The following is a 57,671-nucleotide window of genomic DNA, read 5'->3' as shown; positions in this document are numbered from 1 at the left end:
ATAAAAATAGACAAGCATTTTATCGATAATATAATTATAAGAATTAGGGTACTCTACTAATTGGAGGTAGGAATTGTGAAAGGAATTATATTAGCTGGTGGAACAGGCTCGAGATTGTTTCCACTTACCAAGGTAACCAATAAACATTTACTGCCTGTCGGGAAATATCCGATGATCTATCACGCCATTGAAAAGTTGTTAAAGTCAGATATCAATGACATCCTGATCGTAACTGGTCGCGAACATATGGGAGATGTAGTAAGCTTATTGGGGAGTGGCACCGATTTCGGAGCCGAATTTACCTACAAAGTACAGGACCAGGCCGGGGGAATTGCACAAGCCCTAGGCTTGGCCGAAAATTTTGTTGGCCGCGATCAAATGACCGTCATTCTGGGTGACAATGTATTTGAAGATGATATATCTGTCTACGTGAACAATTTTCGCCAACAAAAAACGGGTGCGAAAATATTGCTGAAAGAGGTACACGATCCCCAGCGATATGGGGTAGCAGAATTGGGGGGAGACAAAATTGTTTCCATCGAGGAAAAGCCACGTGTCCCCAAAAGCAATTTTTCTGTGACAGGAATCTACATGTACGATAGTTCCGTGTTTGAAATCATTCGCCTGCTGAAGCCTTCGGCTCGCGGGGAACTGGAAATAACGGATGTCAACAACGCATATATTGCAAAGAATGAATTGTCGTTCGACGTATTACAAGGCTGGTGGACGGATGCCGGCACACACAGTTCCATCGATAAGGCCAACGAATATGCCAAGGATATTGTGTTCGGCGAACAGTTTGGAAAATTGAAGCTTTAAGAGGTGAATAAATTTGAAGTTGGTTCATGCGGCTTTAAGCGATGTTTATTTGATCGAGCCCTCAGTATTTGGAGACAGCCGAGGCTTCTTTATGGAAAGCTATAATCGGAAAAAGTACGAAGAACTCGGCTTGCACGATGATTTTATACAAGACAATCATTCGTTATCAACGGAGTCTGGGGTTCTCAGAGGGTTGCATTACCAGTTGAGCCCTAAAGCACAAACCAAATTGGTACGCGTGGTGGCTGGTGTCATCTTCGATGTGGTTGTAGATATTCGTAAAGGCTCGCCAACATTCGGGAAGTGGGCAAGTTTTATTTTGTCTAGCAGCAATAAACGTCAATTATTAGTTCCAAGAGGGTTTGCACATGGGTTTTGCACGCTATCGCCCAATACGGAAGTAGTATATAAAGTGAATGAATACTACGCTCCAGAACTCGATAGAGGGATTATATGGAACGACCCAACTGTCGCAATCGACTGGCCGGTATCCTCGCCCATTTTGTCAGAGAAAGACGGTAAGCATCCAGAGTTGGCTCGAGCGGACAATAATTTCGTATATGTGGGGGCATAAGGATGAGAGTGCTTGTAACCGGTGGAGCAGGGTTTATCGGCAGTAATTTTGTAATGTACATGTTGAAAAAGTATCCTTCGTATCAAATTTATAACGTGGATGCATTGACATATGCAGGAAATCTTTCGAATTTGAAAAGCATAGAGGATCAATCCAATTACAAATTTGTGAAAGCAGATATCGCGGATAGAGATGCAATGAAGCGAGTTTTCGATTCCGGTATCGATTTCGTGGTCAATTTTGCGGCTGAATCGCACGTGGACAGAAGTATTACGGACCCCGATATTTTCGTAAAAACGAATGTGCTTGGCACACAAGTATTACTCGACTTATCCCGGCAGTTCGGTGTCGATAAATTCGTCCAAGTATCGACGGATGAAGTATATGGTTCCTTGGGAGACACGGGATTGTTTACGGAGCAAACTCCTATTGCACCCAACAGCCCGTATTCTTCTAGCAAGGCGGGGGCCGATATGTTGGTTCGAGCGTATCACGAGACCTTCGGACTGCCCGTCAATATTACCCGGTGCTCCAACAATTATGGTCCTTTTCAGTATCCAGAAAAACTGATACCTTTGATGATCGCAAATGCATTGGATGATAAGTCATTGCCTATTTATGGTGATGGTTTGAATATCCGAGATTGGTTATACGTTGAAGATCATTGTAGCGGCATTGATCTTGTTTTGCACAAGGGTGCGGATGGCCAAGTGTATAACATTGGCGGTAGCAACGAGAAGACTAATATCGAAATTGTGAACACCATCTTGGAGCAACTGGGGAAATCAGACTCCTTAATATCTTACGTAACCGATCGTCTCGGTCATGACCGAAGGTATGGAATTGACGCTACCAAAATAAAAACCGAGCTCGGTTGGCAGCCGGTTCATCATTTTGCATCCGGTATACAAATGACCATTCAATGGTATCTTGATAATGAAGCATGGTGGAGGAAGATTATCGACAAGCAATAAACGTAGTTACATCTCTTGTGGGACTAAGTTAATAATTTTAAATGATAAACCGCTCGGAAATTAAAAATATACTTGCATAAGGTGATTGACAGAATGTAGTCAAATAGATGAAGTATATTTCGTCCATTTTTTATCTGTGTATTGCATTCCATTGGAATAGATAGAGCTTCTATTTATATTTGATAGTAATTTAGTAGCATATAATAATCATTTTATAGAGGGGAGTGGCTCCCCCCATGGACCTATCCATCCTAATCCTAAGCTTCAATACGCGAGACTTAACGTTGCAAGCGCTGCGGTCGGTCGATCGATCTGTTACCTCGTACACGTACGAAGTCATTGTCGTCGACAACGACTCGAAGGACGACTCGGTCGCTTGCATCCGCAGCGAGTTTCCGCAGGTGCATCTGATATGCAACCGCGACAATATAGGCTTCGCCAAAGCGAACAATCAAGCGATGAAGGTGGCACGGGGGCGGTACTTTCTGCTGCTCAACTCGGACACGGAAGTGGCGCCGGATTCGCTGGACATTATGCTGCGCTTCATGGACGAGCGTCCGCGGGTCGGCGCCAGCGGCTGCAAGGTGGTGCTGCCCGACGGTTCGCTGGATAAAGCGTGCCGCCGCGGGTTTCCGACGCCGTCGGCATCGTTCTACTACGCCTTCGGCATTGCGAAGCTTTTTCCTGACAAGCCGCATTTTAATCAATACCAGCTCGGTTATTTAAGCCCGGACGAGGAATATGCTGTCGATTGTTTGGTCGGCGCGTTCATGCTCGTTCGCCGCGAAACGGTCGAGCAGGTGGGGATGCTGGATGAAGCTTTTTTTATGTATGGCGAAGATGTGGATTGGTGCTACCGGATCAAGTCGGCCGGATGGGAAGTGTACTATTACCCGCGAACGACGATTATTCATCATAAACGGGCGAGCAGCCGCAGCAAGCCGATCAAAATTACGTACGAGTTTCATCGCGCGATGGTATTGTTCCACCGGAAACATTACCAAAGCAAATACAATTTTGTGGTGAACGGGCTTGTTTATGCGGGGATCGGCGTTAAGCTTGGATTGGCGGTTGCCAGAAACGAAATCAAGCGATTGAGGTGACAGGGGAATGATTCGCAAAAATCAAAGCGTGCTGCCGCAAGTGTATGGGCTGACGGATTTTATTGCGATTCAGGCGGCATTCGTTCTCGCTTGGTGGGCCAAGTTTATGTCCGGCTGGTTCGCGAACGAGTCGCACTTGTCGTTCAATTCCTACATGGTATGGATGCTGTTGTATGGCATGATTGCCGTTGGCTTCGGCTATGTAACAAATTTTTATTCGCCGAAACGGAAAAAGCGGTTTTCGTTCGAACTGTACAAAATCGTCCAGATCCACGCGGTCAGTTTGCTGGCGCTGCTTAGCATTTTGTTCCTGTACAAGCAGGTGGACATATCGCGGCATTTCCTGGCATTGTTCGTCGGTTTAAATGTCGTCCTGCACGGCGCATACCGCTTCTATATCAAGCTGCTGCTGCGGCGGCTGCGCAAGAAAGGGTACAACAAGCAATACGTGCTGATCCTCGGAGCGGGGAGCTTGGGCAGGCGGTTCTACAAAAATTTGCAGCAATATCCGGAGCTTGGTTACGAGGTGGTCGGGTTTCTCGACGATTACCAAACCGGACAAGAAGAAGCACATCGGGGCTATAAGCCGATTCTGGGCAAGGTAGACGAATTGGAAACGATTGTGGGGAAAGTGCTGATCGACGAGGTGATCATTGCGCTCCCGCTGACGGCCCACAGCAAGTATGGCGCCATCATTTCAGTATGCGAAAAAGCGGGCTTGCGTACGATGATTATTCCGGACTTTTACGATTATTTGCCGGCGCGGCCGCACTTCGATAATTTCGCCGGCTTGCCGTTGATTAATGTTCGCGACATCCCGCTTGACGACATGGGCAACCGTTTTTTGAAGCGAGCCTTCGATATTGCGTTTTCGCTTGCGGCGATTATCATCACGCTCCCGCCGATGATCGCCATCGCGATCGGGGTGAAATTGACTTCGCGCGGGCCGATTATTTTCAAGCAAGAACGGGTCGGGCTCAACCGGCGTACGTTCTCGATGTACAAGTTCCGCTCGATGCGTGTCGATTCGAAGCTAACGGCGGATACCGGCTGGACGGTGGCCAATGACCCGCGGCGTACGGCGTTCGGCAGTTTTCTGCGACGGACGAGCCTGGATGAGTTGCCGCAGTTTTTCAATATTTTATTCGGGCATATGAGTGTCGTCGGTCCGCGGCCGGAGCGTCCGCATTTTGTCGAGCAGTTCAAGGAGGAAATTCCGAAGTATATGGTCAAGCACCATATTCGGCCGGGATTGACGGGATGGGCGCAAAGCAACGGCCTGAGAGGCGACACGTCGATTGAGGAGCGCATTTCGCACGATATTTTCTACATTGAGAACTGGACGTTCCTGTTCGATGTGAAAATCATTTGGAAAACGATTGTCAACGGCTTTATCAATAAGAATGCATACTAAAAGGCAGCCACGACAGGGTTGCCTTTTAGTATGCGACACAGCCCTAAGATCCGATGCGTTGCGCCACGCGTTCGTACCACTGCCGCCAGGCGGGCGACAGGCCGTCCAGGTGAGGGGCGGGGGCTTGTTGGCCCGGCGGCGATGGCGGGGCAACAGGCGCCGCGGCAGCGGGTGCCGCCGATTGTTCGCGCTCCGGCTTGTGATGCCGCAGCGCTTTTTGTTGCTTTTTGTCGCGTTTGCGTTTGGACATGACGTAGGGTGCCTCCTTCTAGCCTAGCGTTCTGCCCGCGTGTGACGCAGCATGAACAAGTCTTGCAGCTCGCTCGTTGATAGCTCGGTGATCCAGTTTTCGCCGCTGCCGACGATTTGGCTGCTAAGCTCCTGTTTGCGCTCGATCATGTCGTCGATCCGTTCCTCAATCGTGCCCAAGGCAATAAACTTGTGCACCTGAACGTCGCGGGTTTGACCGATCCGGTAGGCGCGGTCGGTAGCCTGGTTCTCGACGGCCGGATTCCACCAGCGGTCGAAGTGGAACACATGATTGGCCGCCGTCAAGTTGAGCCCCGTGCCGCCTGCCCGCAAGGACAAGATAAACAATCCCGCGCCCTCGGCATCTGCTGTCGCCCCATGCTGAAAGCGGTCGATCATCCGGTCGCGCGCCGATTTGGCCACGCCGCCGTGCAGGAAGAGCACCGGCTCGTTCAATTGCTGCGCCAGCAGCTCTTGCAGGATGTGGCCCATGTCAACGAATTGGGTAAACACCAATCCTTTTTCCCCTTCGGCACGCATTTCCTGCACCATCTCCACCAACCGGGCCAGTTTGTTCGAACGTTCCGCGTTCAGCCGCCCCGCCTGCTCTTTGGTGAACAGGGAGGGATGGTTGCAAATCTGTTTCAGTTTGGTCAAGGTGGCCAAAATCAAGCCGCGCCGCTCCATCGCCTGCAACGTTTCGATCGTTTGCAGCATGTTCTGCACGGTGCTCTCGTACAGCGCGGTTTGTTCGGTCGTGAGGGAAACGTAAGTTTTGGCTTCGTTCTTCTCCGGCAACGACAGCCGGATATTCGGGTCTTTCTTCAGTCTGCGCAGCAGGAACGGACGCACCAGACGCTGGACTTGCACGATTTGTGCGGCATCGTTCGTCCGTTCGATGACGTTGACATAACGCCGCGTGAAGTCGCCCAGGCTGCGGAGATAACCGGGATTGATAAAATCGTAAATCGACCACAGCTCGGTCAACCGATTCTCCAGCGGCGTGCCGGTCATGGCGATCCGGTGATCCGCTTCCAGCCGCCGGATGGCGGAAGATTGTTTGGTTTCGGCGTTTTTGATGTTTTGCGCCTCGTCCAGGCAAATGCAGCTCCAGCGCACGGAAGCGAGCTCCTCCTCATCTAGATGGGACAAGGCGTAGGAGGTGATGACCAGATCCGCTCCCGCAATCGCGGCGGCGAGCGAAGCACTTTTTGGCCTTCCCGTTCCGTAATGCACCTGAACCTGCAACGTGGGGGCGAATCGCTCCAATTCCTTCTGCCAGTTGCCGATTACGGAAGTCGGCGCGATCAGCAGCGCAGGTGCCGTCGGCTGCTCCGAGAGTTTCGTATGCAAGAGGTAGGAGATAAACTGAATGGTTTTGCCCAATCCCATATCGTCGGCCAAACAGGCGCCGAGCCGGAAGCGGCGAAGAAACGCCAGCCACGAGAACCCTTCCGCCTGGTACGGCCGCAGCGCCCCGAGCAGACCAAGCGGCGCGGGGAGCGAGGGCAATGTTTGCGTATCGTGCAGCTGACGGATGAAGCCCAGCCAATAGTCGTTCAGTTCGACCGTCAGGTCGATGCTGCGGTCGGTTGATTCGGCGCTTGTGCCCTCGACGGCAGCGGTCGATTCGACCGCATCAACGGGCTGGTCTTCCGCCCCGAGCAAGTGCAGTTCCAGCACGTCCCGCAGCGACATCCCCTCTTGACGAAAGCGCGCAAACAGCTTGAGGAGCTGCCTGAGCTGTTCGGGAGCGAGATGCACCCAGCGGCCGCGGTAACGGAAGAACGATTTCTGGCGCTCGACAGCCCGCCTGAACTCCGCCTCGTTCAGCTCCAAATCGCCCAAAGCGATACGCCAATCGAAGTCGACGATCTGCTGCAAACCGAGCATGCTGCCCGGTTGTGACGAGCCTGATTCGGGGCGCAATTGGGCCCGAACCTTCGGTTTCATCAGCCGCAGCTGCTCCCACCAGGAAGGCAGCGCAACGGGACAACCGGCCCGGATTATGGCCAAGCTCTGCCGTTCCATAAAGGTCCATGCCTCGTCATCGGTCAGCTGGTTGCGCAGCGTGCCCGCATCGGCTTCATCGGCGAACAGCTCAGGCGCCGCGCGACGGATTCGCGCGACAACCCGCGTTGTTTGGTCGGCCAAATAAGGCTCCCATTCGGCTGGCAAGAGCCCGGAGGAGAGCTTCTTTTGCCCCAACTCGATTGCTGCCGGTTGCCCCGTTCCGTCGCGGCTGTGCAACGCCAATTGCAGGCGCCAATGCTCGTCGTCCGTCGGTTCGACCAATTGCAGCGTCGTGTGGAACGGACACTCGTCCGTGCTCCAGCCGATGGCAATCAGCCATTCCGTTTCTTCTTCGTAAACCGGGTGAACCGCACCCGGAGAAGCCGCGGCGCTGTTCGCCGCTGACGGCAGGCCCGAGCGAACCGCCGGATGGGCGGCGGCAACCTCATCCCAGGCGCTGGCGAGCGTTTCTTCGCTGCCCATCCAACTGGCCAACACCGCGTCCAGCCACATCTCCGGCTGCGGCAGCCGATGCTGCTCGGCCGAAGGTACGATTTCCGCCAGCACGTCCAGTCGATCCTGGGGAAGCAGCAGTTCCCAACCGAATCGACCTTGCCGATGTTTGGCAAAGGAGGGCTTGTACCAGCCGCCCGCAAGCGATTCGAGCAACAGCTGCGCCATGCGCTGCAGCACGGCTGCTGCCGGATCCCAGCGCAAGCCGGCAATCAACATGACGGGAGGGTCGGCCATATACGCCAGTCCCATCGATGCAGGGAGCAAATAGCCTTGTTTGCCGTTGTACGATCCGCTTTCAATCAACGATCCGTAGAAGGACGGCTCATGCCAGACGAATAACTGCTGTTTCAGCTGAAATAAAGGGATGCCGGCGCCGTCGTCGTATGCTCCGTGAAGAAACAGTTGCCCGTCCGAAAGGTAGCGACAGGATACTACAATTGTCCGATCCGCGTTCATGCGTGCAGATTTCCTTTCCGCAGTTCCTCTTGAAACGCCCGCAAGCGGGAATAATGCTGCGACAGATGGGTCATATACTGCTTCCATCGCGAGGAGGCATGCAGGTTGTCATAGAGCGGACGCAGCCTCGTGAGCAGGTGGACCGCCGCTTGATATCCGTCGCGGTTCTTCGCTTCGATCAGCAGTTCGATCGCTTGATGGTAATAGGGCAGCAGAGCAGCCGGTTCATCGGCGGCAATCTTGCGCATCGCCCCCGCATCGGCATGCAGCGGCAGGATGTTGTGAGCGATATGCAATTCGACCCATTCGCGGTAACGGCCTTGTTCCATGGCGTGTGCGGTATACATGGCCTGGCTGGCTGGGAACAAACGAATCAACACGGTGTTCCATTCGTCCGTTGCCTGGACGGCGGTGCTGACGTCCCGCCACATGCTCAAATAATACGCCATCTTCTCCCGATCGGTATTTGCCATCGCAGGCAGCAGCCAGCGGAGCCAGTGCAAAGCGCGCGGCCACATGGCGGATGCGCGAAATGCCCTCAAATAAGGAAAAAACGATTCCGGTTCGACCTGGCTTGTCAGTTTCTCAAGCGTGGCAATGGCCTGGTCGTCGCGGTCTTCGACAACATCGAGATGGGCGAGCGCCTTGGTCAGTTCCTCGCGCTGGATCGTATGCTGCTCGGCCTTGGCAATCGCGTTGCCCAGCCGGTGCCGTTCGGCATCGAGAAGCGGTTTGACGGAGAACAGGTTCCACCACAGCATCCGATAAATGTGCGGCCAATCAATAGCCGTCCTGGCCTGCGGGAAGGCATGAACGGCGATGTAGTCGATTGTTTCCCGCAACAAGCCGGCGTGGCGCGAGTAAACCTCTCCCCGATCGATGTCGAAAGCGAGCTTCAACAAATCCGCGGTCAAGTCGCGGATCAATTGGCGGTATGTAGAGTGTTCGGATTCGTATAGATAGCGCGTCATCGACCGTACATACGCTTCATTGATCAAGCTTATCAAATGCAAATGCGCATGGATGGCATACAGGTTGCGGGTAATCGGATCCCACTTGGAAACGGGATCCAGCAGCTGCGCTTTCGTCCGGGTCCCCCACGATGACAGCATAGATTTGGGAGATCCAAGCGGTTTGTCAGTCGTCCGTTGAAAATAACGGTGCCAGCTGCCCACTGTCCCGGCCGGTGATGGCAATGCATCATCGCTCTGCCGTTGCAGCGGGGACTTTGGCTGCGGTGCAGTGCGAACGGCGGGAGCCATGGCGTTGGCCGGTTCGGTTTGCTGCTTGCGCTGCGCGTCCGGCGCAGCTGCGGGCGGGCGGCGCTTCGCCGGCTTCGAGGTGCCGTTTCGGTCCGCTTCGGCGACGGCGGCAGCTGCGTTGAAGGTTGACATGCTCAGCGCAAAACGTCTGAACACCGCATATAATACAGCCGCGATATGCTCGCAGTGGTCAACGCTTGGGCAGGAGCATGTGCTGCTCGCCAACCGGCTCATATGGACGAACGCTGCATAAGATTTCAATCCGTCTTTCACCTGCGCGCTGGCAATCCAGTCATCATCCACAGCGAGCATGGTGACCCCGCCTGCCTGGCGGTAAAGGTTCATCCCGCCCACGATGAGATGAGGATCGAACCAATCGAGCATATCCTTGTTAATACGCTCAATGAGCGGAGCGTCGCGCTGGCTGACGAACAGTTTGGCCATGGCTGGTTCTCCCTAATGATTTCGTGACGGTTATTTGCGCATGTACAGCCGCTCGAACAGCGGATCCCGGCGCATGCGATCGCGCAAATCGGGGCACGTGCTTTCCGCCGATTCGATCGTCCAAGCAGCGACGCGGGTGCCGCATACGACCGCTTCGGCCAGCGGCAAGCCGCGCACCAGGCCGGTGACGGCGCCCGAGAAGAAGGCGTCGCCGGCGCCGGTGGAGTCGACCAACCGAACCGGAAATACCGGCTGGTATCCGGCTGTCCCGGCTGCGTCGTCGCAATAGACGGAGCCATGCGCGCCCATAGTGACGACGATCGACTGGACGCCGCTTTCGTTCAAATAAGCACGCAGCAGCGGAATGATGGCGTCCGCGGCTTCGGCAGCCGGCATGGAAGCCAGCATCGCCGACAAATCGGCGTTCAGCAGCCGTTCGGCTTCATGGTGGTTGCAGATGAAGCAAGCCATGCCGCGCAGCAGCTCGGGATGGCGCGAGATGACATCGAAGTTGCCGGGGATGCCGTACACCGGCTTCTTGTACAGGGCGGCCAGCTCGACAACGCGGCGCGATACTTGTTCGTTCAAGTCAAGCTCCAGCACTACATGGGAAGCTTGGCTTATCGTTTGTTCTCCCTCAAGCCGGATCAGTTCTTCATAGTGGGCAAGGTCCGGCATTTGCGAAATGGAGCCGGCCAGGTTGCCGTTCTCGTCGAGAATGGCGAGCCACATGCCCATGCCTTCTCCGTCATATTTGGCGATATGGTCGCAGTTGATCCCGTTCCGGGTCAGCCGGTCAAGCACTTCTTGACCGATGCCCGACCGGTCGGCAGTCGTCAGGAAAGTTACGGGTACGTCGAGGTTGGCCATATTCTCGGCTACGTTGCGCGCGACGCCCCCGTGGACGAACTCGATCCGGCCCAAATTGCGCGACAAGGCGTGATAGGGTCCGCCGGCAAACCCTTTGCAATCGATAAAAATCGTTCCGATGACAACAACGGAAGCGTTCATGGCGCGAAAACTCCTTTATGCGGCTTTTTGAACTCTCTCTTTAAGACCGGCCAAGGTCCTGCAGATGATAGTTCTATTATAATGAATGACGATGTATCCGCAAACAAGCAGAAGCGTATAAATAGCAAGAAGAGAACCGAAACTGGTAGCGAGCGGGAGGTGCTGCCATGTTCCAACATGACGATTCGAATCCGGAAGATCCCGGGGCCGTAGGCAGAGGCGTGCTGTTCGGCGTTGCGCTTGGGGTGCTGTTTTGGAGCGGGCTGTTTACGGTATATTGGTTCTGGATCAAATAAGATCGGCCGCCGCTGCACGCAGCCGCAAACGACAAAAAGGACGTTGCCAGGCGGCGACGTCCTTTGTTGCATCGTGCCGCGCCTTACCTGCGCAGCACCCGCAAGCCGTAGTTTCGCCCGTATAGCGGCGAAAAAACTCCCCACAAGGCGATGATCGCTTCTTCGACTTTCGCCATCTCCGCAGAACCGCCTACGTCAACCGGGTCAAGGCCGATATCGGCCGCCAGCCCGGATACGATCGCTTTGGCCTCCGCATCGTCGCCGCTCACGAACAAACTGGCGTTGATGGCGTCATACTCCGGCTCGGCGATCACTTCCCACGGCAGCGTATGAAACGCGCGGACGACGCGGGCGTCGCCGGCCAGCCGCCGGACTTCGCCATCGGCCGACTTGCCGTCGTACCGGTTGGTGCAGTTGATGACGATTTTGCCTGTCAGGTCTCCGGCATCGGCAAAAATCCGTTCCAATTCGGAGGGAGGGACGGCCAGCAACAGGACTTCGCCGAACGCTGCCGCCTCCCGAACGGTTCCGGCCGCGGCGTTCGCGCCCGCCTCCCGAAGCAAGCTTCGCATGCGTTCGCCATGCGGGTCGCGCGAGCCGAACATGACGCGATGCCCGCTTGCCGCCCATAATTTGCTGAGCGTGCCGCCGATATGTCCCGATCCGATCGAAGCAATGTTCATCGTACAATCTCCTTTTCCACCCATTGGTTTCGCTCTTGAAGTTTGTGCCGGTAATAGGCAAGTTTCGTTTTCGTTTCCTCAATAATGGCGTCCAGTTCCCGCCGCTGTCGTTCCATCCCGGCCAAATGGTCCGCCAGCAGCCGTTCCCGGTTCGCCGTTATTTCCGTTTCCTCGGCGCTCCAGGAGGAGGGAGGAGTGTGCAGGCATCGGCCGTCCTGCAGGAAAGCTTTCAATTCGTCGAGGGACAGGCCGGTTTTTTTCAAGCAATGAATCGAAACGAGCCGTTTTACGTTGTCCTCGCTGTAAGCGCGTATGCCGCCCGTACGGCGCTCCGGCGATTCGAGCAAGCCGATCTTTTCGTAATACCGCAGCGTATCGGGGCTAAACCCGGTCAACTCGGCCACTTGCCGGATGGTGTACATGCGGGAGACCTCCTCTCGATTTGATCATACTCGCTGGAGTCGACTCCAAGTCAACTGGCGGAGCGAAAAAAATAGGCGGCCGAGGTACAACCCCCGGCTCGTCATGCTCGTCATCCTTGTCTGCATAATCGGCCAAGTTCCCACATAGACATGTATCAGTTTCAATTTATTGACGGAGAGGATGATGGAGATGCGACGGATCGCATGGGTGGCGGTCATCGTGCTGTTATCGGCTGCCGTTCTGGCGGGCTGCGGCAAAAAAGACGCCGGATCGGTAGTGAAACAGCTTGATAGTGTCATGGGCAAGATGGAAAGTTACGAAGGGGCGGGCAAGATGACGCTGCAAACCGGGCAGCAGCCGCAGGAATACGACGTGGAAGTATGGTACCAGAAGCCGAGCTACTACCGCATTTCGCTCACCAACGAGAAGAAGGATGTCACGCAAATCGTGCTGCGCAACGACGACGGCGTTTTCGTCCTGACGCCTCATTTGAACAAAAGCTTCCGTTTCCAAAGCGACTGGCCGGACAACCAGGGACAAGTCTATTTGTACCAATCGCTCATTCAAAGCATTGTAACCGACGCCGAGCGGCAATTTACGACGGACGGCGGGGCTTACGTATTCGACGTTCAGGCGAATTACCAGAACGCATCGCTTGCCAGACAGAAAATTTGGCTGGACAAAAAGACGTATGCGCCGCAGCATGTCGAAGTGTCGGATTCGAATGAAAATGTGATGGTTGTCGTTGATTTCACTCATTTCGAATTCGATAAGAAATTCGAAAAAGATTCCTTCGACATGCAGCGCAACATGACAAGCTCCTCGCTGACGCTTCCGGCCATGGCAGGCACTGACACCAAGTCGGGCAGCAACGCGGCCAGCGGAGCGGCAACGAGCAGCAGCGCGCCGGCGGCGGCGGCCAGCGCGAGCCCGAAGCCGAGCGACGCCAAGTCGGGCAGCAGCGCGGCCAGCGGCGCGGCAACGAGCAGCAGCGCGCCGGCAGCGGCAGCCAGCGCGAGTCCGAAGCCGAGCGACGCCAAGTCGGGCAGCACTGCGGCCAGCGGCGCGGCAACGAGCGGAACCGGCGCGGCCAAACCGGCAACGGCGCAGACGCTCGGCACGATCGTGGAGCCTACGTACGTGCCGAAAGGCGTGAAGCAGCAGGACATGAGCGACATGAAGCTCGGCACGAACCCGGCGGTCATGCTGCGCTATTCGGGAACGTACAATTATACGCTCGTCGAATCGCGTCCCGACGACAAGCCGGTGACGAATATGTTCGGCGACGAAACGGTCGATCTCGGCTATACGCTCGGCAGCCTGAGCGGAGAAGAGTTGCAGACGCTCATGTGGACGTACGACGGCATGGAATACCGGCTTGCGTCGGCCGACCTGCCGCTCGAGGAAATGATCCGCATCGCGCAATCGATTCCGGTTCAAGGCGCGATTGGCAAATAAACCCGGCCGGCATGCGGCATTCCCCCAATTGACACCATGGGGAGAAGCGTTTACCATAGGAATAGCGATTTGGGCGTAACGTACGACCGGCAATGGCAAGCATACGCAGAGGGGAGCGGGAGAGCCGCAATGACGGGCTCTTCCGTTGCCCCTCTTCATCATGATAGAGGTTTTCTCACTGTCGTAGAGGGTGTGGAGCAAGTGGATTCTTTTTACCGTCCGACCTGGGTGGAAATATCGCTCGACGCGCTGGGGCACAACTTGCGCGAGTTTCGCCGCGTGCTGCCGGAAGGCATCGCGCTGATGGCCGTCGTCAAGGCCGACGCCTACGGCCATGGCGCAATCAACATCGCCCGGGAGGCGCTGCGCCACGGCGTTCGTTACCTGGCCGTCGCCTTCCTCGACGAAGCGCTCGAACTGCGAAGAGCCGGCATCGACGCGCCGATCCTGGTGCTTGGCTACACGCCGGTGGAAGGCGTGGCGCTTGCGCTCGAGTACGGCATCACGCTGAACGTGTTCACAAGCGAAGTGCTGCTGGCGCTTGCAGCCGCGGCAAAGGCGGATCGCCCGGCGCGCATTCATATTAAAGTCGATACCGGCATGGGCCGCATCGGCATCCACGTCGAGGAAGACGCAATCGCCTTCATCGAGCAGGCGCTGAAGCTGCCGGGTGTCGTCGTCGAAGGGCTGTTCACCCATTACGCCAGCGCCGACGAAGCCGACAAAACGTATACCAACGAACAATATGCGAAGTTCGAGCGGATTGTGAACCATTTTGACCGAGGCGGGGTGCGGTTCGAGCTTCTGCATGCCGGCAACAGCGCCACGGCGATCGATCAGCCGGAGCTGACGTGCAATATGGTGCGGCTCGGGATCAGCATGTACGGCCTGTATCCGTCCAGGGAAGTCAGGCGGGAGAAGCTGGCGCTGCAGCCGGTCATGAGCCTCAAGACGAGGATGGTGCTCGTCAAGGAGATGCCGCCGGGAGCGGGGATCAGCTACGGCACGATTTATCGCACGAAGCGGGCGGGCGAACGGATCGCCACGCTGCCGATCGGCTACGCGGACGGGTACTCGCGCATGCTGACCGGCAAGGCGGAAGCGCTGGTCGGCGGCAGCCGGGTGCCGGTTGTCGGTACGATCTGCATGGACCAATGCATGATCGGCATCGACGGCGTGCCGGATGCGCGGGCGGGCGACGAGGTTGTGCTGTTCGGCCGGCAGGACGAAGCGGTCATTACGGCGGAGGAAATCGCCGACAAACTGGGCACGATCAATTATGAAGTTACGTGCATGATTTCGCATCGGGTGCCGCGGGTGTACGTGAAGGACGGCGAGGTGTGCAACACGGTCAATTTGCTGCAGCATCATGCCGATTGAATGACCGCATCACGGGAAAAATTACCGCGTGAAATAATGGGCGATTGGAGAGGATTTTCGCCGCTTCCATCGAATACCTATGACTAGCGGTCTTCTGCGGTCTTCTGCGGTCTTGTCGGTCGTAACGCAAGCTCCGGCTGCATCCGGTATAACATACATGCTATACAGCTCGCATATATTGATCTTGTATAAAATGGATTCATCGAAGTTATAATGGTAGTATTGTCATCGTTATGTTGCGGGGGTGCGGAAACCAGTGTCGAGCGCGAACACGAAGCGGATCATGATCAGCTTGCCCGATCATTTGCTCGAGGAAGTCGACGGGATCGTCGAGAAGGAAAACTCAAACCGCAGCGAATTTATTCGGCAGGCCATGCGGCAGTATTTGCTGGAACGGAAAAAGCGCTTTCTGCGTGAAGCCATGCAACGCGGCTATATGGAAATGGCGATCATCAACCTCTGCATGGCGTCGGAAGCATTCCAGGCGGAGGAAGACGCAGGCAGCACGCTGACCCGCTTAGTTAGCGGGGTGTAGCCGGTGATTGTCAAACGGGGCGATGTGTTTTTTGCTGACCTGTCACCTGTCGTCGGTTCCGAGCAAGGGGGCGTCAGGCCCGTGCTTGTCATTCAGAACGATATCGGCAACCGCTTCAGCCCAACGGTGATTATTGCCGCCATTACGGCGCAAATCCAGAAAGCGAAGCTGCCGACTCACGTGGAAATCGATGCCGAAACGCACCACTTCGATCGCGATTCGGTTATTTTGCTCGAACAGATCCGTACGATCGACAAACAGCGGCTCACCGACAAAATTACGCATCTGGACGACGAGACGATGATCAAGGTGAACGATGCGCTGCAGATCAGCGTTGGGTTGATCGATTTTTAATCGGGAAAAACGAACGAGGGAGCGCTCCCTCGTTTTTTGTTTGGATTTGCGTTATTCTTAGAGAATGCGTAGCGTTAGAGAAACAGCACCGAATGGGGGATGTCGATGAAAAAGCCAACGATGGCCGCGGACGGACGCAGCGGAGGAGCAGGCGGAGGGACCGCAAGCGCGGCCGACGAGCAACTGGTGACGGTGGACATGCTGCAGCGCGGAGAGGCGGATGAGGCGCACACGCGCGAGCGCATTTTGCGCCAAATTTCCGGCGAGCTGAGCATTGCGCCCGGCAAAGTGAAAACGACAATCGGGCTGCTGGACGAAGGCAACACGATTCCGTTCATCGCCCGTTACCGCAAGGAAATGACCGGGGAGCTCGACGAAAACGAGCTGCGCTCGATCGAGGAGCGGCTGCAGTATTTGCGCGGTCTGGAGGAGCGCAAGCTGGAGGTGCTGCGGCTGATCGCCGAACAAGGCAAGCTGACGGCGGCGCTGCGCGCGTCGGTGGAGCGGGCGGCGAAGCTGCAGGAAGTGGAAGACCTGTACCGCCCATACCGGCAAAAGCGCAAAACGCGCGCCAGCGTCGCCAAGGAACGCGGGCTGGAGCCGCTGGCGAATTGGGTGCTGACGCTGCCAAGGCAAGGCGACATGCTGGCGGAAGCGGCCAAATACGTCGATGCCGAGAAAGGCGTGGCAACGGCGGAGGAAGCGATGCAGGGGGCGATGGATATCATCGCCGAGATCATCGCCGACGATGCGAACATTCGCGCCTGGGTGCGGCGGTATACGTTCGACAACGGCATCGTCAAGACGGAAGCGAAGGACAAGGCGGCGGAGTCGGTGTACGAGATGTACTACGACTACCAGGAGCCGGTCAAACGGCTGCCGCCGCATCGCACGCTGGCGATCAACCGCGGGGAGCGCGAGGAAGTGCTGAAGGTCGGCCTCGACGTGACGCCGGACAAGATCCGCGAGTATATCGCCCGCGGGCTCATCAAGCGCGATACCATCGTCAAGCCCGTGCTGTATGCGGTAATCGAGGATGCGTACAAGCGGCTGATCGCGCCTTCGATCGAGCGTGAAGTGCGCGGCGAGCTGACGGAGAAGGCCGAGGAGCATGCGATTGCGATATTCGCCGGCAACTTGCGCAGCCTGCTGCTGCAGCAGCCGGTCAAAGGCAAAGTCGTGCTCGGCGTCGACCCCGCTTACCGGACCGGCTGCAAGCTTGCCGTTGTCGACGACACCGGCAAGATGCTGGAAATCGCCGTTACGTATCCGACGCCGCCGAACAACAAAATCGCCGAAGCGAAAGCGATCTTCCGCCGGCTGATCGACAAGTACAAAATCGAGCTGATTGTCATCGGCAACGGCACCGGCTCGCGCGAGACGGAGCAATTCGTCGCCGAGCTGCTGAAGGAGATGGGCGGCGCCGCCAGCCATATCGCCTACAGCATTGTCAGCGAGGCCGGGGCGAGCGTGTACTCGGCGTCCAAGCTGGCGCAGGGCGAATTCCCCGAGCTGGATGTGGCGGAGCGCAGCGCGATTTCGATTGCGCGGCGGCTGCAGGATCCGCTGGCGGAGCTGGTCAAGATCGACCCGAAGGCAATCGGCGTCGGCCAATACCAGCACGATGTAACGCAGAAGCGGCTGGAGGAAAGTCTCGGCGCCGTCGTCGAGTCGGCGGTCAACCATGTCGGCGTCGACCTGAATACGGCGTCGCCGTCGCTCTTGTCTTACGTGGCGGGAGTCAGCGCGACAATCGCCAAAAACATCGTGCAGTTCCGCGAAGAGAACGGCAAGTTCGTGCATCGTGCGCAGCTGCAGAAGGTGCCCCGGCTCGGCGCCAAAACGTACGAGCAGTGCGTCGGTTTCCTGCGCATCCCGGGAGGCGCCAATCCGCTCGACAATACGCCGATTCACCCGGAATCCTATGAAGTGGTCGACAAGCTGTTCCGCGAGCTGAGGCTCGAGCTGGCGCAGCTCGGCGCCGCCGAGCTTAAGCAGCGGCTGCAGCAGCTTGACGCCGGGCAGCTGGCGGTGCAGCTCGGCGTCGGCGTGCCGACGCTGCGCGATATCCTCGACAGCTTGCAGCGCCCGGGGCGCGATCCGCGCGAGGAGCTGCCGCCGCCGATCTTTCGCACAGATGTGCTGAAGATCGAAGATCTAGCGCCGGGCATGGAGCTGCATGGCACCGTGCGCAATGTGATCGACTTCGGCGCCTTCGTCGACATCGGCATCAAAAACGACGGCCTCGTGCACATCTCGCAGTTGAGCGACCGTTACGTCAAGCACCCGATGGACGTCGTGTCCGTCGGCGATACGGTTACGGTGTGGGTGATCGGCGTCGATTTGAAGAAAGGCCGCGTCAGTTTGACGATGCGGGCGCCGCGTACCGGCGAATAGCAAGTTATTGTGCGTCAACATACAAGAAGAGCAGGCATGGACGAGGCGGCAGTGCGCCCGTTCCATCCTGCTCTTCGGCGTTAGACGGCAGTTTTGGACTTCATTCGACTTCGTGCGTTCGATTGGCCGGGACGCCGGAGCGTTCCAGCTTGGCGCCGAGCCGCGTGTGATGAGAAAACCTCTATCGAGGCTTCTCGAAGATGAGCGACCGCTTTCCCACCCCACAAAGTGACGTGTTGCTTCGAAGTATAGTCCGAGTACTTTGCGGGGACCCCGGCAGAGGTTGGTTTTATCGCCAAATAGAATTTGACTTTTCCGCTTCGCCCGGAAGTTTATAAATTCTATTGTGGTAAAAAAACCAGCAATCGTTCAACAACCGGATCTGTTTGCGGTTCTTGCCCAGAAATGCCCGCCTTAATTGGTTGCACAGCCACTGCGGCATGCTGCAACAGCCCCTTCCTGCTGTGAATCCGTGACTATTATTACCATATGAGGGCAGGAGGTTAAAGGTGCAGGTCCGCTTCATAACCGCGCAAATTGGGGTGGAAAGCGGGCATAATGGGCACTGTAACGGCATTACGCCAGTTCTTCCTCGTACCACTGTTCGAGCTGCGCCTGCAGGGCGCGAATTTCGGTCAGCAGCGAGATCAGCGGATACGCCGATTCGCGAATTTCCGCGAAGGTGCGCTCCAGCCGGTTGATGTAGTCGAGCCCGCCGGTCAGCGGAATGGAGCGTTCGACCAGATCGAGATTGTCGCATTCTGCGATCAGGCGCGGCAACGCGGGAACGTTGTCGGCGGACAATTTCTCGACTTCTTTATGCAGGCGGCGGTTGAGCGCCGTGAGCTGGTACATGTGAGTGGCGGGCATCTCCACGAATTCCAGCCCGTCGCCCAACTGCAGCAGGCCGTATCTCATCGTTGGCATGAGGGCAACTTTTCCCCTTTCCGAATCGTCATCTTACTTGAGGTGGTTCAAAAAGCCGGCTTTTTGAACCCGCGCTTACTTGACAGTGTAATCAAGATGGGGTACAAATTCAAGTGTATCCGGCGCCGCATGCGGCTTGCCGGTTCCAGTCGATTCTTGGGAGAGATGCTGGAGGATGGACGATCGGCAGCTTCAGCTATGGGTCGAGCAGGTATCGCTGCGCGACTTCGGCATTCCGTTCCGGCACCGCGCCATATTCAATTCGCGTCTTCGTTCAACCGGCGGACGCTATTTTCCAAAATCGCACCATATCGAGATCAGCTCGGCGCAGCTCGAAGTGCACGGCGCGGAGGAAGTCGAACGCATCATCAAACACGAATTGTGCCACTACCATCTGCACTTGGCCAAAAGCGGCTATATGCATCGCGACCCCGAATTCAAGGCGCTGCTGAAGAAGGTGGGCGGCACGCGTTATTGCGCGGCAATCCCGGCAAGCAAGAAGGCGGAGCCTTACCGGTATCGCCTTGTCTGCGGCAGTTGCAAGATGGAATACAAACGCAAGCGAAAGGTGGACCCGCGCCGCTACGTGTGCGGGAAATGCCGCGGCAAGCTGACGCTCCACCAACTGCAGCCCGGTTGACGGCGGTCGCGGCGAATCTCGTCCTGCGGGACCGTAGGATGAAGAAAGCTGGTGATCCTGATGAATATGATGAAATGGAAACGTCCTCTCTATATGGCTCCGCTTCTGGCCGGGCTGCTCGTGTCCGGCTGCGCGGCCGGCGGCGGCAACCGCGCGTCGACCGCAAGCCCTTCCGCCCAGGCGCCCAGCATGACGCCTTCCCCATCCGCGACGGCTTCCCCGAGCTTGGCGCCGTCCGCTTCGGCTTCCGCCAGTGCGAGCGTCAAGCCTTCGGCCACGCCGTCTCCGTCGCCGATCGCCCCCGATGCCGCACGGCAGGCAAACAAACTTGTGGCGGCGATGTCGCTCGAGCAGCGCGTCGGCCAACTGCTGTTCGTCGGCATCGACGGCACGACGGCCGGCGCGCAAGCGAAGCAACTGATCGCGGATTACCACGTCGGCGGCGTTATTTTGTTCGGGCCGAACATTACGAACGCGGCGCAGGCTGTCAAATTGACCAATGCGCTGAAAGCCGCCAACGCGGCAAGCGCCAAAGTCCCGCTCTGGCTCGGCGTCGACGAGGAAGGCGGGCGCGTCTCGCGCATGCCGGGCGATTATGTGAATTTGCCGACGGCCAAGGCGGTGGGCGACGTGGACAACACGACGTACGCGCGCAAAATCGGCCAACTGCTCGGCAAAGAAGTGCAGTCGCTTGGGCTGAATGTCGATTTTGCCCCGGTGCTTGACGTCAACAGCAATCCGCAAAACCCGGTCATTGGCGACCGTTCCTTCGGCCCCGCCGCGGCGCTTGTGTCGCGCATCGGCATCGAGGAGTTGAAAGGGATGCAGGAGACAAAGGTGCTGCCGGTTGTGAAGCATTTTCCCGGCCACGGCGATACGTCCGTCGACTCGCATGTCGGCTTGCCGGTTGTCGATCACGATTTGACGCGTTTGCGCAATCTGGAGCTGGTCCCGTTCAAAGAGGCGATCGGCCAGCAGGCGGAGGCTGTCATGGTCGCCCATTTGTTGATGCGCAAGATCGATCCCGACTACCCGGCCTCGTTGTCGCAGAAAGTAATTGCCGGCTTGCTCCGCGGCGAGCTTGGCTTTCAGGGAGTCGTCATCACCGACGACTTGACGATGGGCGCCATCGCGGAAAGCTACGGCACCGGGGCGGCGGCGGTGCGCGCGATCAAGGCCGGCGCCGACGTGGCGCTCGTCGGCCACGAATTCGCCAAGGCGAAGGAGGCGTACGACGCGCTGCTCGCGGCGGCGAAGTCCGGCGAGCTTTCGGCGCAGGCGATTGAGGCGAGCGCGGAGCGCATCGTGCGGCTCAAGCTGAAGTATGGCTTGACCGACCGCGAAGCGGCGGCGCCGGATGTGGCCAAACTGAACAGCGAAATGCAAAGCGTGCTTAACGCCTACGCGAAAAAATAACGCCGTCGGTTTCGCATTGCGTTCGGCAAAGACGAGTGCTAAAGTAAAAAAGGCCGTGTTTTCGCGGCAAAACGAAAGGAGCCTCGTCCATGTCGTCCAAGCGCAAAGGGTGGCTGTCGCCGATCAATGCGGTGGTGCTGACCCAGTTCATCAGTTCTTTTGCGGATAATATCAACTTCTTCCTGATCGTCGGTTTGGTCAAGCGGCAAGGGGTCGACAACCCCGATACGGTCGTCGCTTATATCCAAATGGCGTTTTTGTTCGCTTATATCATCCTTGCGCCGGTCGTGGGCGCGTTCGCCGACAAAACGGCGAAGTCGCGCGTGCTGACGATGGGCAATTTGCTTAAAGGCGGCGGGATTTTGCTGCTGCTGTTCGGCGTACAGCCGGCCATCTGCTATCTGCTGCTCGGCATCGGGGCGGTCGTCTATTCGCCGGCCAAATACGGCATCTTGTCGGAGCTTACCGCTTCCGAAGGCGAACTGCTGCGCGCCAACGCCAAAATCGAAGGCGGCACGATTCTCGCCATTCTGCTCGGCACGGTGACCGGCGGCCTGCTGGCCAAAAACTCCGACCTGCCCGGCATCATCGCCTGTCTGCTGCTGTACGGCGTTTCGCTTGCGCTGACCTGGTTCGTGCCGATGAAAGCGGGCGACCGTTCGATCCGCTACGGGGCGGCGTCGAAGCAGTTTTTCCGCGACTGCGGCGTGCTGCTGCGCAACCGCAGGGCGCGGTTTTCGCTGATCGGCACGAGCGCGTTCTGGCTCACGGCCACCGTGCTGCGCATCGCGCTGATCGCCTGGCTGCCGATCAATCTCGGCATCACCGATACGGATCAGCAGTCGATGATTATCGGCGTGACGGCGATCGGCGTTGTTGTCAGCGCGTTCCTGACGCCGCGGCTTGTGCCGGAAGGCAAGCTGCATCGCTCGTTCTTTTACGGCCTGCTGATGGTGACCGCCGTTATGGTCGCGGCGTTTACATACTCGCTTGGGATCACGGTGACGCTGTTGTTCTTCACCGGTATCTTCGGCGGCATTTTCCTCATTCCGCTCAATACGATGCTGCAGGAAGAGGGCGCGTCGCTGATCGGCCCGGGCAAAACGATCGCCGTGCAGAACTTGTCCGAAAATACGCTGACCGTCGTGGGGCTTGGCATCTACTTGACCCTGAGCGAAATGGGCGTTTCCGTCAACCTGTCCGTCGTCGGAATCGGCACGGTGCTGCTGCTGTTCATCCTGTTCCTCGGCACGCAGGTGGGGAGCATTCGCCAGAAGTCGCCGGAAGCGCTGCGGCACCGCTGACGCGGGTTGCGGCGCTCCGGACCGGGCCGGATGAAGGCGTTTTAATGCCTTGACTTCGGACATGAATCGTGATAATTTAGTAACATCGCTTTCCCTGATAGCTCAGTCGGTAGAGCACTCGACTGTTAATCGAGTTGTCGCAGGTTCGAGTCCTGCTCGGGGAGCCATATCTTTTGGAGAGATACCCAAGTGGCTCAAGGGGACCCTCTGCTAAGGGGTTAGACTGCGTAAGTGGTGCGAGGGTTCGAATCCCTCTCTCTCCGCCATAAGATGTGAAGGAAACCGCCTGGGTAGGCGGTTTTTTTGCGTGCGGCGGGCGATAGTGCAAACGTAAAGTAGCCGAGGCGCTCGGCAGCGCCGTGCTTGTGCTCGCTCAGGCACGGTGGTGTCAAATAAGCCATGTTTCATGGCCTATTTGGTCAAAACGAGGGGAGATCCGCAAAATAGCCAGTGATTTCACTGGTTATTTTGCGAGAAAGGCCTGGTTTGACAGTTGAATGTGGAAATAGCCAGCGATTTCGCTGGCTATTTGGGCTGCGGGGTGGAAAATCGGGCGAAAAGGCCATTTTTTATTGCCTATTCGGATGACGCGGTGAGCCCGGGAGCCAGGGCCGTGAGTTGCGGTTGAGCAGCTTTGCCTCCTCGCCGGCGGCAGGTCACCACCATTTCTTGCGTTTGTAGTAAGCCCACATCGCGGCGGCGACGATCAGCATAACGAGCCAGACGAAGGCGTAACCGTACGGCCATTTCAGCTCGGGGATCGAGTCGAAGTTCATGCCGTACAGGCCAACGACGAACGTCAGCGGCAGGAAAATCGAGCTCATGACGGTGAGCGTCTTCATGATTTCGTTCATCCGGTCCGACTTCATCGACATTTGCAGCTCAAGCAGCCCGGTCAGAGACTCGCGGAACGAATCGAGCGAATCGATCACGCGGGAGATGTGGTCGTAAATATCGATGAAATACACGTCGGTCTCCTGCCGGGTGTAGGGCAGGCTCTGGTGGCTGATGGCGCCGACGATCGTTTTCTCCTCGGCGATGATGCGCCGGAGCTGGTGCATGTGCCGCTTCAGCGAAAATATTTCCGGCGCGACGCGCAGCGCGGGGTTTTTGTAAATGGTGCGTTCCAGGCGCTCCACTTGGTTTTCGATGCTGTCGACGATGTCCGTATATTTATCCACGCCGCGGTCGAGAATATGGTACAGCACATCGCCGGCATGGGTCATGCGCCCTTCGATTTCGAGCAGTTCCCGCAACACTTCGTCGAGAAAAGGCACCTCTTCCTTCGAAACAGTGATGACGTAGTTGGCGCCGATGACGATCCCGATTTCCTGAAGGGCCAGCGTTTTCGGCTTGATGTGGAAAAACGTCAGAAATACGTTGTTCTTGTATCGGTCGAGCTTCGGGCGTTGGTTCAGCTTGACGCAGTCTTCCACGAGCAGCGGATGGCAGCCGAACGTATCGCCGAGCAGCTTCCGCAGTTCCGCTTCCGGCCGACTGACAAGCCGGATCCAGGCGACTTCCTGTTGATCCGGTATCCCGTCAGGACGGCCTTCGCTGACGGTGCCTGCTATTTTATCATACACGAGCATGGTTGGTTCCTCCGCAGTCATTTGCACCAGCATATCATAGGAAGCGGCGATTCGGAATGGCGGACGAAACGGGCGAGACAGGCGTACGATTTTTTCGCCAAAAAATTTTCGAAAATGCTTGTCATCCGCGCGTGAGTGCGTTATAATAACACTTGTCGTCTTAAAAGGAACCCGTAACGAACCGATTCCGGCCCGTTGGTCAAGGGGTTAAGACACCTCCCTTTCACGGAGGTAACAGGGGTTCGAATCCCCTACGGGTCACCAATGTTCCTGCGATCGACTGACGCGGAAACGGCATTCCCTAGATAGAACGACACATCTAGAGCCATTAGCTCAGTCGGTAGAGCACCTGACTTTTAATCAGGGTGTCGTAGGTTCGAGTCCTACATGGCTCACCATTGCTTCTTTCCTCAGGAAGCGATTGGATATAGCAAGGCAACAACGACATGCGGTCGTGGTGGAACGGCAGACACACCATCTTGAGGGGGTGGCGCCCACAAGGCGTGAGGGTTCAAATCCCTCCGACCGCACCATATAACAGAAACCCGGAAGCCTTACGATGCAAGGCTTTTTTTGTTGCAACAGGGATTCCGAAATTACTGGTACAGTGGCCGAAATGTTGGCTTGTTGACGAGTTGTTGACGAAATTCAGCGTACCATACCAGATTAGAACGAATTACCGATTTCTGATAAACATGCCCTCGACCTTCAGCAACGACAAACTCTTCCGCCGCGGCGTAATACGCGGCTTTTTCGATTAATCAATTATTTTTGATTAAGCGTTGACATGGAGGAGTTATGGTGATAAATTCATTGCGTGAGATAAATCAAAATAAATTGATGAATAAAAGGTGATGGAATCAATGACAGAAGTTTCATTTAGGGGCTACGAATCGAAATTCAAAGCACTTGCCGATGAAAAACGGCTTCACATCATGTACGAGCTGACGCAGCGCGGAAACACCTGCGTTTGCGATCTCACGGATATATTCGACATGTCCCAATCAAAACTGTCGTATCACCTGAAAATTCTTCTCGATGCCGGCTTCATTTCGAGGGAAACGCGCGGCACGTGGAGCTATTACGAAATTAACCAAACGGAAGTCAGCCATATCCTCTCGGAGGAACTGTGCTGCATTTTCAAGCCTGCCCGGGAAGGTAACAACTGCTGCGGATCGACCAGTGAAAAAGAAACTCATTGCTGAGTTTATCGGCACTTATTTTTTGGTCTTTGCCGGTCCAGGAGCCATGGTGATTGATGAGATTACCGGTAGCATCACCCATGTCGGAGTAGCACTCACCTTTGGTCTTGCCGTCACGGCGCTGATCTACTCGTTCGGTCATATTTCCGGAGCCCATTTGAATCCGGCGGTCACCATCGGGTTCTGGGTTCGAAGCGATATTTCCCTCAGTAACGGTGTGTGCTACGTCGTCACTCAGTTCCTTGCCGCGGCCGGGGCAAGCTATACCCTGCTCCTGTTGTTTGGGAATGTCGCTCACTTAGGGGCTACCCTCCCCCTTGCAAGCGAGTGGCAATCGTTTATGTTGGAATTTATTTTGACATTCGTGCTCATGTTCGTCATCCTGGGGTCATCTGTGCACGGTAAAGCGGTTAAAAGCTTTGCCGGTCTTTCGATTGGTGCTACGGTCGGGCTAATGGCCATGTTCGCAGGTCCGATCAGCGGAGCCTCAATGAACCCTGCGCGATCGATGGGACCAGCTGTTGTTTCTGGCGCAACCGAACACCTGTGGCTGTATATGGCAGCTCCCGTTCTAGGAGCAATAGCCGCTTCCATGGTCTACAAAACTTTGCATGAATAGGGGATGGAAGAATTGGAAAAGAAGCTCGTGTATTTTCTATGTACGGGGAATTCCTGCAGAAGCCAAATGGCAGACGGTTTTTTGAAGACGCTCGGAAATGGCCGGTATGATGTCAAAAGCGCAGGATTGGAAGCGCACGGACTGAATCCTCGTGCGGTGCAAGTGATGCAAGAAGCCGGCATCGATATTTCGAGGAACACGTCTGACGTGATTGACCCCGAGATCCTGAAAGAAGCGGATTTTATTATCACGCTCTGCGGTCACGCGAACGACAATTGCCCGATAGTCCGTAACGATAAAGCGGAAAGATGGCACTGGGGCTTTGACGATCCGGCCAAAGCGATCGGAACGGAAGAGGAAGTCGTGTCCGCATTTCGCGAAGTTCGCGACGCTATACAACAACGAGTGGAACTTTTTGTGAAGGAAGGGAAATGAGAATGATTAAACGGATGCATGTAGCGGTAAACTGCAGCGACCTGCAAAAATCTCTCGACTTCTACCAAGCTTTCTTCGGTAAGGAGCCGACCAAGGTGAAAGAAAACTATGCAAAGTTCGAATTGGATGACCCGGCCTTGCATTTTTCGTTAAATGTCCGCTCTTTCGGTAAGAACGGCGTCCTCAATCACCTGGGCTTTCAAGTAAACAATACCGAAGAAGTTCTGGCAATGGGTGAGCGCCTTCGGCAGACAGGGCTTCTTCTGGTCGATGAAATGAACACAACCTGCTGCTACGCGGTGCAAGATAAGGTGTGGGTGTACGACCCGGACGGCAATGCATGGGAAATTTTCTTCACCAAAGAGGACTCGGAATTCGAGAGCGCCGGGGAGCCGCGCGACATGTCGCTCTGCTGCGTCCCACCTTCCAGTCCGGTAACTATTGAATTCGGTTCCTTCAAAAAGTGAGTAGTTATGTCATGGATGGGGAGGGAAGGGCGGCGAGCGGGAATATCAAGTATTCGCCCGGGGGGGGGGGGAGGGGGGCGCAAATATTATTCCGGATTGGGCCGACTATGCACTGGACCTGCGCGCGCAGACCAACGAAGCCATGACGCAGTTGTTATTTTATGGCCTATTTCGCTCCTAGCCGAACGATGAGGCAAAGGAAACGCTCCTGTGACACAAATGGCAGCTCGCAATGGCACGGAACGCTGTCGCTTGAGCCAATCGGATCACCCTTACTCAAAATGAATCCCTTTGCGGATGCCGTCGCGTTCCTGGGCCAGCCATTGGCCCGGCGTCATCTTCTCCAACTGCTTGAACACCCGGCTAAAATGATGGATCGTTTTGAACCCGGTTTCTTCGGAGATCCGTTTCAGCGCGCTTTCGGCGCCAAGCATGCCCGCTTTGGCATGGCGGATGCGTGTCATCTTGATATAGGCCGCAACCGTGCATTGTTTGCTGCGTTTAAAGATTTGGCTTACGTAGGACGGACTGTAGCCGGTTGCGGAAGCAATTGCCGCCAGCGATAGCGGTTCGGCATAATGGGCCTCGATGTAAGCGGCAACTCGTCCGGCGGCTTCGTATTGATCCAACGCGGCAACCGGTTGCATACCGCCTGCCGTTCCTTCCTCCTCCGCTTCTTTTCCAACAGCAAGCCGCGCAAGACCGTACAGCAGCTGCGTCAGCACCAGCGCACCCATTTCTTTGAAGTACGCCTGCCGGTTCAACCCTTCTTTGCGGATCGTTTCCAGCCATTCCGCCATTTCGCGGGGAGCGGACTGAACATATGCCGGCAGCCCCTGGGCCATCTTCTCCATCCGTTCATCTTCGATTCGGAATTTGATGTCCAATGTTTTGACGGTTCGTTTCGAATGGGCGATCAAGCTGTGCATCGTCCCCGGCTTGACGAAGATGAGCGTCCCCGGCTCGAACGGATACAAGCTTTCGCCGCATGCAAATTCACCGCTGCCGTCCAGAAAGCAGAACAGCTGGTAAAAATCGTGCCAGTGGGGATGCACCACGTTGCCATGTTTATAGTCGTAACGCGCCGTCCACAAAATGCGTACCCCGAATTGGCCCAGCTCCATGCCGTTCCTCCCGTTTGATCGGCTTCTACCCGCATTTTACAATATTGCGCTTGCGATTGGAACAACGCGCAGCGGAAATTGTCATACAAACGGACAATAATGCCGCAACTCCAGACAAATACGCTTCCCGCTCGAGCAAGTATACTGGAGACGAACGATTGGAATACAGGAGGGATCGAAGCCAACTATGGACATTCATGCAAGTTTCCCGCGTTATACCGAATACGAGCCGCAAGTTCCGGTGTGGTGCATCACGCCGGGCAAGGGCGGCAACCTGCACCGATTTTTCGACACGTCGCCGGTCAGCCCGTCCGGCCGTTACGTTGCTTTGCTCCGAATGCCGCAGGAGACGCGGCTGAACTTGCCCGGGGAGCAGGCCGACATTGTGCTGATCGATTTAGCCGCCGGAGAGGAGCGCGTTATTGCCACGACATGCGGCTGGGAGCCGCAGCTCGGGGCGAATATCAATTGGGGAGCAAGCGATAATCGCCTTTACTATAACGATGTCGAGCCCGGCGAGTGGGAGCCGTTCTGTGTCGAGCTCGATCCGTTCACCGGCAGCCGCAGGCGGCTGGAAGGCGGCATTTACCGAATTTCGCCGGACGGAACAACGATCATCTCCGCATGTATGAAGCGGATGAGGCGTACCCAGTACGGCTACGGCGTGGTTGTCCCGAATGACCGGGTGCCGCGCAATGCCGGATTCCGCGAAGATGACGGCTTGTACGCAACCGATGTTGCCAGCGGACGGCGCAAGCTGCTCGTCTCCATCCAAGACGCGATGGAGCTGGCAAAGCCTGCGATTAATCGCTCGGTCTATGCAAACAAAGAAATTTACGGCTTTCACTGCAAATTCAATCCGCAGGGCACCCGGCTGCTTTTTTCGATGAGAGGCTTTACCCCCGGTGCGGACGAGCCCTGGAACAAAGTGTCGCCGATAATGGATTTCTGGGTATTGACGATGCGGCCGGACGGCACGGATATTCGCGTCGCTGTCGGACCGGAGTTATGGTATCTGGGCGGTTCCCATATCAACTGGTTTCCGGACGGCGATCATTTGTCGATGAACCTCGGCATCGACGGCGGCCGCGTCATGAAGCTGGTCCGCGTACGCTACGACGGCACGGATTTGCGCAAAATGACCGACGAGGTGCTCGGCTCCGGCCATCCGACCGTTCACCCGGACGGGCGGCATGTGCTTACGGATTCCTACGAGAACGAGCCGGTCACCTTGCGTGATGGGACGGTGCCGCTGCGGCTGATCGATCTCAAGACCGGAACCGAACGAACGCTGGTGCGAATCAATGTCGCCAATCCGGGAACTGGCGTGGCGATAGCGTTGCGCGTCGATCCGCATCCGGCATGGGCGCCGGACTACCGGCACGTGGTGTTCAACGGTTATGTGAACGGCACGCGCCGCGTGTTTATCGCCGATTTGGGCGATGCGCTGCTGGGCGTGTGAGGGGTTGTCTTTAAGACGATGCCCCTTGCCGGGGGCGCGGGTGCGAGTTTTCAGCGATGCCGACAAGGAAAAGCCGGGCTTGATCGAATATGTCGAAGGACTCGATTATGCGGTCGACTATACCAACGCTGCTATGCTGGAGTGATGCGCCGGCTCGGTGCGGAATATGGAATCGGCGTTGCCGACGCTCATGCGTTATGGAAGCAGGAGCTGGCTGCGGGCAAGACGCCGGAAAGCCTTCTGCTGAATAACATTAATCATCCTAACGATTATGGGCATGGTGTTTATTTTTCCGCATTTGCCGATCTGCTGGGAGACTAAGGCGGGGAATCGCCGGGGTTAAGGTAACCATGTGAAAACAAAGGCGAACAACCAAAATAGCCCATGAAAAATGGCCTATTTGCCCCAGATCGCCCGGTTCGACGAAAATAGCCAGTGAAAACACTGGTTATTTGCCCGTGATAGCCTTCAAATAGGCACTTCAAGCGAAATAGCCAGTGAAATCACTGGCTATTTCGCATGGACTGCCCGTTTTTGGCGAAATAGGCAAGAAAATAGGGCCTATTTTGTAATTCGTATCGCTTGTCTTCGAACGAATCGTTATGGCAGCTTTTGCGAATCTTCCATAAACAGTTGCTATTCCTCCATTTAGCTGGCGGGGCGGCATCTTTACACTAATGATGGAAGCGATTGCGAAAAGCGAAACAAGGACGGTGGATGATGGAAGCGGTTGTCGAACATCAGAAACAGAATCAAAAACGAAAACGGTTCCGCAAGACGCTGGCGATGGGATGCGTCTTGGCGCTGCTCGGCGGAGGTTTCGCGTGGACGGCGGAACCGGCGCAGGCGGCGCCGGTCGCATTGTACGCTTCGCCGGGCGGTTCCGGCACGGTTTGCAGCTCGTCGCTGCCATGCTCGCTGACGGACGCCCAGACCAAAGCGAAAACGCTGAACGCAAACATGACCGGCAGCCTGACCGTGTACCTTTTCGGCGGCACTTACCGCCTTAACGACACGTTTACGCTGGGGGCGAGCGACTCGGGCAGCAACGGCTATTCGGTCACTTACCGCAATTATCCGGGACAAACGCCGGTGCTCAGCGGGGGCGTTCCGGTAACGGGCTGGACGGTTCACGATGCGGCGCGCAACATTTATCAGGCGGATGTCGGCACGCAGCAATTCCGCCAGCTGTACATATCCGGCTCGCGGGCCGTGCGGGCGAGAACGCCGAACGTAACGGACACCGCGACGGGTGCGCCTTATTTGACGGCCAAACTGTCCAATCCGTTCAAGGTTGTGACGGCGGATGTGGGAGCATGGACCAACTTGAACCGCGTGGAAGTGGTCAAGATCGATCATTGGCACCAGAAGCGGATGCGCATCGACAATATCCAGGTTAGCGGCGATACCGCGTCCATCGGATTCCTGTCGCCCGAAGCAGGCGATTCGGATCTCAATCACGAGAATCAGAGCGTGCCTTATTACTATTTTGAAAATGCATACGAAATGCTCGACGCCGAAGGAGAGTGGTATCTGGACACCACCGATGCGGCCCATCACATTCTGTACTACAAGCCGCGCGCCGGCGAAAATATGGCTTCCGTGCAGGCGATCGCGCCAAAGCTGGAGACGCTTGTCCGCATCGAAGGCACGGCCGGCGCGCCTGCGCACCATATCGGCCTGAGGGGCATCACGCTGGCCCATACGAACTGGACGCGGCCGGACGTCAAAGGCTTCCTGACGAACCAGGCGGCGCTGGAGCTGCATACGGACTTCGGTTCGGTCATCCCGGGAGCGCTTTGGATCAACAACGCCAACAATGTGCGCATCGAAGAGAACACGGTCAGGCAGACGGGCGCGCACGGCATTTTGCTGACGGGCAACCTGCATCATAACGCGGTTGTCGGCAACACGGTGACCGATACGTCGGCGGGCGGCATTTACGAGTTCTCCGAGGAAAGCAGCTATGATCTCGTGTCGAACAATCTCGTCGAAAAAGTCGGCCAATTTTATACGGAGGCGGTCGGCATTTTGGCCACCAGGCCGGACCACATGACGATCGAGTTCAACGAAGTGCGCTCCATGCCGTATACGGGCATCAGCATCGGCTGGAAATGGGGCGACGAGGACACGGGTACGGATTACAATACCGTGCAGTACAATCATATTCACGATGTGATGCAGCTTCACGACGACGGCGCCGGCATTTATACGCTCGGGAAAATGGTCGGCTCCACATTCGAGAACAACTATATCCACGATTTTGTGCTTTCTCCTTATTCGGGAGGGAATCCGCTCGCCGGCATTTATTTGGACAACGGCAGCGCCTTCAAGCTGATCCAGAACAACGTGCTGGACAATACGTCCAAGGCGTTCTACAGCTTTAACGTGCCGAACCATGACAACCAATTCAAGCGCAATTACTATAACCATGTATCGATGGGCAAAATTCGCAACGACGCGGCCAACACGAATCTGGTCACCGCAAACGTAGGCGTAACCGGCTCGGCCTGGCCGGCCGCAGCGCTCGACATTATGGGCGCCGCGGGGCTGATGACGAATCGGGCGGTAGGCAAAACTGCCACCGCATCAAGCTCGTACGACGCCACCTACACGCCGGATAAGGCGGTCAACGACAGCACCGACGATCCGGGCTGGTCGTCGCAGACGACCGCGGGCGTTTATCATGTGTGGAAGCTCGATCTTGGCGAAGCGTACCGGATCAACAAGGTGGAGGTCGTGCCGCGCATGGCCCTGGACCAGCCGTCGACCCGCACGGACTTCGAGGTATGGGTCTCCAATAACCCCAACATCGAATCCGATCATATCGTGGTCGGCAGTGTGGAGGGCGGAAGCTTCCCGCACCAGACGACCTGGTCGACGATTGTGGAAGCAGCCGCCGAGTACCGGTACATTGCGCTGGCCAAAGTGGTGGCGACGTATTTCTATGTGAGCGAAGTGCGCGTGTACACGGCGGCGCAGGAGCTGCCGCAGCATGCGTCCGCCGCGCCGGGCAAGCCGGTTCTGGCGAGCGACAACGGTTACGATACGGGTCTGATGGACGGAAGCTATACGGTGAAGATGAACATGTACAACGGCAACAATGGAACCGCCTACAAGCTGTTCGAGAACGGCGCGCTGATCGATTACAGGACGCTGGCCGACGCGACGCCGGGCGCACAAACGGTCGCCACGACGGTTTACGGCAAGCCCAACGGAACGTATACCTATACGTGCCAACTCGTCAATTCGCTCGGACCGACCGCCTGCGACCCGTTGATCGTCCAGGTGACCGACGCGAATCCCGGCACGCCCGTGCTGTCCGCCGACAACTCGGACGGCGACGGCAGCTACGACGTGACCATGAACATGTGGTGGGGAACGAACGCTTCCGTCTACCGCCTGTACGAAAACGACGTGTTGGTCGACACGCAGCCGCTCGCCGCCCATACGCCGAACGCGCAGTCCGCGGTCACGCCGATTGCGGGCAAAGCGGCGGGCACCTACATGTATCGCGCCGAACTCGCCAACTCCTCCGGGACGACGGCAAGCACGACGTACAGCGTCGTGGTGAATTGATCGGGAAACTCGCCCTCCGTTTCGGGGGCGAGTTCGTCTCGTTTTTTGCGGGGTTATCTAATGAAAGCGTCTCCTTTATACTGGTATTGCAGGCAAACCGGTTTACCCGCCGCCCCGGCAGAAAGAGGTCGCCAATGCTCCCCAGTGTGAGCTTCCGTACCAAGCTGTTTCTGATTTATTCGTTCATCGTGCTTATTCTGATTCTGTCGACATTCGGCGCGTTTTACTGGAGAGACAAGCAGATCGCCAGCGAGGCGCTGCTCGGCTCGCTGCAGCAGGACGCCGAGCGGGCGGTAGGCCAAATCGACGCCATGCTGCAGGCCGCCGACCTGCTGGCTTCGCAGATCAAGGCGAATACGGACGTCGCCAGCACGTTTTATTTGCTTTCGTTTGCCGAACGGCCGGAAGCGTATTTTCGCCAAAATCCCGCGGCGGCGGGGAGGCTGCAAGGAACGATCAGCGCGATCGTCGGCGTCGACGTGCTGTCGTTCTACCGCATCTCGGTGATCAGCGGCAAAGGGGCGATTATCAGCATCGGCGCTTATGCCGACAGCGTAAAAGTGCAGGAAGGAATCAAGGACAAGCCGTGGTTTCAGGACAAGCCGCCCGGCAGCTTCGAGCCGCCGCGCAACCAGTGGATACTGCCGCCGCACGCCGACCCGTGGGGTGAAGCGGGGCAGCAGGTCATCTCCGTGATTCGCCGGATCGAAACGAACGGCAACTACCATTCGATCGTCGAAATTCAAGTGCCTTACGACAGGCTTGCTTTGCTCGGTACGATGCAGCACGATGCCGCGATTCGCGACGGCGTCAAACAGGTCATGGTGTTCGGGCAGAACGACGGACTTGTCGTTCCGCCGGCGGAGCAGGCGACGGACGGGGAACGCGCGTTGGCGGAGGCGCTCTACCCGGCTGTCCGCGAGCAGGCGGGAACCGCGTTTACGATGCAACTGCGCGCTCCCGGCAACTATGTGCTGGCGGCGACCCGCTCGCGCAACTCCGAATGGATCGTCGTCGTGTCGGAGCGCTGGAGCGAACTGGCGGCGCCGATTCGGCGCACCGGCTATTGGTTTGCGGCCACCGGGCTGGCGCTGCTTGCCGTGTCGCTGCTGACCGTGTACGTATCGTCGCGCATGGCGGTCAAACCGCTCACCCGGCTGACCCGCATTATGGGCGAAGTGCCGTTTCGGCGGGACCACGCGGTCCGGTTGTTCGAGAAAGTCGACATCAACGCCACCCATAACGAAGTCGTGCACCTCTATCATTCGTTCCGCAAAATGCTGGACCGGCTCGAGGAATCGAAGGAGCAGGCCGTTCAGTCGTACGCGCGCGAATTGAAGGCCCGGTATATTGCACTGCAGGCGCAAATCAATCCGCATTTTCTGTACAACACATTGTCTCTTATTGGCATGATGGGGCGCGACACCGGCAATCCCGATATTCTCCGCGTCTGCTCGATGCTGGTCGACATGCTGCGCTACGTGACCTATGCGAGCGACAGCACCGTCCGTGTACGCGACGAGGTCGAGCACACGCTCAACTATTTGCACATTATGAAGACGCGATACGAGGACCACTTGACATTCGAGATCGATATCCCCGAAGCGGTGATGGAGGAGAAGGTGCCGAAGCTGACCTTGCAGCCTTTTGTCGAAAATGCGATCAAACACGCCTTCGCGCGCAAACGATACCCGTGGCATATTCAGATTCGCGGCCACGTCCGGGAAGACGGCTGGTCGATCCGCATTCGCGACGACGGGAGCGGCTTTCCCGCGCCGGTGCTCCGCCAGTGGAGCGGAGACGATCCGCTGCCGGAAACGGGAAGCGGGGCGAACGAACCGGAGCGCGCGGACGGCAGCGGAATAAAAAACACTTACGAGCGGCTGAAAATCGAGTTTGGCAGCCGCCTGCTCTTCCGGTTGGCCAACCGGCCGGACGGCGGAGCGGAGGTCGAACTTGGGGCTTGCGGAACGCCGGAGTCCGAACGAGAAAGGAGCGAGGCCGATGTACCGCGTGCTGGTCGTCGATGATGAAGTGCCGTTCTGCCGGGCGCTGAGCCGGATGATTGCGGAGCTGCAGCCGCAATTCACCGTCGTCGGGGAGGCTTACGACGGCGAGGAAGCGCTGGAGGCGATTGCCGCACTGCAGCCGGACGTCGTGATTACGGATATTCGCATGCAGATGATGGACGGGCTGCAATTGCTTGAAATCGCGAAGAAGGCGAATCCCGAGCTGATTGCGGTCGTGCTGAGCGCGTATCCGGATTTTCATTACGCGCAGCGGGCGCTGCAGCTGCAGACGGAGGATTACCTCGTCAAGCCGGTGAAGGAAAAGGAGCTGCGCGCCCTGCTCGACCGGCTGGCCGTCAAGTGCGGCCAGCTGCGGGAGCGGGCGGAGGCGAACGTGCTGCAGGACCTGTTGTCGCACAAGCCGGTGCCGAAGGTCCCGCCCACCATGCGTTTCGCCTCGTACCGGCTGTATTTGGTATGCGCGGGTGCGTATTGCACGATGGCGGAGGACCCGCTTCACCCGGGCATCGTCTATTGGGAGACGGAAGACCGGAGAAGCGGGATCGGCGACCATCTCCCGCTGTCTGCCCGGCATTGGCTGACCGAAGGCGCCTTCGACAACGAACGGCTGCTGTTGGTCGGTTGGCCCGATGATGGCCGGACCGAGGAGGCTGACGCGCTGGGGCAAACGCTGCTGCGTGCGCTGGAAGGAGGAGCGGTTCCGCTTACGCTCGTCGCATCGCCCGCTTTTGCCGAATTGTCCGAGCTTGCCGCCGTCGCTTACGACTTGCGGAAGAAGCTGGTCAAAGGGGCGGTATTCGGGCGTTCCGCCGCGATTGGAAACGAGGATCGGCAGGCGTCCGTCTACGACCTGCGCTTCGACGAATGGGAACGCAAACTGGCCGAAGCGATGGCGGCGGGCAACAAGGACTCGTTCCTGTATTTGCTGCGGTCGTGGCTGGAGGAAGGCCGGCAAGCCGGCTGGCGGCAGTTGACCGTCGCGCGCGCGCTGAAACGGACGGCGGATCTGCTGGAACGGACGGCGCTGCAGCACGAGCGGGAAGCGGCGTTTCCCCACCCGTGGACGCTGGAGCTGGAGGCCGCCGTTTCGGGAGCGGTCGGGTACGAAGATTTGCTGCAGAACGTGTCGTTCCAGTTCGCGCCGCTCCTCGCGGATCAAACCCGCCCGAAGCCGGGCGCCGACTATCACGACAAGTTTGTTGCCGAAGTCGCGGGCTATCTGGAGCAGCGGTTCGCCCAGCCGATTACGCTGCAGGACTTGTCCCGGCAGTTCGGGCTCGTTCCCGGTTACATCAGCCAACTGTTCCGCAAAGGCACGGGGTTGACGCCGGGCGAATATGTGACCGACCTGCGGGTAGCGGCGGCCAAGCGGCTCATGGGCGAGCAGCCGGGCATCCTGCTCAAGCAGGTGGCGGAAGCGGTAGGGTTCCAGGACCCGCTCTATTTCAGCAAAGTGTTCAAAAAAGCGACAGGCGTGCCGCCTTCGCATTACATGAAATAAGTTTCTCGTTTTTTCCATTAGGCCTATGGTTCCTTCCATTCCTTCCGTTCGTTCGACACTCTATACTCGGGTATGTAAGCGATAACAACAAGGCTTTGTTGCCCAAGGAGAGGATCGAGTGGAACGGATGCACGAGCGCTCCCGGCTTGCCGTACGCCCTGTGGCGGTATGGAGCCGGGCCCGGGAGGAGCTCAAGAGAAACTACATACTATATCTTATGGTATGCCCCGCTGTCATCGGATTTTTCCTGTTTCACTACAGGCCGCTGTACGGCATCACGATCGCATTCAAGCAATACGATCTGGTGCTCGGCTTCGACCGCAGCCCGTGGGTCGGCCTGAAGCACTACATCAGCTTCTTCCACGATCCTTATGCGGTCCGGGTCATTCGCAACACGCTGGTGCTCGGGTTTTACAGCATCCTCTTCGGCTTCTGGCCGCCGATTGTGCTGGCGCTGCTGCTGAACGAAATTACGAGCATGCGCTGGAAGCGGCTGTTTCAGTCGATCAGCTATTTGCCGCATTTTATCGCGATGGTTGTCGTGGTCGGGATGATGGTGCAGCTGCTCGGCTCGAACGGGCCGGTCAATGCGATCCTGCAGCAGATGGGACTGGAGCAAATTCCCTTTTTTAACGAATCCGGCTATTTCCGTACGCTCTATATCGGCAGCGGCATCTGGCAAGGGATAGGCTGGGGTTCGATTCTGTATATCGCCGCGCTGACGGGAATCGATCCCGAGCTGTACGAAGCGAGCTACATGGACGGAGCGAACCGGTTTCGGCGCATGTGGCACATCAGCATCCCCGGCCTGCTGCCGACGATTACGATCCTGTTCATCCTGCACGCCAGCGACATCATCAACGTCGGTTTCGAAAAAGTGTACCTGATGCTCAACCCCGCCTTGTACGAAACGGGAGACGTCATCCAAACCTATGTGTACCGGCGAGGCATCGTGGAGCGCAACTTCAGCTTCGCGACCGCGGTCGGACTGATGAACAGTGTCGCTTCGTTCCTCATCCTGTATGTGACCAACCGTTTGAGCCGCAAGGCGAACGGCCAGTCGCTCTGGTAAGGGGGAACGGCACAATGAAAAACAGCGGCTTCGCCAACCGGTTGTTCGACGCAGCCAACTATTTGCTGCTTATCTTGCTGACGTTATCGATTCTGGTGCCGTTCGTTTACATGTTTTCGATATCGGTCAGCGCGCCGCTTCCGATCGCCAATCACCAGATCGGCCTGCTGCCGAAAGGAATCAACTGGCAGTCGTATGCGGCGGTGTTCCACGACAATCAGATCGTCAACGCCTACTGGAACAGTATTCGCTACACGGCGCTCGGCACCTTTCTCGTGCTCGCCATCGGCAGCTTGACCGCGTACCCGCTGTCGCTGCGAAGGTTTAAGGCGCGAACGGCGCTGACCCTCTATTTTACGGTTACGATGTTCGTGAGCGGCGGCCTCATTCCGGCGTTTCTCAATATCAAAAGCCTGGGAATGCTCGACACGATCTGGGCGATTGCGCTTCCCTCGGCGTTCGGCTTCTGGAACATCATCATCCTGCGCACGAATTTCCAGGGCATCCCGCAGGAGCTGTACGAATCCGCGTTCATGGACGGCGCGAACGATTGGCACATTTTCACCCGCATCGTTCTGCCGTTGTCGAAGGCGATTCTGGCGACGATCTCGCTGTTTGCCAGTGTCGGCTTCTGGAACGCCTATTTCGGGCCGTTGATGTATTTGACCTCTCCCGACATGCAGCCGCTTACGATCATTTTGCGCCGCATTCTGATTGCGAACGAAGTGCTCTCCAGCGACGCGGTCGACAACGCCAACTCGATGTTCGACGCCGCCGCTTTTCTCGGACGGACGGAAGGTATCCGCATGGCGACGATTTTCGTGACGATCGGCCCGATCGTGCTGGTGTACCCGTTCATCCAGAAATATTTCGTCAAAGGCGTTCTCGTCGGCTCCATCAAAGGGTAGCCGGGTTATGGCGAGAGGGGGGATGCCTGGCGAAACGGAAGCGGAGCGGCGCGCAGCGGTTGAAAGGCGACAGTTGAAAACGGGAAAGCGAAAAGGGCAAGGCGAAATGAATGCACAGGGAGGTCAAACGATGAGCAGGTATGGACGCAAATGGACGAACGGGTTGCTTGCGGTGACGCTGGGGATGTCGGTTGTTGCGGCAGGGTGCGGCTCGAAGACGGAGGACAAGGGGAGCGCTTCGGCGAGCCCGACGGCGGCCGGCAGCGCGACGCCGGTCGCGAAGAAAGAGACGCCAACGGTCAAATTTATGACGGCGTGGGACCCGGGGCTGCCGATCAGCAGCGATTTGCCGGTATTCGTCGAGTGGGGCAAAAAAACCGGCGTCAAGTTCGAGGTGAACAGCCCGCCGCGCGATTCGTTCGTCGAAAAGATGAACATTACGCTCGCTTCGAACGATTTGCCGGATATGATGAAATTTTTCTCGGATGATCAGTCGTTCAACCGGTACGGCCCGGACCTGTTCGTGCCGCTAGACGATTATTTGAATAGCGGCAAGCTGCCGAACCTGCAGAAATGGTTGAAAAAATACCCGGATGTCGAGAAACGGATGCGCAATCCCGACGACGGCAAAATATACGGGTTCCCGTTCATTCAGGATTTCGAGTTCGCGAGCAGCCTGTGGTACGTCCGCAACGACATGCTGAAAAAGGCGGGGCTGGACGCGAGCAAAATCGGCAGCGTCGACGACCTGAAAAAAGCGTTCCTTGCGCTTAAGGAGCAAACCGGGGGGCCGATCACATCGACGCGGCTCGGGTATACGTACTATAACTGGTCGACGCAGTCGTACTTCGGCGTTGGCGACGGCATCCGTTTCGACAAGGACAAGAAGCAGTACGTGTTCTCGCCGGTGGACGACGAGAAGCGCTACAAGATGTGGGTGGAGTTCGAGCGCTGGATGTACGAGCAGAAGCTGCTTGACCCGAACTTCCTGACGATGAAGGACGCCGAGTTGTTCGCCGGCTACAACAGCGGCAAATATCCGCTCGTGCGCGAGCAGCCGACGTTCGGTCTCAGCCAGCTGAATCCGAAGAACGACCCGGCGATCGACGTGAAGGCGATCATGCCGTTCAAGATCGACGGCTACATGCCTTCCATTCCGCGCAGCGATCATTTCAACATCGGCTATCGTTCGCCGGTCGTCATCAGCAAAAAGTCGAAGTACATCGACGACATCGTCCGGGCGATGGATTATACGTACAGTGACGAGGGCGTCGAGTTTTTCCTGATGGGCAAAGAAGGCGAGACGTTTGCCCGCGACGCGAAAACGCCGTCCGGTTACCGGCTCGACAAGGTGCAAAGCGTCTGGACGATGGACGCGAGCGGCAATTATCCGGCCGGCATGAAGAAGCTGCAGGATTCCGGCTATTATACGGTGTGGCTGACGGGCATCTTCCCCGCCTTCCACCGGTTTAACCTGGTCAACTTCAAGGAAGGCGAGCAGGAGCGGGCGTTGTTCGACATCAACAACCTGAAGAAGCTGGACGAAATCGGCTTCCTGCAATCCGATCCGGTGCTGCTCTGGACGAAGGACGAAAATTCGAAGAAGGCGGAAATCAGCACGCCGCTGAGTACGTACATCAGCGAAAATGCGATCAAGTTTATTTTGGGCCAGAAGCCGATGAGCGACTGGGATTCGTTCATCGCCGGCGTCAAGAAGCTGCGCTCGGACGAACTGGTCAAAATATTCAACGACAAGCTGGCCAAAAGCAAATAAACCGGGTAAGGCCGACTGGCGACAGTCGGCCTTCCTGCTCCTATCAGAACGTATAAAATCTGACGTGAAGATACTGCCCGTTCATGCCGAAAAACGCTTTTCTTATGCAGCGGGATAAACTTGTCGGTCGAACCGGCGAAGCTTCGCGTTTCCTCCATGCACCTTCGTCTTTCTTCCATGTTCGGCGCGCGAGCGGCCGTATATACTTCGAAATGAAAGCGGAAACATCAATCAAATGAAAAGGATGGTGGAATGATGAAACGGCAACAACAAGCAAAGTCGCGGGCGGCGGCGGTCATGGCGGCGATGTCGCTGGCGCTGCTGGGTTGGTTCGTCCCGCAACCGCAGACGGCTCATGCGGCGGTGACCAATTTGTACGCCTCGCCCACAGGCAGCGGCAGCACATGCAGCCTGTCGCTGCCCTGCTCGCTGACAGGAGCCCGCGACAAGGCGCGGACGCTGACTTCGGGCATGACCGGCAATCTGTTCGTCAATTTGCTTGACGGCACGTACCGGCTGACCGATACGTTCGCGCTGGGGACGAGCGACTCCGGCAGCAACGGGTATTCGGTCATCTACCGCAATTATGCGGGAGCGACGCCGGTCCTGAGCGGCGGCGACGTCATTGCCGGATGGACGCTCGACGATCCGATCCGCTCGGTTTACAAGGCGACGGGCGTCGCCACCGCCTTCCGTCAGCTGTATGTGGACGGAGATCGGGAAGTCCGCGCCCGTCAGCCGGACATGGCCGATCCGGCTACCAAAGCGCCGTATTATACGGCGCTTTCCACGAGTCCGAGTTACAAGGTCAACGCTTCGGAAATCGCCTCGTGGTCGAATTTCGGCCAGGTCGAGTTCGTCTGGCTCGCCCACTGGCACGAGAAACGCGCGCGGTTGTCGAGCTACGCCGTTTCCGGTTCCGAGGCGACGTTGACATTCGCTTCGCCGGAGAAAGATTCCATTGTGCTGGACCACTTCAATCAGGATACCACGTACTATTATTTCGAGAATGCGTACGAGTTTCTGAGCGAGCCCGGAGAGTGGTACTGGGATGATGCGGCGGATACGGTGTATTACATCCCCCGTTCCGGCGAAAACCTGAGCACAGCCACCGTCGTCGCCCCGCGTCTCGATACGCTGGTGAAGATCGAAGGCACGCAGACGGCCCCTGCGCATCATATCGAGATCCGGGGCATCACCTTCGAGCATTCGAACTGGGCGCGTCCGAATACGAAAGGCTACCTGAACAACCAGGCCGGGCTGGAGCTGCAAACCGACAATGGGCAGGCCGTGCCCGGGGCGCTGCAAATCGCTAACGCGAACTTCGTCCGCATCGAGGGCAACACATTCCGCCAGACCGGCGCGCACGGCCTGACCGCTACCGGCAACCTGTACCGCAACACGGTCGTCGGCAATACGTTCACGGATCTGGCCGGCGGCGGCATCTATTTCAACTCCGACACCAGCAGCTATGACGTCATCTCGAACAATCTGGTCGAGAAAGCAGGACAATATTACACCGATGCGGTGGGCATTCTGGCGACGCGTCCCGACCATATGTCGATCGATTTCAACGAAGTGAGGGATATGCCCTACACCGGCATCAGCATCGGTTGGAAGTGGGACGATACCGATACCGGCACGGAATACAACGCCGTCCAGTACAACTATGTGCACGACGTCATGAAGCTGCATGACGACGGGGCAGGCATTTACACCTTGGGGTACATGCCGAATTCCTCTATCGAAAACAACTATATCGCCAGTGTAACGGCGTCCGTTTACAACGGCACCTATCCGATCGTGGGCATCTACCTCGATGGCGGCAGCGCCAACAAGACGGTGCAGAATAACGTGCTGGACGGCACGATCAAAGCGTTCTACGGCAACAACACGCCCAATCACGACAACGCGATCCAAGGCAATTACTACAACACGACGCTCGGCACGATCAGCAATTCGAATACCGTTACCGGCAACACGTACGTAAGCGGCAGCTGGTCCGGCACCGCCGCCGACATCATCGCCGGCGCGGGCCGCGTCGCCAACGTCGCTTTGAACAAATCGGCTTCCGCCAGCTCCTCCTATGACGCTACCTACACCCCGGGCAAGGCGGTCGACGGCAGCACAGACGAAGCGGGCTGGTCGCCGGACGGAGCGGCGGGCACTTATCCGAGCTGGAAAGTCGATCTCGGTGCGTCATATCGAATCAAAAAAGTGGAGATCGTTCCCCGTCTGGGCACGATCAACAACATGACGACCCGGCGCAATTTTGAGGTCCGCGCATCCAATAATTCGGATATGTCCGGTTACGTCGTGTTGAGCTGCTACGGAAGCCCGTTCCCGCACTGGTCGACCTGGTCGGCCATCGTGACGAACGTGAATGCGTACCGCTACATTCAACTTGTCAAAACTGCGCCGGAATATTTCTACTTGAACGAGGTGCGGATCTACCACTGATTCCGTCGTTGCCGTTCGACATTCAAGCGCAGCCCCGCAGCCAGGCAACCCCGTACCCCCGCAGCCAGGCCGCGGGGTTGTTTGGCATGACCGGCATTTTCTCCCGGAGCGCGAGACTTCATAAAATATTGCATGCGATTCGAGAAAGTTGCAATGGATGACATGCGGGGCCGGCATTATGCTGGAGTGAAAGATCGGTAATGAGCCATTGAAGAGAGGAGAACATTCATCGATGTCAGACAAACAATCGACCGTATCCAACCGCAAGGTTCGTTTTACCGCTCCGTACGAGTTGGCGTACGAATCGGAGGAGCTGTCGCCGTCCGCGATCGGCAGCAGGCAGGTGCTGGTGAAAACGAGCCGCAGCCTGTTCAGCCCGGGAACGGAGCTGGCGCTGTATACCGGGACGCATGTCGGGTTGGCGGATCCGGCGAACACGTTCGCCAAGTATCCGTTTTATCCCGGCTATGCGTCCGTCGGCGAAGTTATTGCGGCAGGCGGAGAGGCGGGCGGCGTGCAGCCGGGCGATATCGTTTATTCCGACGGGCGCCATGCCGCTTACTACGTGCAGAACGTCCACGAGCGCTCGATTCTGCATCGCGTGCCGGACGGCGTGCTTCCGGAGCGCGCGGTGTTTGCCCGGCTGGCGGCGATCAGCGCGGCTTCCGTCGTGCAGGCGCAAGTGAAGCTCGGCACGAAGGTCGCCGTTTACGGCATGGGGTTGGTCGGCAATTTGGCCGCGCAGCTGTTCGGCCTTCTCGGCGCGGAGGTGGCCGCGATCGATCCGGTGCCGATGCGGCTCGGCGTTGCCAAGGCGTGCGGCATTCCGCACGCGGTAAACAACGACGGCGGGGCCGACGTCAAGGAACAGCTCCGGGCGATCTGGGGCGCCGAGCCGGATATCGTCGTGGAAGCGACGGGCGTGCCGGAGCTGGTCAACAGCGCCATGGAGCTGGTGCGCATCCATGGGCAAGTGGTGCTGCTCGGCTCCACCCGCGGCATGCTGACGACCGACGTGTACAAGCTGCTGTTCTGCAAGTGCATCTCCGTCGTTGGCGCGCACGAGTCGGGGCAAGGCCGGCACGGGTTGCCCACGCGGCACGACATCACCCGCTACGTGCTGCGGATGATTGCGCAAGGAGCGCTGCGGACGGATCCGCTGCTCACGCATACGCTTCCCGCCGAGCGGGCGGACGAGGCGTACGAGCTGCTGCTGCACCGCAAGAACGAGGCGCTCGGCGTGCAGTTGAAGTGGGATTGATGCCGGCCCGGCGTAAGCGGGTAGGCGCGGCGGTGCGGCGCGCTCTGGGGCGTGCTGGATGCACGCGGCCGAGTGCTGTTGCGACTCGATACGGGCCGATGTTCCCGATCTGCTTCGCTCAGATGTCCCCGATGCTCCTCAATGCTCCTCAATGCCCCCAATGCGAGAATAAGCCAGGTTTTATGGCCTATTCCGCCAAAATCGAGCGGCAGTGACGAAATAGCCAGTGAAATCACTGGCTATTTCTCTGGAAAGGCCCATTTGGAGCCGATTGGGACAAAATAGCCAGCGTTTTCGCTGGCTATTTTTGTCGGCAGGGCTGAAATGGAGCCAATAGGCCATTTTTTATGGCCTATTGGGTATGCTCTCCGAGCGTCAACTCGGCGTTGTTGCATGGGAGGCTTGCCGGTTCAGAGCAACCGGCGGTTTTGGCGAAACGCATGGGGCGGCAAACGGTAGTGGCGTTTGAACAGATCATAGAAGTGGCCCATGTTGTCAAACCCGCATTCGAGACATACATCGACGATTTCCATATCGGTTGTGAGCAGCAGCTTCTCCGCATAGGACAGCCGCAGCCCGTTCACGTATTGCACGGGCGTCATGCCAAGGTGGCGTTTGAACACTCTGCACAGGTAGGCGTGGGATTTGCCCGACAACCGCACGAGCGCCGGGGTGCCGGCCGTAAAATGCTCCTTGCCCGTCATCGCCTCGCATAACGATTGCAGCCAGACGGGCGGATTGCCGGGAAGCGGATCGTCCAGCGCCAACGACACGTAACGCGTAAACAGCTCGGCGAGCAGCGCCCTCACCTGCGCTTTCATGAACGGCTTGTCCGCCCGGGAAACCAGATTCAGCTTCTCCAGCCGATCCCGCACATATTCGGTCTCCGTCCGCGCCAGCATAACCGAAGGCGGAAGCTCGGGGGCGAGCAGCTTCTCCTTCGGAAACCCTTCGCCAAGGTAGGCGAACAAGTCGTCCAGCGCTTCGCGGTAAAAGGACAAATTAAGGAACTGGCAGTCGCCTTCCTCCGTCTCCTCATAGAAATGGATATCGCGATCGCGGATAAACACGAGCGTGTTTTCGGCCAGACGTATTTTGGCGCCGTTGATGCAGTGCATGACACTCCCGCGGATAATGAGGAACAGCTCGAAAAAGTCGTGCGTATGCCGGCCCGTCGTGTTGCGAACCGAGGTGATAAACCGGTAATGGGCTTGGACGTCGGGATCGATCCCGACGGCGGCTTTCAATTGCGGCGCTTTCCCTTCGGTATGCAGCAGCATTGTTGTCTCCTTCATCGGTCCGCTGTCGGCTTGAGGTCAAAATAGCGGAAACGCGGTCAAAATGTGGCAAGACTCCGCGGCTACTTTCATATTACTCTATAAGCGAACGGAAGCATATCCCGAGAGGAGACGGCAAAGATGCAAGCAGTGGAGAAACGCCGATCGTTCGAGCAAAACAAACGGGTTTATGAAAGTGTGAAGCTTACATTTCGCGGCGCGGACGGATTCGATGTGTACAATACTTCGATCCCGTTCGAATGGCAAGGGAAACGGTATATTTACGGGCGGCTGGAACGGCGCCACGAATGGGCCCGCTCCTGGGTGCGGCTGTTCGAAGCAAGCGGGCCGGACGAGTGGACGGTCGTTCCGGATTCGATGATCTATCAGCTCGAGGACCCGTACGTGTCCCGGATCGGCGACGAAATGGTGCTGGGCGGCACGCATGTCCGTTTCCTCCAGGGCACCTACGACACGTTTTACGGCTATTTCTATCGCGGGACCGATCTGCACGACCTGCGCTATTTCACCACGGGTCCGGACCATATGAAAGACATTCGTCTGGTGGACATGGCCGGTGGCGGCATCGGGGTGTTTTCGCGGCCGAAAGGCGATACCCTTCGTCAAAAATACGGAAGTTTGTCGATGATCGGTTTTACGGTGCTGGACTCCCTGGAGCAGTTGTCGGCGGAAACGATCGAACAGGCGCCTTATATTCAAGGGATGTTCGCCGCGGACGAATGGGGAGGCTGCAACCAGGCGTATTTGCTGGACAGCGGTCTGATCGGGGCGATCGGGCACCTCGGTTACCCGGCGGTGAGGGAAGACGGCACGAAAATTTCGGCCTACATGAACATGTCGTTCATCATTGATCCGCGGACGAGGGAGCTGCACGACTGCCGCGTCATCGCGACGCGCGATTGTTTTCCCGACGGTCCGGCCAAGAAGCCGGTTCTGACCGACTGCGCGTTCGCCGCGGGCATCGTCATGCGCCCGGACGGCAAAGCCGATCTGTACAGCGGCATCGGCGATACGGAGGCGGCGCGCATCGTCATTGACGATCCGTTCGCGGGATTCGGGCGAATCGTGTAGGAAATGGAGTCACCGCTCGGTCGCAATTTTCGGGCTGTGGGAGGCAATCATCCCCCTTGCTGTCACAATAACCAGTGAAAACATGGTCTATTTGCCGACAATAGACGCTCCCCTCCAAAATAGCCCATGAAAAATGGCTTATTCCCTTGCCAATACCCCTTTCATCGAGCTTTTCTGCCGAATAGCCAGTGATTTCGCTGGCTATTTCTTTGCTGCCTCCGCCTTTTGAGGAAATAGGCAATAAATGATGGCCTATTTGCGGAGGGGGCTTCTGATGGAGCACCCTTCCGGATGGGGGGACCGCTTTTTGGACAGAAATTGATGGAAAAAATTCACATGCTATATTTTCAATCATTTAATCGTCGCTTGCGGCTGCAAGATCGGGTACTTGAACATAAAGGAGCCTGCATACTTCGTCAGGCGGTCGCGGCAGCAGTTTGGCTTGATAGCCCAGGGGGCGCATGGTAGAGTAGGGTGATAGAATAAAATTTTCAAAACTGTGTTTGATAATATCAAACGAATTGAGGCGCGAGTGCTATGAATCATCCAATTCACGAGATAATGGGATCGCATCGGGACGATATGTTTCGCATTCGGACGCATGCCGCGGGTCCTTCCGGCTCGCTGCCGCTTACGCCGGACATGCTGCGTCATGCGCCGAGCGGCGACTTGTTCGGGCTGACGCAAAATGTCGGCATGGGCTGGAGCCCCACCCGGCTGATGGGCAAACAAGTGCTGATCCTCAGCACGCAAGGAGGCATCCGCGGCGAAGACGGGACGCCCGTAGCGCTCGGTTATCATACCGGCCACTGGGAGGTCGGGCTGCTGATGAAAGCCGCGGCGGAACAAATCGGCGCCATGGGCGGCGTGCCTTTCGCCGGTTACGTCAGCGACCCGTGCGACGGCCGCTCGCAAGGCACGACCGGCATGTTCGATTCGCTGCCGTACCGTAACGACGCGGCGATCGTGCTGCGCCGGCTGATTCGTTCGCTGCCGACTCGCCGGGCGGTCATCGGCGTCGCCACCTGCGACAAAGGGTTGCCGGCGATGATGATCGCTTTGGCGGCGATGCGCGATTTGCCGTGCGTCATCGTGCCGGGCGGCGTCACTTTGCCGCCGACGAACGGCGAAGACGCCGGCAAAATCCAGACGATCGGCGCCCGCTACGCGAACGACGAGTTGACGCTGCAGGAAGCCGCGGACCTCGGCTGCCGCGCTTGCGCCACGCCGGGCGGCGGCTGCCAGTTTCTCGGCACCGCGGCGACGGCGCAGGTGGTGGCCGAAGCGCTCGGCATGACGGTGCCGCATGCGGCTTTGGCGCCTTCCGGCCAGCCGATCTGGGAAGAGATCGCGCGGCAATCCGCCCGCGCGGCTATGACGATGGAGGCGGCGGGCATTCGCATGCGCGACATCGTCACCGACGGCGCGATTCGCAACGCCATGGTCGTGCACGCGGCGTTCGGCGGCTCGACCAACCTGCTGCTGCATATCCCTGCGCTGGCGTTTGCCGCCGGCTGCCGCGTGCCTACGGTCGACGACTGGATCGAAGTGAACCGGGCCGTTCCCCGCATTGTCAGCGTGCTGCCGAACGGCCCCGACTATCACCCGACGGTGCGGGTGTTTCTCGCCGGCGGCGTGCCGGAAGCGATGCTGCATTTGCGGCGGCTTGGGCTGCTCGACGAATCGGTGCTGACGGCGACGGGGCAAACGCTGGGCGCCTCTCTCGATTGGTGGGAATCGTCGGAGCGCCGGCAGCTCGTGCGCCGCCGGCTGCTTGAGGAGGACGGGATCGATCCGGACGATGTCATCCTCAGCCCGGAGCGGGCGAAGGAGCGGGGAATGGCGTCCACGCTGACATTTCCGGTGGGCAATCTGGCGCCAGAAGGCGCGGTCATCAAGTCGGGCGCAATCGATCCGTCGATCGTCGGCGAAGACGGCGTCTACGTGCATCGCGGCCGCGCCAAAGTGTTCACGACGGAGAAAAGCGCGATCGCCGCGATCAAGTCCGGCGGCATCGTCGCCGGCGACATCATGGCGCTGATCGGGCGCGGCCCTTCCGGCACCGGCATGGAGGAAACGTATCAGCTGACCTCCGCGCTGAAGCATCTTTCTTACGGCAAACACGTATCGCTGATTACCGACGCGCGGTTTTCCGGCGTATCGACCGGCGTGTGCATCGGCCACGCCGGCCCGGAAGCGCTGGCCGGCGGCCCGATCGGCAAACTGCGCGACGGCGACCTTGTCGAAATCGCCATCGACTTGCGCCGGCTCGAAGGGCGCGTCGATTTTGTCGGCGAGGCAGACCGGACGTATACGCCGCAAGAAGGGGCCGCCGTGCTGGCGGCGCGCGAGCCGCATCCGGGACTGGCGCCGGACGTCGACCTGCCGGACGACACCCGGCTGTGGGCGGCGCTGCAAGCGGTAAGCGGCGGGACGTGGAAAGGCTGCACGTACGATACGGACCGGATCATCGCCCTGCTGGAAGCGGGCAAAAAAGCGCTCGGGGAGTAAGGAGCGAAACGGCAAAACCCGGAAACTGCGAGTATGGAAACGAATGGACGGAAATAACGAGGCCAAGGGGAATCATCCCCAAACAGAGGCGACTGGGTCGGGTAGTCAGAATGACGCTGAAATAGCCAGTGATTTCACTGGCTATTTCGGTGCGGCTGCCCGTTTTTAGTGAAATAGGCAATAAAATAGGGTCTATTAAGGCGCCGAGCCGGTCAGCGCAGCAAATACACATGAACCTCCAGCGCAGACAACGAAACGGCAAACGAGCGCCCCTCGGCAATTTCCGCAGTTCCCGCAGTCCCCGCAGTTCCTGAAGTCTCCTCGACTTCCGCAGTTCCAGCAGCTTCCGTTGTCTCCGCAATCCCGCCTTTTCCGTGTCCGACGATCAAGACGGCTTGCCGATACGTGCGGCCGCCGAAACGAATGTCGGCCTGCTGCGGCGATTGGCTGTTGTTGATCACAATCAGCACGTCCTCCGTGTCCCGGTTGAGCAGCAGGCTGCTTTGCACACACGGATTCCCTGTAACGACAGGGGCTTCGATGTGCAGCTCGCGAACCAGATCGAGCACTATCGCCTGTGCGTCGGCGCCAGCCTCGTGAGTTCCGACGCGAGTCAGCTCGTCGCCAAGACTCGTCTTCAGCGCGTAAGTCAGCCCGAGATGGACGCCGCTGATCAGCGCGCTGCCGGCGCCGTACTTGCCGCGTACCAGCGCGGCGCCCGAACCGTCGGCATACGTCGCCAGCACTTCCCCGGTGACGTGCCGGAACGTCTCTTTCAGCTTGGCCCCCGTCAGCCGAAGCGTCCGATCCCGATAAACGATGTCCACCGCCGGTTCATTGCGGATGTCGTCTTCCTCGCAGCCGAACAACCGCTCGTAGCCGCTGCCGGGAACCGTATGATCGAGCAGCAGGTCATCGTCGAAGGCGGCGAAATAAGGGTCGGCGAGGATACAGCCGCCAGCGTGCACATACTCTTGCAGCAGCTGCTTCGCGCGGGCGTGCGGCGCCGCCGGCTGCGGCACGATAATCAGCTTGTAGCGCCGCAGCTGCTCGGCCGTAGCGAATTCTTCGTGCACGATATCGACCGGAATGTTATGCTCCCACAGCATCCGGTAATAACCGCTCATGCAATCGATCGACAGCGTGCAGTTGCGATGGTCGCACCAGTCGACGAGGTACGACTGCAGGCTGAACAACAGCGCAACCTCCGCCGGCGCCGGCTCCGAGTCGTTGAAGCAGCGCTCGTACTTGTTCAACAAACGGCCGATTGCCGCCACTTCCAGCAGACGATCCGTCGGGTTGCCGGTGTAATCGGTCAGCCCGTAACCGCCGATTTCGTGGCCGTGGGCTTCTTTGCGATACTGCCAGTAGAGCACGCCCTTGGCACCGTGGCGGATCGATTCCCATGTCCAGATCGCCAGCTGCTCCTTTTTCGCGCGGCCCTTGCGGCCGAAGCCGCCGCTGTGGTCGCCGGCGCCAAGCTCGGCTTGCCAGAACGTTTTCCCGTTCGCCGCCGAACGCGCCGCATCGGTCGAGAAGCCGAGCATGCTGTGGCTCGACAGGCCGGAAGGAAAGGCGCTGAAGCCCCACATGTCGAAGCACCGGGCATTGCGCCAGTCGTCGAACGCCATCCCGCCCAGATGGGGACAAGTGATCGAACCGCCGCCCCAGGAGTGGGCAATGACGGGCCTGGCGTCATGGCGGCGAATGACGGCCGTGCGCCACGCGATTTCCTCGGCCAGATTGTCGATCAGAAACAGGCGGAAATCGACTACGTCGCGGTAGCCGTAACGCCAGGTTACCGGCCGCACTTCGTCCCAGCTATTGTGATGCCGCTGCCACGCGGCGTTCAATTGCGCCAGATCGCCGTACTTTCGCTGCAGCCACAGACGGAACTTGGCGCGGGTCGCCTCGCCATAGCCGAACGTCGTATGCTCCGGCGATGCGAAGTTGATGATGTTGTGCGGCTCGTTCATCGGCTCCCAGAAAGCAATTTCCTTCCGGTTCGCAAGATGCCCCACGACGGCCGAAATGAACCGCTCCTCCAGATCGCGCACTTCCGGGTAATCGTAATTCAGACCCGGCCATCCGCCGGAGGGCGTGCTCGTTCGAGCCGACGGCTCGAACGGCTTGCCGTTCGCATCGACTTCGTAGAACTGCGGGTAACGCCGCACCATCCATTCCGGCGCGCCTTGCAGATGGAACAAATACCCGACCTGCAGCCCATGCTTCGCGACCAGTTCTCCGAACGTATCGAGATAGTCCCAATTGTACACGCCGTCGTCCAGCTCCAGCACGTTCCAGACGAGCCAGGCGCGAATCGTATTGAACCCGTACGCCTTCATGTTCGCCAGATCGCGATCCCAATCCCGCCTGCGCGGCGTCCACGAGCGCAAATACTGGCTGCCGAATACAAACATCGGACACCTCCGCAAGCCTGTTAGTGGCCTATTTGGCCGGATTTTTCAGCTTATACTGATCCGCATACTCGCGCATCATCGTCTGCACCGTCGCGTCGTTTTGCAGCTGCTTCACGTAGCCGTCCCATTCTTCGATCGAGCTTTTGCCGATAATGACCTTGGTGACGTTCGTCCCCATATCCTTGAACAGGTCGCCGCTGCGTTTGGCATACGTATCCGACACGAGACCGGTGAACGGGTCCGGCTTGGCGTTCTGGAAGTACGAGTCAGTTTTCTGCTTCAGCTCTTTCATGAAATCGGCAGGCATGTCGGCAAACTTCTCAATTTCGTTATATTTGTTATAGGAGTTGACCAGCACGTACACGGTTCCGCCAACGTCGCGGTTCAGCGCCTCGCTGTCGACGGCGATGCTGCCGTCGGCATTTTTCTTGTGGTGAATGCCTTCGATGCCGTATTTGCGCAAATCGTTCAATTCCGGACTGGCGGACTGGTCAAGATAACGAAGCAGCTTCTCCACCTTGTCCTTCGGCACCGAAGAAGGAATCATAAAGGCGCCGTAGAACGAATCCCGCGCGTTTTGCACGTAGCCGTTCGGCCCTTTCAGCGGCGGCAGCACCAATACTTCGCCCTGGGGCGCCGTTTTCTTCAGCTCCTTCTGAATCGTCCACGCCTCGTGAATCGGCCGGTTCAACACGCCGGCTTTGCCTTGCTGGAACATCTCCGTGTCCTGTCCGGCCTTGAGCACCGAATATTCCGTCGGCAGAAGCTGTTTGCCATACAGGTCGCGCATGTAGAGCAAATAGTCGCGGAAGCCGGGAGTCAGTTCCTTCAGCACCATACGGTCGCCTTCGATGACCGGGTTCTGCGTGCCGAAGGCGCTCATCGCCGTACCGATCGGATACGTGGTGGAAGCGGTCGCCGGCGTGACGCCCGTCTTTTTCGCTTTGAACGCTTCCAATACGCTCTTCAACTCGTCCACCGTTGTCGGCACCTGCAGGTTCAGCTCCGTCAGCCAGTCCTTGCGAATGAGCAAGGCATCGCTGATGACACCGGTCGCATTGGGGATGCCGTACGTTTTCCCGTTGATGCTGGCGTCGCTCCACAGGTTGGCCGGCAGCTTGGCGAGATTCGGGTATTTGCTCAAATCGCCGAGAAACGGCCCCAGGTCGTAGAAGGCGCCCTGGTTGATCGCATTGACGATGTTCGCTTCGGTCAGCGTTTTCACCACCGTAATGTCGGCGAGCGTCTTGGACGCCAGCGCGAGGTTCATTTTTTCGGTGAACGCGGGGCTGGTGACAAATTCGATTTTGAGCTTCGTGTTGGTGCGTTTCTGCAGTTCCTGATAGAATGGACTTTTGTCCACGTCGGGCGGCGTGCCCCAGATCAGCGTCTGCATGCTGATGGACAGCGGCGAGGCGCTTGCGCTTGCGCTGGCGGCGGGGGAAGCGGATGCGTTCGAGCCTTGCGGCTTCTCCTTGCCGGCGCACCCGGCGAGCGGCAGCGCAAGCAGCGAAGACGCGCCCAGCGCGAGAATCAATTGATGACGACGACGTTTCATAGTTCCAGCCCCTTTGATTTGGCGATAGTGGTGGCAAAGCGGGTTATCCTTTGACCGAACCGAGAAGAACACCTTTGGCGAAATATTTTTGCAAAAACGGATAAACCAGGATGATCGGCGCAATGACGACAACGAGCGCGGCCATCTTGATCGTCTCCGGCGGCAGCGCCGCTTGCGACGGATCGAACGAAACGACGGACATATTGCCCATGTTCGTTTCGTTCTGCAGAATCATCTGCTGAAGCAGCACTTGCAGCGGCCATTTGGCGGCGTCGCGCATATAGATCAACCCGCTGAAGTACGTATTCCAGTACCCGACGGCAAAAAACAGCGAAAATGCGGCGATCACCGGCATGGACAGCGGGACGATGATCCGGTACCAGATGACCAGATCGTTGCAGCCGTCGATTTGCGCCGAATCCTCCAGGCTGTCCGGCAGCGACTGGAAGAAGCTTTTGACCACAAAAACGCTCCACGCGTTGGTCAGCACCGGCAAAATAAGCGCCCATAACGAATTGATCAAGCCAAGCTTCTCCACCAGCAAATATTGCGGCACCAGTCCGCCGCTGAACAGCATCGTCACAAGCAGCATCAGGAGCAGCAAGTTGCGCCCGGGCATCGTTTTCTTCGTCACCGCGTAAGCGAAGGAGGTAGTGAACACGATGCTGAGCGCCGTTCCGGCAAGCGCGATGAATGCCGTCGCCCGGAACGAGTCGAGGAAGGCGCTTGTCGACAGGATGTAACGGTAAGCATCGAGCGACCACTGCCGGGGGAACAAAATAAATTCGCCGGCTACATAGCTTTGTGCGGATGTGAACGAAACGGCAAAAACGTACACGTACGGAAAAATCATCACGATGCATACGAGCAGCAGCACCGCATAAATCGCGATGTCGGCCGCGAGGGACGAAGGCGAACGGCTGCTGCGGTTCATGGGCATGGCCTCCTTGTGCGAAATGCGAAATTAATACAGCCCGTCGTGCCCAAAACGTTTGGCGAGCCGGTTGGCGGCGACGATCAGCACCAGGCTGGCGACCGATTTGAACAGGCCGACGGCCGTCCCGTAGCTGAATTGCCCCGAAAGCAAGCCGCGCTTGTACACGTAGGTGTCGAATACTTCGCCCACCGGCTGCACGAGCGGGTTGAGCATCAGCAGCACATGCTCGAAGCCAACGTCCAGCATGCTGCCCATGCGCAGAATGATCAGAATGACGATCGTGCCGCGGATGGCCGGCAAGGTGATATGCCAGATTTGGCGCATTCGCCGCGCGCCGTCGATTCGCGCCGCCTCGTACAGCTGCTGGTCGACGCCGGCAATCGCCGCAAGGAAAATGATTGTGCCCCAGCCGACTTCCTTCCACACGCTCTGCGCCGTCAGCAGCAGCCAGAACGTATTCGGGTTCGTCAGCATCGACACCGGTTCGCGCCCGCTGTGGACGAGCCACTTGTTGAGCAGCCCGATGTCGGTGGACAGGAACATGTACGTGAAGCTGACGACGATCACCCAGGACAGAAAGTGCGGCAAATACACAATCGATTGGGCCACCCGCTTGAACAGCGCGTGCCGCACCTCGTTAAGCAGCAGGCTCAGCACGATCGGCAGCGGAAAAAACAGCAGCAGTCCGAGCACATTGATCGCGAGCGTGTTGCGCAGCAGCGGCCAGAAGTCCCGGTAAGCAAAAAAATGCCGGAAATGCTCCAGCCCGACCCAAGGGCTGTCGGCAAAACCGCGGTAAGGATTAAATTCCTGAAACGCCAGGACGATTCCCCACATCGGCGCATATTTGAAGACGAGCAAATACAGCACCGTCGGCGCCGCCAGCACGTAACACCAGCGACTGGCAAGCAGCCGCGAGAGCAGCCTGCTTCTGCGGCGCGGCGCGACCATCGTTTCCATATATCCACCCCCTTCCTGGCTTTATTGTAGGCAGGAGGGCGGCCGCTTCGTAAGACTCAGCTTTTGACCGGCCCGGCAGCCGTTGCCCGGCAAGGGTTCGGCGTGGGCGGTGTACATATTTTGACCCCGGCGGCGGCTGCGATGTACAAATGTGTACGGTCGTTACCCGCGCTGGCCGGCCCGGAAAGCATGCGGCGTGACGCCGTTGAGCTGCTTGAACACCCGGCGGAACGTCGGCTCGATATACCCGACGGCGGCGGCAACGGCGGCGATGGTCATGTCGGTGCCGAGCAGCAGACTTTTGGCGTGTTCGATTTTGGCGCGGGCGACATAGTCGCTGAAGTTGCTGCCCGTGCTCTTCGCGAACAGGCGGCTGAAGTAGGAAGGGTTCAGCCCGACATGCCCGGCGACGACCGTCAGCGACAATTCGCCGGCGATATGGGCGGCAATGTATTGTTTGGCCGACTCGACGTTGCGCATGCCCATCTGCTCTTGCTCCAGCGTCAGGCATTCGATCAGGAAAGGAAGGAAGCGCAAGCGAAACCAGCCTTCCGCTTCGCTGCTGGTCGCGCAGTTCATCAGCGTTTCGCCGGCATTCATCTGCACGAGCCGGTCGGTGCATCCGCTGGAAAGGCGGGATAACGAAAGGAACAGCATCAACAGCGACTGGCGGATCATCGCGGCGGTGCAGCCGCTTTCCCGCACGCTTCGCATGAAGCTTGCGAACCGTTCGGTCGCCTCCGGCCAATCGCCGCGGCGCAGCGCTCCGGCAATCTCCTGCTCCTGCTCGAGCGGGTAATGGAACTCTCCCGTGTAGGCGGCGACTTCGCCAATTTCGATCGTCCGGTTGCCGCCCTGAACCAGCCGGTGCCGCAGCGCCTCGAGCGCTTCGTTGAACGATTGGCCGATGTCGGCGATCGAAGCGCGCGCGCCGCCGATGCCAAGCGATATGGCGAACTTCAAATGCATCTCCACCGCTTCCCGGATCTGTTCGCCGAGCGCACGGATCGCCGTCCGCTCGGCGCCGAACAAGGACGGATCGTGCGGAACGGACGAAACGGGAAGCACAAGGACGACGCGGGCGGAATCGGGAAACGTCAGCACGTCGGCCTTCAGCCCTTGTCCGGCCAGCACTTCGCCGGCAATATTGGCAATCGCGAACAGGACAAGCTGCCGGTCCTCGGCCTTGAACCGCTCCCCGAGCTCGAACCGTTCCGGCTCCGCAACGATAATTTGGTAGGCCGACTTCGCGTCGATCCGGTGCCGTTCGCACATTTCGCCGATTTCCGCCGGACCCGCGTTGGCGTAGTAATGGTAGAGCAGCCGGGTCAGGAACATCTCGCGCAGCAGCGGGCTGTTGCTGCGGTTGAACTGTTCGATCTGGCCCTCCAATTCATTCCATTTGTGTCCGATCAAGCCCCATTCGTCCATGGGGACGGGCGAGGCCGTGTATTTGCGTCCCTCTTTGCTCAGCAGGTCGGACAGCGGAGCGTACAGCCGGCGCGAATTCATGTAGGTCATGCTGACGCCGATCAGCGAGGCGAGCAGGCCGATCGCGATCGTAATCCACAGAATGCGCGACTTGTATGTGTACATGTCGCGGAACGCGGTTTCTTCAATGATGGTCCATCCGGCCAGCCCCGATTTGCTGAATGTCGTAATGACCGATTTGCGGTAGTCGGTGAAGGAGCCGAGCGCGGCAGGATTGCGCAGCATATGCTCCTCCCACATGGCGTTGTCGGCCAGCGTGGTGCCGATCAGGTGCGGATCGGCATGCGACAGGATAAGCCGCTTCGAGTCGATGACCGTAATGCCGCCGTCGCCCGACTTCATATAATGGAACCATTCGTTTTCCGTGAACGACACCGATATGTAGCCTTGCGCGACGGAGGACAGCAGCGGAATTTGCCGAACGAACACAATGAGCGGCTCATCCTGGCCGAGCGGCGGCGTTCGCCGCTGCATGAATGTCCAGGCGGAGCCCTGGGACAGATCGAGCGTACGAAACAGCGCGTCGGTCGTCCCGGTCGTATCGGCGGACAAGTATCCCTGGGCCGTGGACAAGACGAGCTGCTGACGGGGCAAATACAGATCGACGCTATAGGCGCGCGGCAGCACCTGTTTGACCAGGTTGATTTTTTTGTTCAATTGGTACATGGCGATTACGTCCTGCTTCAGATCGGACTGGTACGCGGCGTGCACGACATCGTTGTCGAGCAGCAGACTCGTCGTCGCCTGCTCCACTTCCACCATATAGCCGTCGAGCCGCTGGCGCATCTGGTCGAGCGTCATCTGCGTCGCCTGCTTCACCTGGCGCTCCAGATTGGCCGACATCAGCCAATAGGACAGCGCAACGCTGACCAGCAGCGGCATGAAGACGGAGAACAATCCCAGATACAACAGCCGAAAAAAGTAGGTGCGATGCGTGCGGAGCTGCGCCGCGGCACGGCGTACGATGGAAGATGTCGTCATGGGTCTGCTCCCTTTCCGGATTAGTCCCATTATTATATCATGTGATATTTCAGAAAAAGAAGCGAGACGACGCGAAAATTGTCCAATCCGGGGGATGCGGATCTATGTTGTCAGGTTAAGCGGTGATGGTTGACCCGATCTACTGTAAGGCTGAAATCAGCCTTATTTCGTCCGCCGCTCGCAGAAATGTACCTTTGTCAAGAAAGTAGACACACAATTTAAGCGATCTGCTGTTGCTCGTAGTACCTTTTTTCGCATAAATGCGGGGTGAGGTAACCAATTGACGAATGGATGCGAGTGCGATTGTAAT

Annotated in this window: 46 protein-coding genes and 5 tRNA genes; 35 read left to right on the top strand and 16 right to left on the bottom strand. The window is 57.9% G+C overall.

The features are described 5' to 3' along the window. The first annotated feature begins 75 nt into the window (after positions 1-75). The 5 genes from EXY20_RS31685 to EXY20_RS31665 all read left to right on the top strand — a co-directional run bounded on the left by EXY20_RS31685 (position 76) and on the right by EXY20_RS31665 (position 4,884). A complete protein-coding gene (locus EXY20_RS31685) occupies positions 76-819 on the top strand; it encodes a sugar phosphate nucleotidyltransferase (protein WP_135556432.1) in 744 nt (247 codons plus the stop codon). A 13-nt stretch (positions 820-832) separates the two neighbouring features. Next, a complete protein-coding gene (gene rfbC / locus EXY20_RS31680) occupies positions 833-1,393 on the top strand; it encodes a dTDP-4-dehydrorhamnose 3,5-epimerase (protein WP_135556431.1) in 561 nt (186 codons plus the stop codon). 2 nt (positions 1,394-1,395) lie between these two features. Next, positions 1,396-2,367 carry a dTDP-glucose 4,6-dehydratase gene (gene rfbB / locus EXY20_RS31675; protein ID WP_135556430.1) on the top strand — a complete coding sequence of 324 codons (972 nt, stop codon included), beginning with the start codon at positions 1,396-1,398 and terminating at the stop codon, positions 2,365-2,367. 236 nt (positions 2,368-2,603) lie between these two features. Then, entirely contained in the window at positions 2,604-3,470 is an 867-nt protein-coding gene (locus EXY20_RS31670) for a glycosyltransferase family 2 protein (protein WP_135556429.1), read from the top strand. 7 nt (positions 3,471-3,477) lie between these two features. Then, complete coding sequence (locus tag EXY20_RS31665; RefSeq protein ID WP_135556428.1) at positions 3,478-4,884, top strand: undecaprenyl-phosphate glucose phosphotransferase; 1,407 nt, start codon at positions 3,478-3,480, stop codon at positions 4,882-4,884. Positions 4,885-4,927: 43 nt separating this feature from the next. Here EXY20_RS31665 and EXY20_RS31660 read toward each other — a convergent pair whose 3' ends face one another. The 4 genes from EXY20_RS31660 to EXY20_RS31645 are packed head-to-tail and all read right to left on the bottom strand — an operon-like array spanning position 4,928 to position 10,835. Beyond that, positions 4,928-5,134, bottom strand: a complete 207-nt coding sequence (locus EXY20_RS31660) for a hypothetical protein (protein ID WP_135556427.1) — start codon at positions 5,132-5,134, stop codon at positions 4,928-4,930. 23 nt (positions 5,135-5,157) lie between these two features. Further along, positions 5,158-8,118 carry a DEAD/DEAH box helicase gene (locus EXY20_RS31655; RefSeq protein ID WP_167859666.1) on the bottom strand — a complete coding sequence of 987 codons (2,961 nt, stop codon included), beginning with the start codon at positions 8,116-8,118 and terminating at the stop codon, positions 5,158-5,160. Then, positions 8,115-9,824 carry an SWIM zinc finger family protein gene (locus EXY20_RS31650; RefSeq protein WP_135556425.1) on the bottom strand — a complete coding sequence of 570 codons (1,710 nt, stop codon included), beginning with the start codon at positions 9,822-9,824 and terminating at the stop codon, positions 8,115-8,117. The genes EXY20_RS31655 and EXY20_RS31650 overlap by 4 nt, the downstream gene beginning before the upstream one ends. A gap of 30 nt (positions 9,825-9,854) precedes the next feature. Then, positions 9,855-10,835, bottom strand: coding sequence for a PfkB family carbohydrate kinase (locus EXY20_RS31645; RefSeq protein ID WP_135556424.1), 981 nt, complete (start codon positions 10,833-10,835; stop codon positions 9,855-9,857). 167 nt (positions 10,836-11,002) lie between these two features. Between EXY20_RS31645 and EXY20_RS40355 the strand changes: the two genes are divergently transcribed. Then, positions 11,003-11,131: a hypothetical protein gene (locus EXY20_RS40355; protein WP_268966444.1), complete on the top strand. Its 129-nt coding sequence runs from the start codon at positions 11,003-11,005 to the stop codon at positions 11,129-11,131. A gap of 83 nt (positions 11,132-11,214) precedes the next feature. Here EXY20_RS40355 and EXY20_RS31640 read toward each other — a convergent pair whose 3' ends face one another. Together EXY20_RS31640 and EXY20_RS31635 are read right to left on the bottom strand one after the other, a co-directional pair. Next, on the bottom strand, positions 11,215-11,814 hold the full coding sequence (locus EXY20_RS31640) for an NADPH-dependent F420 reductase (RefSeq protein WP_135556423.1): 600 nt from the start codon (positions 11,812-11,814) through the stop codon (positions 11,215-11,217). Beyond that, positions 11,811-12,236: a MerR family transcriptional regulator gene (locus tag EXY20_RS31635; RefSeq protein ID WP_135556422.1), complete on the bottom strand. Its 426-nt coding sequence runs from the start codon at positions 12,234-12,236 to the stop codon at positions 11,811-11,813. The genes EXY20_RS31640 and EXY20_RS31635 overlap by 4 nt, the downstream gene beginning before the upstream one ends. Before the next feature lie 190 nt (positions 12,237-12,426). Between EXY20_RS31635 and EXY20_RS31630 the strand changes: the two genes are divergently transcribed. From EXY20_RS31630 to EXY20_RS31610, 5 genes are all read left to right on the top strand, one after another. Next, positions 12,427-13,695 (top strand): DUF4367 domain-containing protein, encoded by a 1,269-nt coding sequence (locus tag EXY20_RS31630; RefSeq protein WP_135556421.1) that lies wholly within the window; start codon positions 12,427-12,429, stop codon positions 13,693-13,695. 201 nt (positions 13,696-13,896) lie between these two features. Further along, positions 13,897-15,075, top strand: coding sequence for an alanine racemase (gene alr, locus EXY20_RS31625; RefSeq protein ID WP_135556420.1), 1,179 nt, complete (start codon positions 13,897-13,899; stop codon positions 15,073-15,075). A 283-nt stretch (positions 15,076-15,358) separates the two neighbouring features. Further along, entirely contained in the window at positions 15,359-15,610 is a 252-nt protein-coding gene (locus EXY20_RS31620; protein ID WP_135556419.1) for a CopG family ribbon-helix-helix protein, read from the top strand. A 3-nt stretch (positions 15,611-15,613) separates the two neighbouring features. Next, positions 15,614-15,964, top strand: coding sequence for a type II toxin-antitoxin system PemK/MazF family toxin (locus EXY20_RS31615; protein ID WP_135556418.1), 351 nt, complete (start codon positions 15,614-15,616; stop codon positions 15,962-15,964). Between the two features lie 198 nt (positions 15,965-16,162). Continuing rightward, positions 16,163-18,361: a Tex family protein gene (locus EXY20_RS31610; protein WP_135556465.1), complete on the top strand. Its 2,199-nt coding sequence runs from the start codon at positions 16,163-16,165 to the stop codon at positions 18,359-18,361. A 289-nt stretch (positions 18,362-18,650) separates the two neighbouring features. Here EXY20_RS31610 and cmpA read toward each other — a convergent pair whose 3' ends face one another. Together cmpA and EXY20_RS31600 are read right to left on the bottom strand one after the other, a co-directional pair. Continuing rightward, on the bottom strand, positions 18,651-18,803 hold the full coding sequence (gene cmpA, locus EXY20_RS31605) for a cortex morphogenetic protein CmpA (RefSeq protein WP_135556417.1): 153 nt from the start codon (positions 18,801-18,803) through the stop codon (positions 18,651-18,653). Positions 18,804-18,937: 134 nt separating this feature from the next. Further along, positions 18,938-19,288: a hydrolase/acyltransferase gene (locus EXY20_RS31600; protein WP_135556416.1), complete on the bottom strand. Its 351-nt coding sequence runs from the start codon at positions 19,286-19,288 to the stop codon at positions 18,938-18,940. A gap of 175 nt (positions 19,289-19,463) precedes the next feature. On the opposite strand from EXY20_RS31600, the gene EXY20_RS31595 reads away from it, so the two are divergent. From EXY20_RS31595 to EXY20_RS31575, 5 genes are all read left to right on the top strand, one after another. Continuing rightward, positions 19,464-19,928: a SprT family protein gene (locus EXY20_RS31595; protein ID WP_135556415.1), complete on the top strand. Its 465-nt coding sequence runs from the start codon at positions 19,464-19,466 to the stop codon at positions 19,926-19,928. 60 nt (positions 19,929-19,988) lie between these two features. Further along, positions 19,989-21,344, top strand: a complete 1,356-nt coding sequence (gene nagZ / locus EXY20_RS31590; protein ID WP_235886294.1) for a beta-N-acetylhexosaminidase — start codon at positions 19,989-19,991, stop codon at positions 21,342-21,344. A gap of 89 nt (positions 21,345-21,433) precedes the next feature. Beyond that, complete coding sequence (gene lplT, locus EXY20_RS31585) at positions 21,434-22,648, top strand: lysophospholipid transporter LplT (protein WP_135556413.1); 1,215 nt, start codon at positions 21,434-21,436, stop codon at positions 22,646-22,648. A 91-nt stretch (positions 22,649-22,739) separates the two neighbouring features. Then, positions 22,740-22,815: transfer RNA gene (locus tag EXY20_RS31580), tRNA-Asn, on the top strand. Positions 22,816-22,823: 8 nt separating this feature from the next. Beyond that, a tRNA-Ser gene (locus EXY20_RS31575) sits at positions 22,824-22,914 on the top strand. 390 nt (positions 22,915-23,304) lie between these two features. Here the strand turns inward: EXY20_RS31575 and corA are convergent. Next, positions 23,305-24,240 carry a magnesium/cobalt transporter CorA gene (corA, locus tag EXY20_RS31570; RefSeq protein WP_135556412.1) on the bottom strand — a complete coding sequence of 312 codons (936 nt, stop codon included), beginning with the start codon at positions 24,238-24,240 and terminating at the stop codon, positions 23,305-23,307. Between the two features lie 189 nt (positions 24,241-24,429). Here corA and EXY20_RS31565 point away from each other — a divergent pair. The 7 genes from EXY20_RS31565 to EXY20_RS31535 all read left to right on the top strand — a co-directional run bounded on the left by EXY20_RS31565 (position 24,430) and on the right by EXY20_RS31535 (position 26,963). Then, positions 24,430-24,504: transfer RNA gene (locus tag EXY20_RS31565), tRNA-Glu, on the top strand. A gap of 58 nt (positions 24,505-24,562) precedes the next feature. Further along, a tRNA-Lys gene (locus tag EXY20_RS31560) sits at positions 24,563-24,638 on the top strand. Positions 24,639-24,688: 50 nt separating this feature from the next. Beyond that, a tRNA-Leu gene (locus tag EXY20_RS31555) sits at positions 24,689-24,773 on the top strand. A 330-nt stretch (positions 24,774-25,103) separates the two neighbouring features. Then, positions 25,104-25,445, top strand: coding sequence for an ArsR/SmtB family transcription factor (locus EXY20_RS31550; protein WP_135556411.1), 342 nt, complete (start codon positions 25,104-25,106; stop codon positions 25,443-25,445). After that, positions 25,423-26,061 carry an MIP/aquaporin family protein gene (locus EXY20_RS31545; RefSeq protein WP_135556410.1) on the top strand — a complete coding sequence of 213 codons (639 nt, stop codon included), beginning with the start codon at positions 25,423-25,425 and terminating at the stop codon, positions 26,059-26,061. The genes EXY20_RS31550 and EXY20_RS31545 overlap by 23 nt, the downstream gene beginning before the upstream one ends. A gap of 12 nt (positions 26,062-26,073) precedes the next feature. Next, positions 26,074-26,496 carry an arsenate reductase (thioredoxin) gene (gene arsC / locus EXY20_RS31540; protein WP_207671359.1) on the top strand — a complete coding sequence of 141 codons (423 nt, stop codon included), beginning with the start codon at positions 26,074-26,076 and terminating at the stop codon, positions 26,494-26,496. Between the two features lie 2 nt (positions 26,497-26,498). Further along, positions 26,499-26,963: an ArsI/CadI family heavy metal resistance metalloenzyme gene (locus EXY20_RS31535; protein WP_135556408.1), complete on the top strand. Its 465-nt coding sequence runs from the start codon at positions 26,499-26,501 to the stop codon at positions 26,961-26,963. Positions 26,964-27,235: 272 nt separating this feature from the next. On the opposite strand, the gene EXY20_RS31530 is transcribed toward EXY20_RS31535, so the two are convergent. Continuing rightward, complete coding sequence (locus tag EXY20_RS31530; protein WP_135556407.1) at positions 27,236-28,087, bottom strand: AraC family transcriptional regulator; 852 nt, start codon at positions 28,085-28,087, stop codon at positions 27,236-27,238. 187 nt (positions 28,088-28,274) lie between these two features. Between EXY20_RS31530 and EXY20_RS31525 the strand changes: the two genes are divergently transcribed. The 10 genes from EXY20_RS31525 to EXY20_RS31485 all read left to right on the top strand — a co-directional run bounded on the left by EXY20_RS31525 (position 28,275) and on the right by EXY20_RS31485 (position 44,134). Continuing rightward, the gene (locus EXY20_RS31525) at positions 28,275-29,549 is read left to right on the top strand and encodes a TolB-like translocation protein (protein ID WP_135556406.1); all 1,275 of its coding nucleotides are present in this window, start codon (positions 28,275-28,277) and stop codon (positions 29,547-29,549) included. A 141-nt stretch (positions 29,550-29,690) separates the two neighbouring features. Further along, a complete protein-coding gene (locus EXY20_RS39295; RefSeq protein WP_167859665.1) occupies positions 29,691-29,870 on the top strand; it encodes an SGNH/GDSL hydrolase family protein in 180 nt (59 codons plus the stop codon). 399 nt (positions 29,871-30,269) lie between these two features. Next, on the top strand, positions 30,270-33,128 hold the full coding sequence (locus EXY20_RS31520; protein ID WP_167859664.1) for a right-handed parallel beta-helix repeat-containing protein: 2,859 nt from the start codon (positions 30,270-30,272) through the stop codon (positions 33,126-33,128). Between the two features lie 134 nt (positions 33,129-33,262). Beyond that, positions 33,263-35,158 carry a cache domain-containing sensor histidine kinase gene (locus tag EXY20_RS31515; protein WP_135556404.1) on the top strand — a complete coding sequence of 632 codons (1,896 nt, stop codon included), beginning with the start codon at positions 33,263-33,265 and terminating at the stop codon, positions 35,156-35,158. After that, a complete protein-coding gene (locus EXY20_RS31510) occupies positions 35,133-36,659 on the top strand; it encodes a response regulator (protein ID WP_135556403.1) in 1,527 nt (508 codons plus the stop codon). Before EXY20_RS31515 ends, EXY20_RS31510 begins: the two co-directional genes overlap by 26 nt. Positions 36,660-36,786: 127 nt before the next feature. Then, the gene (locus EXY20_RS31505; protein ID WP_135556464.1) at positions 36,787-37,731 is read left to right on the top strand and encodes an ABC transporter permease; all 945 of its coding nucleotides are present in this window, start codon (positions 36,787-36,789) and stop codon (positions 37,729-37,731) included. A gap of 14 nt (positions 37,732-37,745) precedes the next feature. Next, positions 37,746-38,639: a carbohydrate ABC transporter permease gene (locus tag EXY20_RS31500; protein WP_135556402.1), complete on the top strand. Its 894-nt coding sequence runs from the start codon at positions 37,746-37,748 to the stop codon at positions 38,637-38,639. A gap of 130 nt (positions 38,640-38,769) precedes the next feature. Beyond that, positions 38,770-40,413, top strand: a complete 1,644-nt coding sequence (locus tag EXY20_RS31495; protein ID WP_167859663.1) for an extracellular solute-binding protein — start codon at positions 38,770-38,772, stop codon at positions 40,411-40,413. 255 nt (positions 40,414-40,668) lie between these two features. Beyond that, complete coding sequence (locus EXY20_RS31490; protein ID WP_167859662.1) at positions 40,669-42,873, top strand: discoidin domain-containing protein; 2,205 nt, start codon at positions 40,669-40,671, stop codon at positions 42,871-42,873. Positions 42,874-43,105: 232 nt separating this feature from the next. Then, on the top strand, positions 43,106-44,134 hold the full coding sequence (locus tag EXY20_RS31485; protein ID WP_135556399.1) for a zinc-dependent alcohol dehydrogenase: 1,029 nt from the start codon (positions 43,106-43,108) through the stop codon (positions 44,132-44,134). Positions 44,135-44,544: 410 nt separating this feature from the next. Here EXY20_RS31485 and EXY20_RS31480 read toward each other — a convergent pair whose 3' ends face one another. After that, complete coding sequence (locus tag EXY20_RS31480; protein ID WP_135556398.1) at positions 44,545-45,414, bottom strand: helix-turn-helix domain-containing protein; 870 nt, start codon at positions 45,412-45,414, stop codon at positions 44,545-44,547. A gap of 138 nt (positions 45,415-45,552) precedes the next feature. Between EXY20_RS31480 and EXY20_RS31475 the strand changes: the two genes are divergently transcribed. Both EXY20_RS31475 and EXY20_RS31470 read left to right on the top strand, forming a co-directional pair. Continuing rightward, positions 45,553-46,503: a DUF1861 family protein gene (locus EXY20_RS31475; protein WP_135556397.1), complete on the top strand. Its 951-nt coding sequence runs from the start codon at positions 45,553-45,555 to the stop codon at positions 46,501-46,503. A 537-nt stretch (positions 46,504-47,040) separates the two neighbouring features. Next, a complete protein-coding gene (locus tag EXY20_RS31470) occupies positions 47,041-49,014 on the top strand; it encodes a YjhG/YagF family D-xylonate dehydratase (RefSeq protein ID WP_135556396.1) in 1,974 nt (657 codons plus the stop codon). Between the two features lie 212 nt (positions 49,015-49,226). On the opposite strand, the gene EXY20_RS31465 is transcribed toward EXY20_RS31470, so the two are convergent. From EXY20_RS31465 to EXY20_RS31445, 5 genes are all read right to left on the bottom strand, one after another. Next, the gene (locus EXY20_RS31465) at positions 49,227-51,434 is read right to left on the bottom strand and encodes a beta-galactosidase (RefSeq protein ID WP_135556395.1); all 2,208 of its coding nucleotides are present in this window, start codon (positions 51,432-51,434) and stop codon (positions 49,227-49,229) included. A gap of 28 nt (positions 51,435-51,462) precedes the next feature. Further along, positions 51,463-52,992: an extracellular solute-binding protein gene (locus tag EXY20_RS31460; RefSeq protein WP_135556394.1), complete on the bottom strand. Its 1,530-nt coding sequence runs from the start codon at positions 52,990-52,992 to the stop codon at positions 51,463-51,465. 43 nt (positions 52,993-53,035) lie between these two features. Beyond that, positions 53,036-53,926 (bottom strand): carbohydrate ABC transporter permease, encoded by an 891-nt coding sequence (locus tag EXY20_RS31455; protein ID WP_135556393.1) that lies wholly within the window; start codon positions 53,924-53,926, stop codon positions 53,036-53,038. A 30-nt stretch (positions 53,927-53,956) separates the two neighbouring features. Next, on the bottom strand, positions 53,957-54,889 hold the full coding sequence (locus EXY20_RS31450) for an ABC transporter permease (RefSeq protein ID WP_135556392.1): 933 nt from the start codon (positions 54,887-54,889) through the stop codon (positions 53,957-53,959). A gap of 162 nt (positions 54,890-55,051) precedes the next feature. Continuing rightward, positions 55,052-57,361: a helix-turn-helix domain-containing protein gene (locus EXY20_RS31445; RefSeq protein ID WP_167859661.1), complete on the bottom strand. Its 2,310-nt coding sequence runs from the start codon at positions 57,359-57,361 to the stop codon at positions 55,052-55,054. Positions 57,362-57,671 lie beyond the last annotated feature (310 nt).

This window comes from Paenibacillus cymbidii (genome assembly GCF_004764705.1).
Lineage (GTDB): Bacteria > Bacillota > Bacilli > Paenibacillales > NBRC-103111 > Paenibacillus_AN > Paenibacillus_AN cymbidii.
This window is presented reverse-complemented; position numbering and strand designations above follow the sequence as displayed.

What these genes read in the sequence shown, in the direction of transcription:
- EXY20_RS31660 (WP_135556427.1), bottom strand. Translation starts at nt 5,134, where the DNA reads ATGTCCAAACGCAAACGCGACAAAAAGCAACAAAAAGCGCTGCGGCAT.
- EXY20_RS31455 (WP_135556393.1), bottom strand. Translation starts at nt 53,926, where the DNA reads ATGAACCGCAGCAGCCGTTCGCCTTCGTCCCTCGCGGCCGACATCGCG.
- EXY20_RS31510 (WP_135556403.1), top strand. Translation starts at nt 35,133, where the DNA reads ATGTACCGCGTGCTGGTCGTCGATGATGAAGTGCCGTTCTGCCGGGCG.
- EXY20_RS31640 (WP_135556423.1), bottom strand. Translation starts at nt 11,814, where the DNA reads ATGAACATTGCTTCGATCGGATCGGGACATATCGGCGGCACGCTCAGC.
- EXY20_RS31515 (WP_135556404.1), top strand. Translation starts at nt 33,263, where the DNA reads ATGCTCCCCAGTGTGAGCTTCCGTACCAAGCTGTTTCTGATTTATTCG.
- EXY20_RS31670 (WP_135556429.1), top strand. Translation starts at nt 2,604, where the DNA reads ATGGACCTATCCATCCTAATCCTAAGCTTCAATACGCGAGACTTAACG.
- EXY20_RS31530 (WP_135556407.1), bottom strand. Translation starts at nt 28,087, where the DNA reads ATGGAGCTGGGCCAATTCGGGGTACGCATTTTGTGGACGGCGCGTTAC.
- EXY20_RS31600 (WP_135556416.1), bottom strand. Translation starts at nt 19,288, where the DNA reads ATGCCAACGATGAGATACGGCCTGCTGCAGTTGGGCGACGGGCTGGAA.
- EXY20_RS31610 (WP_135556465.1), top strand. Translation starts at nt 16,163, where the DNA reads ATGCTGCAGCGCGGAGAGGCGGATGAGGCGCACACGCGCGAGCGCATT.
- EXY20_RS31500 (WP_135556402.1), top strand. Translation starts at nt 37,746, where the DNA reads ATGAAAAACAGCGGCTTCGCCAACCGGTTGTTCGACGCAGCCAACTAT.
- EXY20_RS31505 (WP_135556464.1), top strand. Translation starts at nt 36,787, where the DNA reads ATGCACGAGCGCTCCCGGCTTGCCGTACGCCCTGTGGCGGTATGGAGC.
- EXY20_RS31645 (WP_135556424.1), bottom strand. Translation starts at nt 10,835, where the DNA reads ATGAACGCTTCCGTTGTTGTCATCGGAACGATTTTTATCGATTGCAAA.
- EXY20_RS31470 (WP_135556396.1), top strand. Translation starts at nt 47,041, where the DNA reads ATGAATCATCCAATTCACGAGATAATGGGATCGCATCGGGACGATATG.
- EXY20_RS31535 (WP_135556408.1), top strand. Translation starts at nt 26,499, where the DNA reads ATGATTAAACGGATGCATGTAGCGGTAAACTGCAGCGACCTGCAAAAA.
- EXY20_RS31630 (WP_135556421.1), top strand. Translation starts at nt 12,427, where the DNA reads ATGCGACGGATCGCATGGGTGGCGGTCATCGTGCTGTTATCGGCTGCC.
- EXY20_RS31520 (WP_167859664.1), top strand. Translation starts at nt 30,270, where the DNA reads ATGGAAGCGGTTGTCGAACATCAGAAACAGAATCAAAAACGAAAACGG.
- EXY20_RS31450 (WP_135556392.1), bottom strand. Translation starts at nt 54,889, where the DNA reads ATGGAAACGATGGTCGCGCCGCGCCGCAGAAGCAGGCTGCTCTCGCGG.
- EXY20_RS31635 (WP_135556422.1), bottom strand. Translation starts at nt 12,236, where the DNA reads ATGTACACCATCCGGCAAGTGGCCGAGTTGACCGGGTTTAGCCCCGAT.
- EXY20_RS31495 (WP_167859663.1), top strand. Translation starts at nt 38,770, where the DNA reads ATGAGCAGGTATGGACGCAAATGGACGAACGGGTTGCTTGCGGTGACG.
- EXY20_RS40355 (WP_268966444.1), top strand. Translation starts at nt 11,003, where the DNA reads ATGTTCCAACATGACGATTCGAATCCGGAAGATCCCGGGGCCGTAGGC.
- EXY20_RS31655 (WP_167859666.1), bottom strand. Translation starts at nt 8,118, where the DNA reads ATGAACGCGGATCGGACAATTGTAGTATCCTGTCGCTACCTTTCGGAC.
- EXY20_RS31620 (WP_135556419.1), top strand. Translation starts at nt 15,359, where the DNA reads ATGATCAGCTTGCCCGATCATTTGCTCGAGGAAGTCGACGGGATCGTC.
- EXY20_RS31650 (WP_135556425.1), bottom strand. Translation starts at nt 9,824, where the DNA reads ATGGCCAAACTGTTCGTCAGCCAGCGCGACGCTCCGCTCATTGAGCGT.
- EXY20_RS31665 (WP_135556428.1), top strand. Translation starts at nt 3,478, where the DNA reads ATGATTCGCAAAAATCAAAGCGTGCTGCCGCAAGTGTATGGGCTGACG.
- EXY20_RS31485 (WP_135556399.1), top strand. Translation starts at nt 43,106, where the DNA reads ATGTCAGACAAACAATCGACCGTATCCAACCGCAAGGTTCGTTTTACC.
- EXY20_RS31460 (WP_135556394.1), bottom strand. Translation starts at nt 52,992, where the DNA reads ATGAAACGTCGTCGTCATCAATTGATTCTCGCGCTGGGCGCGTCTTCG.
- EXY20_RS31525 (WP_135556406.1), top strand. Translation starts at nt 28,275, where the DNA reads ATGGACATTCATGCAAGTTTCCCGCGTTATACCGAATACGAGCCGCAA.
- EXY20_RS31445 (WP_167859661.1), bottom strand. Translation starts at nt 57,361, where the DNA reads ATGACGACATCTTCCATCGTACGCCGTGCCGCGGCGCAGCTCCGCACG.
- EXY20_RS31480 (WP_135556398.1), bottom strand. Translation starts at nt 45,414, where the DNA reads ATGCTGCTGCATACCGAAGGGAAAGCGCCGCAATTGAAAGCCGCCGTC.
- EXY20_RS31465 (WP_135556395.1), bottom strand. Translation starts at nt 51,434, where the DNA reads ATGTTTGTATTCGGCAGCCAGTATTTGCGCTCGTGGACGCCGCGCAGG.
- cmpA (WP_135556417.1), bottom strand. Translation starts at nt 18,803, where the DNA reads ATGCCGCAGTGGCTGTGCAACCAATTAAGGCGGGCATTTCTGGGCAAG.
- corA (WP_135556412.1), bottom strand. Translation starts at nt 24,240, where the DNA reads ATGCTCGTGTATGATAAAATAGCAGGCACCGTCAGCGAAGGCCGTCCT.
- lplT (WP_135556413.1), top strand. Translation starts at nt 21,434, where the DNA reads ATGTCGTCCAAGCGCAAAGGGTGGCTGTCGCCGATCAATGCGGTGGTG.
- nagZ (WP_235886294.1), top strand. Translation starts at nt 19,989, where the DNA reads ATGAATATGATGAAATGGAAACGTCCTCTCTATATGGCTCCGCTTCTG.
- EXY20_RS31595 (WP_135556415.1), top strand. Translation starts at nt 19,464, where the DNA reads ATGGACGATCGGCAGCTTCAGCTATGGGTCGAGCAGGTATCGCTGCGC.
- EXY20_RS31475 (WP_135556397.1), top strand. Translation starts at nt 45,553, where the DNA reads ATGCAAGCAGTGGAGAAACGCCGATCGTTCGAGCAAAACAAACGGGTT.
- EXY20_RS31550 (WP_135556411.1), top strand. Translation starts at nt 25,104, where the DNA reads ATGACAGAAGTTTCATTTAGGGGCTACGAATCGAAATTCAAAGCACTT.
- rfbB (WP_135556430.1), top strand. Translation starts at nt 1,396, where the DNA reads ATGAGAGTGCTTGTAACCGGTGGAGCAGGGTTTATCGGCAGTAATTTT.
- EXY20_RS31490 (WP_167859662.1), top strand. Translation starts at nt 40,669, where the DNA reads ATGAAACGGCAACAACAAGCAAAGTCGCGGGCGGCGGCGGTCATGGCG.